The sequence below is a fragment of the Enterobacter sp. BIDMC93 genome (assembly GCF_001037805.1).
Classification (GTDB): Bacteria; Pseudomonadota; Gammaproteobacteria; order Enterobacterales; family Enterobacteriaceae; genus Enterobacter; species Enterobacter hormaechei_C.
In genome coordinates, this window is record NZ_KQ089962.1 from 4,272,485 (window position 1) to 4,330,155 (window position 57,671).

Below are 57,671 nucleotides of genomic sequence, written 5' to 3' on the forward strand. Positions count from 1 at the left end.
TTTAAATTAAGCAATCCTTCATGATGAATGAGGGATTGCTTGTGTAATTCCAAAAGGAAGTGGAAAAAATGTCTCATTCAGTCTTCATTAAAAGTTTTCAAGCCGTATTGCTCGCAACTGCCGTTTTGGCCACATCGAATGCAAGTGCGGATATTGTTATTTCCGGCACCCGTATTATCTATCCACAGTCATCGAAGGATGTTGTTGTTAATCTCGATAACCATGGAACCAAACCGCTTTTGGTTCAAACCTGGCTTGATGATGGGCGTGATGGCGTAAATCCGGAAGAGTTAAAGCTTCCTTTTATCATTACCCCTCCAGTATCCCGTATTGACCCGAAAAAAGGCCAATCCGTACGTATTACCTACACAGGTACACCTTTACCACAGGATCGTGAATCGCTTTTCTGGTTCAATGTCCTGGAGATTCCACCAAAATCAAAAGCTGCGGATAAAGAGAATCTTAACCAGCTTCAGCTGGCATTCAGAACACGTATTAAATTCTTTTACCGTCCTGACGGGTTAAAAGGCTCGGCAGGTGAAGCAGCTGAGCATTTGACATGGACGCAGAAAAAAGAAGGAAACGCGGTTAAGCTTGTTGCCCATAATAATTCACCGTATAACGTCTCCGTTTCGGCGGTAACCATTAAAGCCAGTCAAAAAACATACGACGTTGATCATAAGGCCGTTCCACCGTTCAGTGATACCACAATGACGGTTAAAGGTTTAGCTTCTGCCGTAAATGGTAAAGTAGAGTTTGATTCTATTAATGACTATGGCGGCACAGACCATCACGAAGCGGGACTAAAATAGAGCACCCTTTAATACATATAATAATTAATAGCATTAACTCTGTGGAGAGCACCCTCTCTGCACTGATTAAGTGGATGTGCCATGTTATTTAAACGTTCTCTTTTATGTCTTACGATAAGTGCAGCATTGCCTTTTTATGCCTGTGCAGAAAATATCACGCCAGCAAAAGATCTGCCTGACAATGAAGAAGAGGTCGAGTTTAACGATCAATTTCTTTTAAATGGCAGCGCTAATATTGATATTAATCGTTTTTCACATGGCAACCCGGTTTTACCGGGGACCTATCGCACTAAGATCAACCTGAACGGTAAACTGAAGTCCACCGTGGAGGTCACGTTTAAAGATAACGGAACACCTCGTGCGACCCCGTGCATAACAAAACTGCTGCTGTCACAATCGGGTGTCGACACCAGCACATTGCCTGACGGACCGGAAGACGATGAAACCTGCGTCGATATTAAAAAATCTTTCGCTGGCGCTACGGTTAGCTATGACAGTGGCAAGCAGGTTATGGATTTTAATTTTCCCCAGATTTATGTGCTGAAACGCCCGGCGGGATATGTCGACCCATCGTTGTGGGATAACGGAATTCCTGCCGCTCTGCTCTCTTATGACATGAACGGCTGGCGTAGCGAGAACAACGGCAGTACATCAGAAAGTGCATATGTAGGGTTACGCTATGGTCTGAATATGGGGCCATGGCGCCTGCGCTCGCGTGGCAATTTTAACTGGGACAAAGATAGCGGCACAAAATACTCCAGTCAGGATGTCTATTTGCAGCGCGATATCACACCATTGAGTGCCCAGTTTGTCATCGGCGACTCTTACACGCGTGGCGAGGCATTTAACTCTATGAGCCTTCGCGGCGCACGCATGTACAGTGACGATCGCATGTTGCCAATGGGGTCCACAGGCTACGCGCCTGTCATTCGGGGTGTCGCGAACAGTAACGCGAAGGTCAGCGTCACGCAGAGCGGCAATAAGATTTATGAAACCTCGGTGCCACCAGGCGCGTTTGAAATAAACGACCTGAGTACCACAGGTTACGGAAATGATTTACTGGTAACGATTGAAGAAGCTGATGGCAGCAAACGCTCCTTTACCGTACCCTTTTCATCCGTCACGCAGATGCTCCGTCCGGGAGCCTCTCGCTGGGACGTCGGTTTAGGTGAGTTAAATGATGAGTCACTTATTGATGCGCCTAAAGTGGGTTACGGTACGCTTTACTATGGCCTGAATAATACGTTCACGGGTTATATTGGCGCGCAATATACCGACATGGATTTTTATGCCGGTATTCTCGGCGTGGCAATGAACACCCCTGTTGGTGCGTTTGCATTCGACGTTACGCAATCTTATGCAGATATTGAGGGGCTGGATAAATTAAGCGGGCAAAGTTATCGTTTAACCTACAGCAAAATGATTGAGTCGACGAATACTTCCTTTAACGTTGCGGCTTATCGTTTCTCGACGGAAGACTACCTGACGCTTAACGATGCGGCGCAACTTCAGGACAGTATTAGGCACCAGAAGTACTCAAACCGTAGCTATGACTCAAACGAAGCGCTATATGCAGACTATCAGCGCACCAAAAACCAGGTGCAAATTAGTCTTAACCAACCGCTAACCTCCGGAGAAGACAATTTTGGCTCCCTGTATGTAAGCGGCACCTGGCAGGATTACTGGAACGCGACGGGCTCTACTTCCAATTACAATATTGGGTATAACAATAGCTTCACCTACGGCAGCTACAGCTTGTCATTACAGCGAACCTATGATCAGAACGGCAAGAAAGACGATAGCGTTTATTTAAGCCTAAGCATTCCATTAAGTGTATTCTCAAAAGATAGAGGGAATGCCGGTGGATTCTCAAACATCAATATGGGATTACGTTCCGACCTTAAAGGCGGCACAAGCTTTAACACATCCGCGGGTGGAAATACGCAAGATAATAAGGTGAGTTATTCCGTTAGCGCCTCGTCAAACAGTGGTAATTATGGTGACCTGAATCAGATAAGCGGCTACGGGTCCTATAACAGTGAATATGGCCCGCTGGGGTTATCTGCCTCTTTTGGTGATGACAACAGTAAACAATATTCTGCCTCCTATAACGGTGGCATGGTCATCCATTCAGGAGGTATTGCATTTGCGCCAGGGAGTATTGGTGACAACGATGCGCTGGCACTGGTCAAAGCGAGTGGTGCGAAAGGCGCCGGTATCGGCTTTGGTAACAGCGAAATAGGCAGTTCCGGCTATGGCATTCTGCCTTATATGTCTGCCTACCGTGAAAACCGCGTATACCTTGATATCAGCACGCTGGAAAACGACGTTGAAATTAAAAACACCAGTGAAATTACGGTTCCCCGCAGTGGTTCCGTTGTGCTGGTTGATTTTGCAACCGATGAAGGTCGTTCATTAATTTTAGAACTTAAGCGCACCGATAACGGATTTATTCCTTTAGGCGCTGATGTTTTAAATGAAAAAAATGAATCTATTGGCACCGTGGGACAGGCGGGGCAAGCCTATGTCCGCGGCGTTGAGGATGAAGGCACGCTTCATGTTGTCTGGGGAAGCGATAAAGACAGTAAATGTGACGTGCATTATAACGTCTCATCACATGCTCAAAAAGTAGGACTTACAACGGTGCTCAGCAATCAAGTGTGCCAGATGTAATTATTCGGGAAAATAGACGAGAGTTTGTATGAAAAAAAATCTTTATAGCCTGTCAGTCGTTGCCGTAACGATGCTGGCGTTATCAGGTTCGGCGCTCGCCGAGGGCACGAATCTCGACGTTAACTTTACGGCCAATATCCGTGAAACCACTTGTGATATGAAACTGATGGGCGGTACGGGTTCCGATACGGATCAAACACTGCTCATTGGTAACGGCGGCCAGGTGCGTCTCGACGATGTCAAAGCTGGCACCGCAAATGCCAATTTCAAAATTGTGATTGTTGAATGCCCGGCCTCTCTGACCTCACTGAAAGCCACGGTAAAAGGAAGCCAATCGGGTTATTTGCTTAGCGGCCTTGTTAATCAAAAACCAAAAGCCGATGGAGGCGCAGATTTCTCTGCTGTTGAAATTGCCAGAGCCAGCGCACCGGAGGCCCCGTTTATCATCAACTCTTACGATGATGCTAAGCGACTGGTCTGGAGTGCAACAGAAATCCAGAATAAAGAAGTTCCTTTAGTAGCCACAATACGTGAAACCAAAGTTAATAGCATGACAGTTGGTGATTTTGAGGCCGCGGCGACTTTTGAATTTAGCTACGAGTAATTGGTGCAGGAAAACGGAGCAACATTATGAAATTTAAATCTACTTTTATCGCCCTGTCCGTTTCTGCACTTCTGTATTCGGGAATGGCAAACGCAGCAATTACAGGTACTGACAGTGTCAAATTAACGATCAAATCAAATATAGTCTCGGGCACGTGTACAGCAAAAGTGCTTAACGGTGCAGGAACTGCGTCCACTGAAATTGCGTTTGGCGACGTATATAAAACCGATCTGGTGAATAAGACTCGCGTCGAGCCGTTAAAAATTGCATTTACAAACTGCTCTGGTGTAACTAAGGCAACGGTAGCCGCAGCGAGTGGTGCAGGTGGGGGATGCTCGGGTCCGAAAACTGACGGAGATTCTTATTCTGCTGGGTTAGCAACAGGCTTCGAAATCTGGTCAGGAGTTGTAGATACTGGCGTAATGTTGAGTTGCAAAAGGCCTCCGGCGGCACAGGAGGTCACCATTGCTGACGGTGTAGGGGAATTCCCGATGAACTCACGCATTGTGATTGCGAAAGACAGAAATATTGCCGATGTTGGCACAGGTGCCGTTACTGCGCCAGTAACCTTCACAGTCACCTATCAATAATTCCAGGAACCATTATGCAACAATCACCGTTTAATTTACACCAGCCCGGTCTTGTGTTGCTTATCGGTCTGGCTGGTAGCACTCTGCCTGGCGTAAGCCAGGCAGGTTCAGGTATGGATGTAAACCTGACAGCAAACATCGTTAATAATACCTGTCGGCTAAGCGTCGAAAACGGCGGAGAGATCGCTTTGCCGACCGTGTCACGAGACTGGTTTTATAACAGCGACAAGAGCGATCGTTTATCGCCAAACGATGATGAAGCTGGAACGCCTTTTACGATCCACGTAGATGACTGCTACGCGAGCAGTGCAGAAGGCGCAACGATTAACAAACTAAAATTTAGTTTTGCTCCGCAAAATGGTTTCTGGAGTAATCACAACCAGGTGTTTAAAAACGATGCCACAGCCGGTGCGGCTGAAAATGTGGGTATCGTTATTTTTTCAGATACGTTCAAAACTAACGTCCTGAACAGCGACGGGACATCAAACGTTATTTACGATGTCGGTGGAAGTAGTGAGAACTATATAAAGGATTATGGCTTTTACGCACGTTATCAGAATATTGGAACGATCACCAGCGGTGTGGTTATGAGTAATGTTCTGGTTAATGTCAGCTACGAATAAAGGGATTTAGAATGAAAAAATATCTCACTATATTAGCGTTCGCAGCGTTCGGGCTGTCTGGCGCAGCACGGGCTAATTTCGAGGAGTGCAAATTTTACGGTCATGATGACTTGCAGATTATGTCTCCAGGTGCACAACCGATTATCACTCCTCTGCCTGTGGGCACAGTAACAACTCCCATACAGATCAGTAATACAATCATTATGGAAACAACGCCTGCGTTAATATCCCATTGTGCAGGCGGGAAGGACGGTGAAAACACCTATCAGATTACCGACAACTCAATGCTGGAAGGCTACATAGATAACAAAGCCACCTTCCGGACGAATATTCCTGGTATTGTCTATACCCTGGCGATGTATCCCGATGGTAACGGCGTCACCGCGTGGTTCCCGCCCAACGCAGGCTCCTGGTATATGACCGCACCTAATGACAATCACGAAGAGCTGCTTGACGGAAAAACCTGGCATGTGCGCATGGAAATCTATCAAACCAATGGATTTCAGGGGGTTCCTTCGGATGTTAATTTTTTAACGGCTGGTGCAGGCCCCATTGGTCAGATCATTCTGGGTGATCCAAGCAATCCGGATACATACGATCACCCTCGTCCCCATGTGAACATGAGCGAAATGTCATTCAGCATGCCATTAAATCGCCCGACCTGTGTCTTACGTGCGCCCACAACGGTAAACCTTGGTGACTGGTATCCCGCAGAAGTCGAAAACGGGAATACCAGCAAAGTCGAGTTCCATGTTACGGGTACATGTGTAAATACAACCGCTGTTTACTATACGTTATCCTCCACACATACCACCGCAGATAAAAAATATTTTACCAATACCGTCGAGAATACTGGTGGTGTTACTGCGGCAGGAGGCGTCGGCGTCATGATTACGGATTCTGAAAATGATCATTACCCCGTGCCGGCAGACAGTTCCCAACGTGTCATTGCTATAGGAGAGGTTGTTGGGGATCCTGTTAGTATTATTGACAGATCACTTTGGGCCAGGTTGGTCAAAACCGGCAGCGATCCGGTAACCGTCGGTGTTTTCGGTACCACCGTGACCATTCAGACCACGTACGAATAACCTACCCCTGCGGCTGATTGCTGATCAGCCGCGACATCGTCTCCAGCGAATCCGTTCTCAGAATATACAGTCGCTTCAGTAAGAACGGATTATCCCCCGGCTTCACCTTCCCTTTCACCGTTGTCACCGCCAGATGAAAACCGGCATCATTAGCGGCTTTAATCGCTTTATTGTCATACCCGCCAAACGGGTACGAAACATACAGCACGCGCGGGTTGAACTGCGCCAGTGCACGCCGTGAGCGTTCAAAATCGAACAGGATCACGTGATAGCTGCGGCTCAATAAGATGGGGTGTTTATACCCATCAACGCGATGCAGGAAGTGGGTGTGAGACTGAATGTCGAACACATCCTGGATGGCCTTGATTTCCTGAACGCTCATAAACTGTAGCGATCGGGGATCCCACTTCTGCGGGTGACCTTTGATTCGGGATGAAATAATAAACGCCGTCGCGTTGAAGCCATACTCTTTCAGCACCGGATACGCGTAGCGGCTCACCGATTTCAGGCCATCATCAAAAGTGATCACCACCGCTTTCGCGGGGAGGTTCATCTTGTTACGCACGTACCCTTCAAGCTGGTACATTGTCAGCGTGGTATAGCCTTGATCGCGTAACCAGGCCATCTGATTATTAAACGCACGTACGCTGGTTGTCGTGGAGGTATGTCGAAAACGGGTGTTCTCTTCATCACGCAGGATATGGTGGTAGGTCAGAACCGGCAGTCCGTTATCTTCCTGTGCATCCAGGCTGCTGATCCACGCCAGACGATTGCCGATGCGGATCTGAAACCAGGTCTGGTTCAGGCGATCTTTCAGCTTATTCAGAATCGGATAGCGAAGATTGGCGCTTAAGGTGCCAAAGGGCGCGCTTCCGCTGCTGGGGGCATTATACACTGGCGTGTCTTTCCAGGTGATGAGGTTTTGATTGCTGAGCGGCTTGTTCAGATCGCCCAGGCTATCCTCGACGCGTTGCTTACCCTGCACTTTTTCCAGGTGCTCTTTATCAATAAACCCCGTACCGAATCCGAAACGAAATTCATAGTAATCCGCCGCGGCCGGAAAGACGGCGAGGATCTGCCCGGCGCGGACATTGCCCACGTTCACGACGGCATTTCCCACCTGCGCCCAGATGGCCGCATCTTCGGTGGTTTGCATATATTGGGCAGGAAGGCCTTGCTGACTGGTCAGGCTGGCAGACGCACCACCGGAGACCAGTAGCAGAAGGATAAAGATAACGCGCATGAGCATGGGATATAAATCGATACGGAAAATCAGTCGCCATTGTAGCAAAAGCGACATCAATACCAATGTTTAATGCTTATACAGATCGTGAAGCAGAACGAAAGGCGGATTCTTCTGCTGCTGGTGCCACAGGCTGCTCACGCCCGGCGAGCCCTGCGCCACAATGGCGTGACGAAACTCAGCGCTGCTCAACGTTGCGCGCAGCGGATACATCGCTTCGAGTAAAGGCAGGCTGATACCGGAGATCACTTCACAGTTATCATGCTTATGGCTCATTAACGCCGCTGAACGGTAAGGCGCCGCGCCCGATCTGTCGGTGAGAAAAATCACGCCATCACCGGTGTCGGTTTCATGCAGCGCGTCGCACATCATCCGGCTTAGCATATTGGTGCTCAGCCCTCGCCAGTAATTTACCGCACGACATTGCGCCAGAGGGCCAAATCGGGCCTCCAGCTTCAGGAGCATTTCCTGTGCCTCTTCATCGTGGCAGGTGATAACCCATCCCAGCATAACGTCTCTCCTTAGCAGGCGAGTAGTTTATCCAGGTGAAGGTTAGTTTACGGTGATAACTGTCAAAGAAAGTGCCCGGCAAACAGAACGTCGCCGGGCAGAAGGTTAGCTACGCAGCCCACGTCCACGCTGGATCAGATACCAGCACAGCAGATAGAACGCCACGATAAACACCACCAGCACCACAACGGTAGTGAACAGCGGGACATCGGTAATGCCGAGGAAACCAAAGCGGAAGCCGCTGATCATATAGACAATCGGGTTCAGGTGCGACAGAGCCTGCCAGAACGGCGGCAGCAGCGTCAGGGAGTAGAACACCCCGCCCAGATAGGTCAGCGGCGTCAGCACGAAGGTCGGGATCAGGCTGATGTCATCAAACGTTTTGGCGAACACGGCGTTCAGCAAGCCAGCCAGTGAGAACAGGATCGCCGTCAGCAATAGCGTGAGCGCCACGAACAGCCACGAGTGCACCTGGAACGGCACGAAGAACAGCGAAATCGCCGTCACCAGAATACCCACGCACAGCCCGCGCGCCACGCCACCGCCCACGTAACCGGCGATAATGACGTGCGTCGGCACTGGCGCCACCAGCAGCTCTTCAATGTTACGCTGGAACTTGGCGCTGAAGAATGAGGACGCCACGTTCGCGTAAGCGTTGGTGATCACTGCCATCATGATCAGGCCCGGCACGATAAACTGCATATAGGTAAAGCCGTGCATCTCACCAATGCGGGAGCCAATCAGGTTGCCGAAAATGATGAAGTAGAGCGTCATGGTGATCACCGGCGGCACCAGGGTTTGCACCCAGATGCGCATAAAGCGGTTAATCTCTTTCGCCCAGATGCTTTTCAGCGCGACCCAGTAAAGATGCGTCATGCCTTGTCTCCTTGTTTATCGTGCACCAGAGAGACAAACAGCTCTTCCAGTCGGTTCGCTTTGTTACGCATGCTTAATACCTGAACGCCCTGCGTGCTCAGCTGGGAGAACACGCTGTTGATCCCCTGCTCGCGCAGCACTTCTACCTCCAGCGTCGAGGTATCGACCAGGCGATAGTTATACCCCTCCAGCTTCGGCAGGGCGCTTTTCGCCGCCAGATCGAGGATAAAGGTCTCTGATTTCAGCTTGGAGAGCAGGTTCTTCATTGAGGTGTTTTCCACCAGCTCACCGTGCTGAATGATGCCGATATTGCGGCACAGCATCTCCGCCTCTTCCAGGTAGTGTGTGGTCAGGATGATGGTGGTGCCTTTGTCGTTCAGATCCTTCAGGAAGCCCCACATGGAACGACGCAGTTCAATATCCACCCCAGCGGTCGGTTCATCGAGGATGAGCAGCTTTGGCTCGTGCATCAGCGCGCGAGCAATCATCAGGCGGCGCTTCATCCCCCCGGACAACATCCGCGCGCGCTCGTTACGCTTCTCCCACAGGTCAAGCTGTTTGAGATACTTTTCGCTGCGCTCAAGCGCCTCTTTGCGCTCAACGCCATAGTAACCCGCCTGGTTAACAACAATCTGCTGTACCGTCTCGAACGGGTTGAAGTTGAACTCCTGCGGCACCAGCCCCAGCTGGCGCTTGGCGTTGACCACGTCTTTTTGCAGGTCGTAGCCAAACACGCTAACGCGGCCAGACGTTTTATTGACCAGCGAGCTGATAATCCCGATGGTGGTCGATTTTCCCGCCCCGTTCGGCCCCAGAAGCGCGTAGAAATCTCCCGCTTCGACTTTAAGATCTATCCCGCGCAGCGCCTGGACGCCCCCCGGGTAGGTTTTTTTGAGCTGTTCAAGCTCCAGTGCAATCGCCATGAATTCAACTTACCTTAAGTTCTGACACACGTTGTGTGGTTTCATTAAAAGTCGGGTTACCCTATAGTAGCGCAACGCAATCACTTGGTTACAGGTCGCTAACCTCCATGAACGACATAGATACACTCATCAGCAACAATGCACTATGGTCAAAAATGCTGGTGGAGGAAGACCCCGGATTTTTTGGAAAACTGGCACAGGCGCAGAACCCGCGCTTTCTCTGGATTGGATGTTCCGACAGCCGCGTCCCCGCCGAACGTCTGACCGGTCTTGAACCGGGCGAACTGTTTGTTCACCGCAATGTTGCTAACCTCGTTATTCATACCGATCTCAACTGCCTTTCGGTTGTTCAGTATGCCGTTGACGTTCTGGAGGTTGAGCACATCATTATTTGTGGCCACTACGGCTGCGGCGGCGTACAGGCGGCGGTCGAAAATACAGAGCTGGGGTTAATCGATAACTGGCTGCTGCACATCCGTGATATCTGGTTCAAACATAGCTCACTGCTGGGCGAAATGCCGCAGGAGCGCCGTCTCGACACGCTGTGTGAGCTGAACGTGATGGAGCAGGTCTATAACCTGGGCCACTCGACGATTATGCAGTCTGCCTGGAAACGCGGACAGAAGGTCTCCATCCACGGCTGGGCGTACGGTATTCACGACGGCCTGCTACGCAATCTGGAAGTGACCGCCACCAACCGCGAAACGCTGGAACAGCGTTACCGCTCGGGAATTGCCAACCTCAAGCTTAAGCACGTTAACCATAAATAACAAAGCCGGGGGTTTTCACCCTCTCCCTGTGGGAGAGGGCTGGGGTGAGGGCATCAGCCCGCAATTATTCGTCCAGAATCACTACTTTCCCAACATACGGCAGATGGCGATAACGCTGCGCGTAATCAATGCCGTAACCCACCACGAATTCGTCCGGGATGGAGAAACCAACGAACTCCACCGGCACCTGCACTTCACGGCGCTCAGGCTTATCCAGCAGAGTACAAATCGCCAGTGATTTTGGTTCACGCAGGCTCAGGATCTCACGCACTTTAGAGAGCGTGTTGCCGGAGTCGATGATGTCCTCAACAATCAACACATCTTTGCCACGAATATCTTCATCCAGATCCTTCAGGATTTTCACATCACGGGTTGTGGACATGCCGCTGCCGTAGCTGGAGGCGGTCATAAAATCGACCTCGTGCGGCACCTGCACTTCACGGCACAGGTCTGCCATGAACATGAAAGAGCCACGCAACAGACCGACCAGCACCATTTCGCTGCCGCTGTCCTTGTAATGTTCGGTGATTTGACGACCCAGTTCGGCGATACGCGCTTTGATCTCGGCTTCCGGGATCATCACTTCAACAGTATGTTTCATATTACTAACCAAATGATTTTAGTGAAAATCTCTCAATGCGGATGACTCTCGCTCCGGCATTGATACGCAAGCCAGCCATTATACCAGTAAATGGATAAGCCTGGCGTATGAGTTATAAAAAGCAATATTTGTGATTCCGATCACAGTTGTTAATACCTATAATTAATTGCTAGCAAATAATTAACAAAACTGACGAGTACTTTTCTATGGCTGAAACAAAAACTAAACAGCCGCGTCTACTGGTGACATTAACAGCCGCGTTTGCCGCATTCTGCGCGCTGTATTTGTTAATCGGTGGCGTATGGCTGGTCGCGATTGGCGGCTCCTGGTACTACCCGATTGCGGGTCTGGTTATGGTTGGCGTAACCGTCCTGCTTTTACGCAGAAAACAATCTGCTCTGTGGCTGTACGCAGCGTTACTGCTCGCAACCATGATCTGGGGCGTCTGGGAAGTCGGGTTCGACTTCTGGGCGTTGACGCCGCGCAGCGACATTCTGGTCTTCTTCGGTATCTGGCTGATCCTGCCGTTTGTCTGGCGTCGTCTGATCGTCCCTTCCAGTGGCGCCGTGGCCGGTCTGGTCGTTGCCCTGCTGATTAGTGGCGGCATCCTGACCTGGGCCGGTTTTAACGACCCGCAGGAGATCAACGGTACGCTGAACGCGGAATCCACGCCGGCTGCGGCTATTTCGCAGGTGGCGGACGGTGACTGGCCTGCTTATGGTCGTAACCAGGAAGGTCAACGCTACTCCCCGCTGAAGCAGATCAACGCGGACAACGTGAAAAACCTGAAGGAAGCCTGGGTATTCCGTACCGGCGACCTGAAGATGCCAAACGATCCGGGTGAGCTGACCAACGAAGTGACCCCGATTAAAGTGGGCAACATGCTCTACCTGTGTACGGCGCACCAGCGTCTGTTCGCGCTCGACGCGGCTACCGGTAAAGAGAAATGGCACTTTGATCCACAGCTGAACTCCAACCCGTCGTTCCAGCACATTACCTGCCGCGGCGTCTCTTACCACGAAGCGCGCGCCGATAATGCCAGCCCGGAAGTCATTGCCGACTGTCCTCGCCGCATTATGCTGCCGGTGAACGATGGCCGCCTGTTTGCCATTAACGCTGAGACCGGCAAGCTGTGCGAAACCTTCGCCAATAAAGGCATTCTGAATCTTCAGACCAACATGCCGGACACCACGCCGGGCCTGTATGAGCCGACCTCCCCGCCAATCATCACCGACAAAACCATCGTGATTGCCGGTTCGGTAACGGATAACTTCTCTACCCGTGAAACCTCCGGCGTTATCCGTGGTTTCGACGTGAACACCGGTAAACTGCTGTGGGCCTTCGACCCGGGCGCGAAAGATCCTAACGCGATCCCATCGGATGAACACACCTTTACCTTTAACTCACCGAACTCCTGGGCACCGGCAGCGTATGACGCGAAGCTGGACCTGGTCTACCTGCCGATGGGCGTGACCACGCCGGATATCTGGGGCGGTAACCGTACGCCGGAGCAGGAACGTTACGCCAGCTCCATCGTGGCGCTGAACGCAACAACCGGTAAACTGGCATGGAGCTACCAGACCGTTCACCACGATCTGTGGGATATGGATATGCCGTCCCAGCCGACGCTGGCGGACATTACCGTTAACGGTAAAACCGTACCGGTGATTTACGCCCCGGCGAAAACCGGTAACATCTTCGTGCTTGATCGTAGCAACGGTAAGCTGGTTGTTCCTGCGCCGGAAAAACCGGTTCCGCAGGGTGCGGCCAAAGGCGACTACGTCACCAAAACGCAGCCGTTCTCTGACCTGAGCTTCCGTCCGAAGAAAGATCTCAGCGGTGCAGACATGTGGGGTGCCACCATGTTTGACCAGCTGGTATGCCGCGTGATGTTCCACCAGCTGCGCTACGAAGGGATTTTCACCCCGCCGTCAGAGCAGGGTACGCTGGTCTTCCCGGGTAACCTGGGGATGTTCGAATGGGGTGGGATCTCCGTTGACCCTAACCGTCAGGTCGCCATCGCTAACCCAATGGCGCTGCCGTTCGTTTCCCGTCTGATCCCTCGTGGTCCGGGTAACCCAATGGAGCAGCCGAAAGATGCGAAAGGCAGCGGTACCGAAGCCGGTATCCAGCCGCAGTATGGCGTTCCTTATGGTGTGACCCTGAATCCGTTCCTTTCTCCGTTCGGTCTGCCGTGTAAACAGCCTGCCTGGGGTTATATCTCCGGTCTGGATCTGAAGACCAACAAGATCGTCTGGAAGAAACGTATTGGTACGCCACAGGACAGCATGCCGTTCCCGATGCCTGTTCCAGTGCCGTTCAATATGGGTATGCCAATGCTGGGTGGCCCAATCTCCACCGCCGGTAACGTGCTGTTCATCGCGGCAACCGCAGATAACTACCTGCGCGCGTACAACATGACCAACGGTGAAAAATTGTGGCAAGGCCGTCTGCCAGCCGGTGGACAGGCAACGCCGATGACCTATGAAGTGAATGGCAAGCAGTACGTTGTCATCTCTGCGGGTGGTCACGGTTCGTTTGGCACGAAGATGGGCGACTATATTGTCGCGTATGCACTGCCTGACGACGCTAAGTAACGAAAAAGCCCGGTGGCGCTAACGCTTACCGGGCCTACGGGTGCCCTATGTAGGCCGGGTAAGGCGAAGCCGCCACCCGGCTTTTTTTTATACGGTAAAACCGAGCATCATCCCCGTATCTTCATGCTCCAGCAGATGACAGTGGGCCATATAGGCAAACTCTTTCGGCGCCTCGTGGTCGAACTTCACCAGCACCTCGCTGACGCCGCCTTCCACCCTCACCGTATCTTTCCAGCCCGCACGATGCGCCTCCGGCGCTTTACCATTTTCAGACAGAATACGGAACTGCGTGCCGTGGATATGGAACGGGTGCAGCATCATGTCGCCTTCGCCTGAAATCACCCAGCGTTCAAACTGCCCTTTCGTGGCAGCGAACATGGGCGTGTTCATATCGAACGCTTTGCCGTTGATGCGGTTGGCGTTGTGGAAATCGAAACCATGGCCGCCGTGATCCATGCCGCCCATATTGCCGTGGTCCATATTCATATGGCCCATCATCTGGCCGTGATGCATTCCCGCCATGGCCTGATTGCCGTACTTCTTCATCAGCGCCTGCATGCCCATCATGTCGAGCATCGGGTCCATGGAGAGCTGAAGTTTACGCTGTGTAAGCCCGTCCAGCGACGGGAGTGCTGGCAGCGTGGTGAGGGTCTCCGGCAGCGTACCGGAGGCGGTGATCTGTAGCGGCTGAATGCGCAGGACCGGATGCGGCTTATCAAACGGCGCAACGGCCATCCCCATCTGGCTGACCGGCAGGGTCACGAGGTCAAACGCTTTGCCATCGCTGATGTCCACCAGCACCTCGAAGCGCTCGCCCATCAGCATCGGCAGCTCGCTCACCTTCACCGGCTCCGGCAGCAGGCCGCCGTCGCTTGCCACTACGTAAAGCGGGCGTTTATCGCTGGTGGCGAAGTTCAGCGAGCGGGCGTTACAGCCGTTAAGCAGACGTAAGCGCAGCCAGCCTTTTGGCGCGGCATGCTGCGGGTAGATCGCACCGTTGGTCAGCAGCGTATCGCCAAACCAGCCTACCGCCGCGCTCATGACGTCCAGCTGATAGTCAATTTGCCCGTCAGCGTTGAATTTTTTGTCCTGCACAATCACCGGGACATCGTCGATTCCCCACTGTTTCGGCAGGCGCAGCAGGCGGCTTTCATCGTCTTCAATCAGCACCAGGCCGGCCAGCCCCATCGCCACCTGATGGCCCGTTTTGCCATGCTGATGCGGGTGGAACCAGCAGGTCGCCGCGCGTTGTTCCGGGGTAAAGGTTACGCTGCGTTTACCACCAGGCCTGATGATGCCCTGAGGCCCCCCATCCACTTCGCCCGGGACTTCCAGCCCGTGCCAGTGCAGCGTGGTCTCTTCCGCAAGCGTGTTATGAATGTCTACCGTCACCGCCTTCCCTTTGCGTAACCGCAACGCCGGGCCGAGCAGATTGCCGTTATAGCCCCACGTCGTAGCGTCGTGCTGACCGAACGTGGTTTTACCGGCCTGCACCACAAGCTGAATGCGGCTGCGGGCATCTGGGGAGAGTAATTCAGGAATGGGTAAAGCCGGTCTGTCGGCGGCAAAAACGGCGCGGCTCCAGAGAGGTAACGCGCTGGCAACCCCCAGCGCGGCAGAAAATTTTAAAAAATCACGACGTTGCATGTGCATTTCCTTATTTCCAGCAGGCGATCTTTTGAGCATAAACCCTCCCCTTACCGGAAGGTCAAGCACGGCGGCAATAATAAAGATCGTCGGCCTGGCATCAAGTATGCTAACGTTAATTTTCCGTGATGCAGTGGTAAAGGCAATGAAGACGTTTTTCAGAACAATTTTGTTCGCCAGCCTGATGGCGATGTGTGCGAACAGTTACGCGCTAAGTGAAAACGAAGCGGAAGATATGGCCGATCTGACGGCAGTTTTTGTTTTTCTGAAAAACGATTGTGGTTACCAGAATTTACCCAATGGGCAAATTCGTCGCGCACTGGTCTTTTTTGCCCAGCAGAATCAATGGGACCTCAGCAACTACGACAGCTTCGACATGAAGGCGCTCGGTGAAGACAGCTACCGTGATTTAAGCGGTATTGGCATTCCCACTGCTAAAAAATGCAAAGCGCTGGCTCGCGATTCACTCAGCCTGCTCGCCTACGTGAAGTAACCTTCCCGACGCCCCTTGTTGACCCGCTTACCGCCTCACGGCGGTGTTGTGTTGCGCCCATCTGCCGGATGTAATGGATGTTAACGAAGGAGGTGCTCCCCATGACCGAAAAAACGGTATGGCAAGAAACGCTGCATGACCAGTTTGGTCAGTATTTTGCCGTGGATAACGTGCTCTATCATGAGAAAACCGATCATCAGGATTTGATAATCTTCGAAAACGCCGCCTTTGGCCGCGTGATGGCGCTGGACGGCGTGGTGCAAACCACCGAGCGCGACGAGTTTATCTATCACGAAATGATGACCCACGTCCCGCTGCTGGCCCACGGCCACGCGAAGGACGTGCTGATTATCGGCGGCGGCGACGGCGCGATGCTGCGTGAAGTCTCTCGCCATCAGAATGTCGAAACCATCACCATGGTGGAAATCGACGCCGGTGTGGTGTCGTTCTGCCGCCAGTATCTGCCCAACCACAATGCCGGCAGCTATGACGATCCGCGGTTTAATCTGGTTATCGACGATGGCGTCAATTTTGTTAACCAGACCACGCAAACGTTTGATGTCATTATCTCTGACTGTACCGACCCTATCGGCCCGGGCGCATCGCTGTTTACCTCGTCGTTTTACGAAGGCTGCAAACGCTGCCTGAAGCCTGGCGGTATTTTTGTGGCGCAAAACGGCGTTTGCTTCCTGCAACAGGATGAAGCGCTTGATAGCCACCGTAAGCTGAGCACCTATTTTGCTGACGTCAGCTTCTACCAGGCGGCGATCCCCACTTACTACGGCGGGATCATGACCTTTGCCTGGGCGACGGATAACGACGTTCTGCGCCATCTCTCTACCGAGATCGTGCAGGCCCGCTTCCACCAGGCCGGACTCCAGTGCCGCTACTACAACCCGGCGATCCACACCGCAGCCTTTGCGTTGCCTCAATATCTGCAAGACGCGCTGTCCTCAAAGGAGGTGAACTAATTGAAAAAGCTTAAACTGCATGGCTTTAACAATCTGACCAAAAGCCTGAGTTTTTGTATTTACGATATCTGCTACGCCAAAACAGCAGAAGAGCGCGATGGTTACATCGCCTATATCGATGAACTCTACAACGCCAACCGTCTGACCGAGATCCTGACAGAGACCTGCTCGATTATCGGCGCGAACATCCTGAATATCGCGCGCCAGGATTATGAGCCTCAGGGTGCGAGCGTCACCATTCTGGTGAGTGAAGAGCCGGTTGACCCGAAGCTTATCGACAAAACCGAGCACCCCGGCCCGCTGCCGGAAGTGGTAGTCGCCCACCTGGATAAAAGCCACATCTGCGTGCACACCTACCCGGAAAGCCACCCGGAAGGCGGGCTGTGTACCTTCCGCGCGGATATTGAAGTGTCGACCTGCGGCGTGATTTCACCGCTGAATGCGTTGAATTATTTAATCCACCAGCTGGAATCCGATATCGTCACTATTGATTATCGCGTGCGCGGTTTTACCCGTGATATCAACGGCATGAAGCACTTCATTGATCATGAGATCAACTCCATTCAGAACTTCATGTCCGAAGACATGAAGTCGCTGTACGACATGATGGATGTGAACGTCTATCAGGAGAATATCTTCCATACCAAGATGATGCTTAAAGAGTTCGATCTTAAGCACTATATGTTCCATACCAGGCCGGAAGATTTAAGTGACGAAGAGCGTAAGGTCATTACCGACCTGCTCTGGAAAGAGATGCGCGAAATTTACTACGGCCGTAACATTCCGACCGTGTAAACGTGATCCGGAGCAGGGACGCTTCGGGGAGTTACTTCTGTTTCATAAAATCGCGGTAGGCGTTCAACACGCTCAGAAAGTCTTCCACGCCGCACAGCGACAGGCTCTCTTCGTCGTAGTAGCTCATCCCCTCTTCCATCTCATCACCCGAGAACTCAAGTTGGTTGGCGCGCACCATCACCTCTTCGCCATCCATCCACAGCGTGTATTCGTGCCCGGCGCGTTGCCAGGAGCGTTCACTGCCTTTCACCGTTTCCGCCGCCTGTTCGACTTCATCCAGCAGCGCGAGGTTCTCTTTCACCTCTTCGTTAAACCAGTGTCCAACGGCTTCGTGCCCCATCGACATTCGCACTTTCACCACGCCGGTGATGTCGCGCAAAAATTCGTAATCCATAGCGTTTTCCTCTGCAAAGCCATTAGGGTAATTATCGCAGCAGAGAGGAAGAAAAAAAGCGGGAGAGGTGGGAGGAATGAAAATAAAAAACCCACCGACGTTGCGATGGGTTTTGTAGGCCCGGTAAGCGTAGCGCCACCGGGCAATGGGTCAGGTGCGGAGCGGTCTGGTGCCCTCACCCCCAGCCCCTCTCCCACGGGAGAGGGTAGCATTTATACTGCGGTCTGGAAGATTACCCCGTCAGCCTTCTCGGTGTACTGAGAGAGCTGGTCGAAGTTCAGATAGCGATAGGTATCCACCGCCGTCTTATCTACCTGAGCCACAAAGGTCTGGTACTCTTCCGGCGTTGGCAGTTTACCAATCAGCGCCGCAACCGCCGCCAGTTCCGCAGAGGCCAGGTAAACGTTCGCCCCGGTACCTAAACGGTTCGGGAAGTTACGGGTTGAGGTGGACACCACCGTCGCACCGTCGGCCACGCGCGCCTGGTTGCCCATGCACAGGGAACAGCCAGGGATTTCGATACGCGCCCCGCTCTTACCAAACACGCTGTAGTAGCCCTCTTCGGTCAGCTGTGCCGCGTCCATACGGGTTGGCGGCGCCACCCACAGACGGGTTGGCAGCTGGCCTTTATGGGTATCCAGCAGCTTACCGGCAGCACGGAAGTGGCCGATGTTGGTCATACAGGAGCCGATGAACACTTCGTCGATCTTATCGCCCTGTACGTCAGAGAGCAGACGCGCATCGTCCGGATCGTTAGGCGCACACAGGATTGGCTCTTTGATATCCGCCAGATCGATCTCAATCACCGCCGCGTACTCTGCGTCAGCATCGGCTTCCAGCAGCTGCGGATCCGCCAGCCATTTTTCCATGCCCTGAATACGACGCTCCAGCGTACGACGGTCGCCGTAGCCTTCCGCTATCATCCACTTCAGCAGCACGATGTTGGAGGTCAGATACTCAATAATCGGCTCTTTGTTCAGCTTGATGGTACAGCCCGCCGCAGAACGCTCGGCAGAGGCATCGGTCAGCTCGAACGCCTGCTCCACTTTCAGATCCGGCAGACCTTCAATTTCCAGAATGCGGCCAGAGAAGATGTTTTTCTTGCCTTTCTTCTCAACGGTCAGCAGACCCTGTTTAATGGCATACAGCGGGATCGCGTGCACCAGATCGCGCAGGGTAATGCCCGGCTGCATTTTACCTTTGAAGCGCACCAGCACCGATTCCGGCATATCCAGCGGCATCACGCCGGTCGCTGCGGCAAACGCCACCAGACCGGAACCCGCCGGGAAGGAGATCCCGATTGGGAAACGGGTATGGGAGTCACCGCCGGTACCGACGGTATCCGGCAGCAGCATGCGGTTCAGCCAGGAGTGGATAACGCCGTCGCCCGGACGCAGGGAGACACCGCCACGGTTCATAATGAAGTCAGGCAGCGTGTGGTGCGTGGTTACGTCAACCGGCTTCGGATACGCCGCGGTGTGGCAGAAGGATTGCATCACCAGATCGGAAGAGAAGCCCAGGCACGCCAGGTCTTTCAGTTCATCACGGGTCATTGGGCCAGTGGTGTCCTGAGACCCCACGGAGGTCATTTTCGGTTCGCAGTACGCGCCAGGACGGATACCAGTGACGCCGCAGGCGCGACCCACCATTTTCTGCGCCAGAGAGTAACCGCGGTTGCTCTCGGCCACGTCTTTCGCCTGACGGAATACGTCACTGTGCGGCAGACCCAGCGCTTCACGCGCTTTGGTGGTCAGGCCACGGCCGATGATCAGCGGAATACGGCCACCGGCACGCACTTCGTCGATCAGCACGTCGGTTTTCAGCTCAAAGCTGGCCAGCAGTTCGTTGGTTTCGTGGTTGCGCACTTCGCCTTTATACGGGTAAACGTCAATCACGTCGCCCATGTTCAGGTTGCTCACGTCCACTTCAATTGGCAGCGCGCCCGCATCTTCCATGGTGTTGAAGAAGATTGGCGCAATTTTGCCGCCGAGGCACAGGCCGCCGCCGCGCTTGTTCGGCACGTGCGGAATGTCGTCGCCCATGAACCACAGCACGGAGTTGGTGGCGGATTTACGGGAAGAACCGGTACCAACCACGTCACCGACGTAAGCCAGCGGGAAACCTTTTTGTTGCAGGGCTTCGATCTGTTTGATCGGGCCAACCACGCCTGGCTGATCCGGCTCAATGCCTTCACGGGCGTTTTTCAGCATCGCCAGGGCGTGCAGTGGGATATCCGGGCGAGACCATGCATCCGGCGCCGGAGAAAGGTCATCGGTGTTGGTTTCACCGGTCACTTTAAAGACGGTAACGGTAATTTTTTCAGCAAGCTGAGGGCGGTTCAGGAACCATTCGGCATCGGCCCAGGACTGCATCACCTGCTTCGCGTAAACGTTGCCTGCTTTGGCTTTTTCTTCCACATCGTAGAAGTTATCGAACATCAATAGCGTTGAAGAGAGCGCTTTGGCAGCAATTGGCGCCAGCTTGTCGTTATCCAGCGCGTCAATCAGCGGATGAATGTTATAGCCGCCCTGCATGGTGCCGAGCAGTTCAATCGCTTTTTCAGGAGTAACCAGTGGGGAGGTGGCTTCGCCTTTGGCAACGGCGGCAAGGAATCCGGCTTTTACGTAGGCAGCTTCATCTACGCCAGGCGGTACACGGTTGATCAGCAGATCTAACAGGAATTCTTCTTCGCCCTCAGGCGGGTTCTTCAGCAGCTCGACGAGCGCGGCCATTTGGGTTGCATCTAACGGTTTGGGTACAATTCCCTCGGCGGCACGTTCTGCTACGTGCTTACGGTATTCTTCTAGCACGACGGTTCTCCTCGCTCTCATTGTCATATGCGGCGGGCGTTCTCTTCACGCTCCTGTGAGACAGCAGTTTGTAGGGTAAATGCCCGATACCGCGTCGGGCAGCATAGCAGGATTTCTGCACAGTGTTAATCTGTTTACAAAAAAGCAACATTAAAAAATTTGCTGAATCGTTAAGCATGATGTAACGGGGAGACGAGACGAATTTCAGACACAAAAAAACCGCCTGATAGCGGTTTATTTGTTGCCTTGCGGTGGTAGCACACCGTGCTGGCAGATTTGCGGCAACCCCAACGCAATGAATTTTGCATCACGCCCCACTGGCTTGCAAGCCATTATGTCAATTTTGCGTGGCGCCTTCCTGTTTCGAATGAAAAAACGGTTAACTTCATTTATCGCCTTCTGAATGTCCGTCGCCTGCTCAGCCATCCGATATAATTGTGTAATAAATACTCACACTCTTTATCCGGATGCTTCGGAGGTTTTCCCAACAAAAGTTAAAACTGTAAAACACGGGTGAATGATACTCGCGGCAACAGCAACGCCTCACGGCACTGCACTCGTCTCGTTGGAGTCAATCTATGAAGTTGCCTTTTAAACCACATCTTCTTGTTCTGCTTTGCAGTGCGGGGCTGTTTGCCGCCTCGGGCGTCATGTTCGTTAAAAGCCGCGCAACGGAACCCGCTCCCGCACCTGCGCCGGTAGCCCCGCAGCTTCCCGCCCCGACAGCACAACCTGCCCCGGTGGCGACTCCGGCCTATACCGCCGCGCAGATCGATCAGTGGACAGCGCCCATTGCGCTCTATCCCGACGCGCTGCTGTCGCAAATTCTGATGGCCTCAACCTATCCGGCGAGCGTGATTCAGGCCGCCCAGTGGTCAAAGGACAACCCTAAAATGCAGGGCGATACCGCTATTCAGGCGGTCAGCGGGCAGCCATGGGATGCCAGCGTGAAATCGCTGGTCGCCTTTCCGCAGTTAATGTCGTTGATGGGAGAAAACCCGTCGTGGGTACAGAGCCTCGGCGACGCCTTTCTGGCCCAGCCAAAGGATGTGATGGATTCCGTGCAGCGTCTGCGCCTGCTGGCGCAGCAGACAGGCACGTTGCAATCCACCCCGCAGCAGACCGTCACCACCGTGAAAAAATCTGCGCCAGCCTCCGCCAGTACAGCCGCGACGTCAACGCCGGCTAGTCCGACGGTGATTAAAATTGAGCCAGCCGATCCACAGGTGGTTTATGTCCCTACCTACAACCCTTCCACCGTTTACGGCACGTGGCCAAACGCCAGCTATCCGCCTGTGTATCTGCCCCCGTCTCCCGGCCAGCAGTTTACCAATAGTTTCGTCAGAGGCTTTGGCTATAGCCTCGGCGTAGCCACTACCTATGCGCTGTTCAGTAACATAGACTGGGACGATGACGACGAACATCATCACGATCATGATGACGATCACCACGGCGGTTATTCGCATAACGGCGATAACATTAATATTAATGTTAATAACTTCAATAAGATCACCGGCGAGCACCGTACCGATAATCATCAGGTCTGGCAGCATAATCCGGCCTACCGCAACGGCGTGCCCTACGCCAATAGCCAGCTTGCCAGCCGCTATCATCAGACTTCAGTGCCGGGAGGGCTGAGCGCTACCCGGCAGCAGACGGTCAACCGCGATAGCCAGCGGCAGGCTGCGATGGCGCAGATACAGCAGTCGACGGGCAAAACCCTCACACAGCTACAGCATGGCGACGCGCATTTCCCGCAACATTCAGCGTCAGCGCAGCAGCTGAAGCAGCTCTCTCAGCGCAGCAACTATCGCGGCTACGACAGCGCGCGGCCCCACGCACAACGGATGAATAATACTCTTGCGCAAACCAGACGCCCGACGCAGGTTCAGCATCAGCCGCTGCGGGCAAACGCCCTGAGCGGCAACGACAGCCGCTCGGCCAACTGGCAGGCCCAGCACCAGCGCGGGCTGCAAAGCCGCCAGCAGCTGTCCGAACATCATACCGAACACCGTGAATTCCATCGTCGTTAAGGAAGCCGCTATGAACATGAAACCGATCGGTGGAATGCTGTTGTTGATGGTATCCACCTTCGCCTGCGCCCAGCAATCTTTCTCCACGCCTGAGCAGGCGGCCAATGCCCTGACGAAGGCCATCAGCGAGCAGAATGAGAGCGCGATGGCCGACCTGCTGGGGGATAACTGGCGCGACTATCTGCCACCTGAAGGGGTTGATCCGGAGGCGGTAGCTCGATTCCTGCGTGACTGGAAGATTAACCATCGTACCGAAATCAGCGGCGATATTGCCCATCTGTCAGTTGGCGATAACGGCTGGCAACTCCCCATACCGGTAGTGAAGAAAAAAGAGGGCTGGCAATTTGATATGCAGAAAGCGGCTGATGAGATCCTGACCCGCGAAATCGGCCGCAACGAACTCGCGGCTATCGAAGCGCTGCACGCCTACGTCGACGCACAGCAGAGCTACTACGCCATGAACCACCGCTATGCGCAGAAGATTGTCAGCACGCCAGGGCTAAAAGACGGCCTGTACTGGCCCATCTCGCCGGGCGAAGCGCCAAGCCCGCTGGGTCCCGCCTTCAGCCCGCCGGAGCCTGGTATGGGCTATCACGGCTATCGGTTCCGCATTCTGCCGGATAAAAATGGCTTTGCGATGGTTGCCTGGCCCGTGAGCTATGGTCAGACGGGGGTAATGAGCTTTGTCGTTAACCAGGATGACAAGGTGTATCAGGCAAATCTCGGCAACGATTCGGCGCAAAAAGCGCAGGCGATCGCTGCATACCACCCGGATAAAACCTGGCAGCCTGTCACCCCCTGAACGCGGCGCATAAAAAAAGCGGCCTCAGGCCGCTTTTTTCATCTGAAGAAACTTATTTCTTCTTCGCTTTCGCGTTTGGCAGGTCGGTGATGCTACCTTCAAACACTTCTGCCGCCAGGCCCACGGACTCGTGCAGAGTCGGGTGAGCGTGGATGGTCAGCGCGATGTCTTCCGCGTCACAGCCCATTTCGATAGCCAGACCGATTTCACCCAGCAGCTCGCCGCCGTTGGTACCGACAATCGCACCACCGATCACGCGGTGAGTCTCTTTGTCGAAGATCAGTTTGGTCATACCGTCTGCGCAGTCGGACGCGATAGCACGGCCAGAAGCAGCCCACGGGAAGGTGGCGGTTTCATAGCTAATGCCTTTCTCTTTCGCTTCTTTCTCAGTCAGACCGACCCATGCAACTTCTGGCTCGGTGTACGCGATAGATGGGATCACTTTCGGATCGAAGTAGTGCTTCATGCCGGCGATAACTTCAGCGGCAACGTGACCTTCGTGAACACCTTTGTGCGCCAGCATTGGCTGACCGACGATATCGCCGATAGCAAAGATGTGCGGCACGTTGGTGCGCAGCTGTTTGTCAACGCGGATGAAGCCACGGTCGTCCACTTCCACGCCAGCTTTGCCCGCGTCGAGGTTTTTACCGTTCGGCACACGACCGATAGCCACCAGCACGGCGTCGTAACGCTGTGGTTCGGAAGGGGCTTTTTTGCCTTCCATGGAAACGTAAATACCGTCTTCTTTCGCTTCAACGGCAGTCACTTTGGTTTCCAGCATCAGGTTGAATTTCTTGCTGATGCGTTTGGTGAAGACTTTAACGATGTCTTTGTCGGCAGCCGGGATAACCTGGTCGAACATTTCAACCACGTCGATCTCTGAACCCAGCGCATGGTACACGGTACCCATTTCCAGACCGATGATACCGCCGCCCATAACCAGCAGGCGCTTAGGAACGGTTTTCAGCTCCAGCGCATCGGTGGAATCCCACACGCGTGGATCTTCATGTGGAATGAATGGCAGTTCGATTGGGCGAGAGCCTGCCGCGATGATCGCGTTGTCGAAGTTAATCACGGTCTTGCCGTTTTCGCCTTCCACTTCCAGGGTGTTCGCACCGGTGAATTTACCCAGACCGTTTACCACTTTCACTTTACGGCCTTTGGCCATACCCGCCAGACCGCCGGTCAGCTGAGTGATAACTTTCTCTTTCCAGGTACGAATTTTGTCGATGTCGGTTTTCGGCTCGCCGAAGACGATACCGTGTTCAGCCAGCGCTTTGGCTTCTTCGATAACTTTCGCTACGTGCAGCAGCGCTTTAGAAGGGATACAGCCGACGTTCAGACAAACACCGCCGAGGGTGCTGTAACGTTCTACGATGACGGTTTCCAGACCTAAATCCGCGGCGCGAAATGCTGCGGAGTAACCTGCCGGGCCTGCCCCAAGTACTACGACCTGAGTTTTGATTTCTGTGCTCATCATGACCTCTTAATGTATACCCGTCGTCCACCGGGTCGTTCTATCCGCCCGTATTTTACAAAATTGTTAACAATTTTGAAACAACAAACGGCTCACGAATTATCGCTTTCACCAATAACCTCAAAAACCCCATGAGATTATCAGAAAAAAGCCGGCCGACTGGCCGGCTTTTCGATTACATCACCAGGCGGCGAATGTCGCTCAGCATGTTGTTGATGATGGTGATGAAACGCGCACCATCAGCCCCGTCGATCACGCGGTGGTCGAAGGACAGAGAGATTGGCATCATCAGACGCGGCACGAACTCTTTGCCATTCCACACCGGCTCCATCGCGGACTTGGACACACCGAGGATAGCCACTTCCGGCGCGTTCACAATCGGCGCGAAGTGGGTGGTACCCAGGCCGCCGATGCTGGAGATAGTGAAGCAGCCGCCCTGCATTTCGCCGGCAGTCAGCTTACCATCACGCGCTTTTTTGGAGATGGTGGTCAGTTCACGGGACAGCTCAGTGACGCTCTTCTTGTTCACGTCTTTGAAGACCGGAACAACCAGACCATTTGGCGTATCAACCGCAACACCGATATTGATGTACTTCTTCAGCGTCAGCTTCTGGCCGTCTTCGGACAGGGAGCTGTTGAAGCGAGGCATCTGCTCAAGGGCAGCGGCAACCGCTTTCATGATGAAGACCACTGGAGTGAACTTCACGTCCAGCTTACGCTTCTCAGCTTCGGCGTTCTGCTGTTTACGGAACGCTTCCAAATCTGTGATATCGGTCTTATCGAAGTGGGTAACGTGCGGGATCATTACCCAGTTACGGCTCAGGTTAGCACCCGAGATTTTCTGGATACGGCCCAGTTCCACTTCTTCGATTTCACCGAACTTGCTGAAGTCCACTTTCGGCCATGGCAGCATGCCCGGGATACCGCCACCGGCAGCAGCAGGTGCAGCTTCGGCGCGTTTCACCGCATCTTTCACGTAAGCCTGAACGTCTTCGCGCAGGATACGGCCTTTACGACCAGTGCCCTTCACTTTCGCCAGGTTCACACCGAATTCGCGCGCCAGGCGACGAATCAGCGGAGTCGCGTGGACGTAAGCGTCGTTTTCAGCGAACTCAGATTTTTCTGCTTTAGCAGCAGGGGCAGCAGCCGGTTTAGCAGCCTGAGCCGGTGCAGCAGCCGGTGCCGGAGCAGCCGCGGCAGCTGGAGCGGCGGCAGGTGCTGCGCCTTCCACTTCGAAGACCATGATCAGAGAGCCGGTAGATACTTTGTCGCCGGTGTTGATTTTGATCTCTTTAACGGTACCGGCGAACGGCGCAGGCACTTCCATAGAAGCTTTGTCGCCTTCAACGGTGATCAGTGACTGTTCAGCGGCAACTTTGTCGCCCACTTTTACCATCACTTCGGTCACTTCAACTTCGTCACCGCCGATGTCCGGTACGTTAACGTCTTTCACGCCGCCAGCAGCCGCTGGTGCAGCAGCCGGAGCCGGAGCAGCTTCCGCTTTCGCTGGAGCCGCAGCGCCTTCAGCGCCCGCCACTTCGAAAATCATGATCAGGGAACCTGTAGACACTTTGTCGCCGGTGTTGATCTTGATCTCTTTAACGGTACCCGCGAACGGTGCCGGCACTTCCATAGAGGCTTTGTCGCCTTCTACGGTGATCAGTGACTGCTCGGCCGCAACAGTATCGCCCACTTTCACCAGGATTTCAGTGACTTCAACTTCGTCACCGCCGATGTCAGGCACGTTCACTTCTTTCGCTGCCGCGGCCGCTGCTGGAGCAGCAGCAGGTGCGGCTTCTTTCTTCTCTTCCTGCGCAGGTGCAGCAGCTGCTGCACCGTCGGCGGAATCGAAAATCATGATCAGTTTACCGGTCTCGGTTTTATCGCCAACAGAGACTTTGATCTCTTTAACGATGCCAGCCTGAGGAGACGGGACTTCCATAGAAGCTTTGTCGCCTTCTACGGTGATCAGCGACTGTTCAGCTTCAACTTTGTCGCCCACTTTGACCAGGATCTCGGTGATTTCAACTTCATCAGCCCCGATGTCCGGTACATTGATTTCGATAGCCATTATTCTTTTACCTCTTACGCCAGACGCGGGTTAACTTTATCTGCATCGATGTTGAATTTGGTAATTGCGTCTGCAACCACTTTCTTATCGATTTCGCCACGTTTAGCCAGTTCGCCCAGTGCTGCTACTACCACGTAGGAAGCATCAACTTCGAAGTGGTGACGCAGGTTTTCGCGGCTGTCAGAACGACCGAAGCCGTCAGTACCCAGTACGCGATAATCATCAGCTGGAACGTAAGTACGAACCTGCTCAGCGAACAGTTTCATATAGTCAGTAGACGCCACCGCTGGCGCGTCGTTCATCACCTGAGCGATGTACGGAACGCGTGGGGTTTCCATTGGGTGCAGCATGTTCCAGCGCTCACAATCCTGGCCATCACGCGCCAGTTCAGTGAAGGAGGTAACAGAGTACACATCGGAACCCACACCGTAGTCTTTCGCCAGGATCTGCGCTGCTTCACGAACGTGACGCAGGATAGAACCGGAGCCCAGCAGCTGAACTTTACCTTTGCTACCTTCGATGGTTTCGAGTTTGTAGATACCTTTACGGATACCTTCCTCGGCACCTGCTGGCATTGCCGGCATGTGGTAGTTTTCGTTCAGGGTGGTGATGTAGTAGTAAATATTCTCTTGCGCTTCACCGTACATGCGCTGCAAGCCGTCATGCATGATGACTGCCACTTCGTACGCGTAAGACGGGTCGTAAGAGATACAGTTAGGGATAGTCAGAGACTGAATGTGGCTGTGACCATCTTCGTGCTGTAGACCTTCACCGTTCAGGGTCGTACGACCAGAAGTACCACCGATCAGGAAGCCGCGAGCCTGCTGGTCGCCTGCCTGCCAGCACAGGTCACCGATACGCTGGAACCCGAACATGGAGTAGTAGATGTAGAACGGGATCATCGGCAGGTTGTTGGTGCTGTAAGAAGTCGCAGCAGCCAGCCAGGATGCGCCTGCACCCAGTTCGTTGATACCTTCCTGAAGGATCTGACCTTTCTCGTCTTCTTTGTAGTATGCAACCTGCTCACGGTCCTGCGGGGTGTACTGCTGACCGTTCGGGCTGTAGATACCGATCTGACGGAACAGACCTTCCATACCGAAAGTACGCGCTTCGTCGGCGATGATTGGAACCAGACGATCTTTGATCGACTTGTTCTTCAGCATCACGTTCAGGGCACGAACGAAAGCGATAGTGGTAGAGATCTCTTTGTTCTGCTCTTCCAGCAGCTGAGAGAAATCTTCCAGCGCTGGCAGTTCCAGCTTCTCGGTGAAGTTAGGCTGACGAGCAGGCAGGTAGCCTTTCAGCGCCTGACGACGTTCGTGCAGGTACTTGTGCTCTTCAGAACCTTCCGGGAAGGTGATGTAAGACAGTTTTTCTACCTGCTCATCGGTCACTGGAACGTTGAAACGGTCGCGGATATAACGCACGCCGTCCATGTTCATTTTCTTAACCTGGTGAGCGATGTTTTTACCTTCTGCGGTATCACCCATGCCGTAACCTTTAATGGTGTGGGCCAGGATCACAGTCGCTTTACCTTTGGTTTCACGCGCTTTTTTCAGTGCAGCGTAAACTTTCTTCGGATCGTGACCACCGCGGTTCAGCGCCCAGATCTGCTCGTCAGTCCAGTCTGCAACCAGGGCTGCGGTTTCAGGATATTTGCCGAAGAAGTGCTCACGAACGTAGGCACCGTCTTTGGATTTGAAGGTCTGGTAGTCGCCGTCAACGGTTTCGTTCATCAGCTGGATCAGTTTACCGCTGGTGTCTTTGCGCAGCAGCTCATCCCAACGACCGCCCCACATCACTTTGATCACGTTCCAGCCAGCACCTGCGAAGATGCCTTCCAGTTCGTTGATGATCTTGCCGTTACCGGTTACCGGACCATCCAGACGTTGCAGGTTACAGTTGATGATGAAGCACAGGTTGTCCAGCTTCTCACGGGTCGCGATGGTGATCGCGCCTTTAGATTCTGGCTCATCCATTTCACCGTCGCCCAGGAAGGCGTAAACGGTCTGCTCAGAGGTGTCTTTCAGACCACGGTGTTCCAGGTACTTCAGGAATTTAGCCTGATAGATCGCACCGATTGGACCCAGACCCATAGATACGGTCGGGAACTGCCAGAACTCAGGCATCAGTTTAGGGTGCGGGTAAGAAGACAGACCCTTACCGTGAACTTCCTGACGGAAGTTGTTCATCTGCTCTTCAGTCAGACGACCTTCCAGGAAGGCACGTGCATAGATGCCCGGAGAGATGTGGCCCTGGAAGTACACCAGATCGCCGCCATCTTTCTCGTTAGCTGCACGGAAGAAGTGGTTGAAGCACACTTCGTAAATGGTCGCAGAAGACTGGAAGGACGCCATGTGGCCACCCAGTTCCAGGTCCTTCTTGGATGCGCGCAGAACGGTCATGATGGCGTTCCAGCGGATAGCAGAACGGATACGGCGTTCCAGATCCAGATTGCCCGGGTATTCCGGTTCGTCTTCGACGGCAATCGTGTTTACGTAGTTGCTAGCCCCTGCACCTGAAGCCACTTTCACGCCGCCTTTGCGTGCTTCTGAAAGCAGCTGATCAATCAGATACTGAGCGCGCTCAACACCTTCTTCACGGATGACCGATTCGATCGCCTGTAGCCAGTCGCGAGTTTCGATCGGATCCACGTCATTTTGGAGACGTTCTGACATGGGGGTATTCCTTATCTATCTAATACGTTGATTTGTCTGGAACCTGTCCCATTGTATTTTCGCCAGAAAACACAATAAGACAGGTTCTGCGTTTAGTTGCCGCGCTCTAAAAGTACCTGGCGCTTAATCCTTTCGTTGCTGTATGCGGCGTAATGAACGTTCGCGACGCGATTGTTCACGGCTGCGGTCCAGCAAGATTTCCTCAATGAAAGCCAGATGGCGGTGCGACGCTTCGCGCGCCTGCTCCGGTTCCCCGGCCATTATCGCCTCGAATACTCGGGTGCGATGGTTGCTTACCAGCGGGAGCATCTCCCGACGGGCATACAACAATTCAAAATTCTGACGAACGTTCTGGGCCAGCATCGGCTCCATGCAGCGTAGCAGATGGAGGAGCACCACGTTGTGCGCCGCTTCGGTGACGGCAATTTGATACTGGACGACGGCATTGGACTCGGCGTCTAAATCGCCGGACTGCTGTGCCCGTTCAATGGCCTGATGCAGCTCGCGAATACGTACGCGGTCTTCATCAGTGCTGCGAAGGGCGGCGTAATAAGCCGCGATACCTTCCAGCGCGTGACGGGTCTCAAGCAGATCAAACTGGGATTCTGGGTGGTCAGAGAGAAGTTCTACCAGCGGGTCGCTGAAGCTCTGCCACAGGCTGTTTTGCACAAAGGTTCCGCCACCCTGGCGACGGAGCAACAGGCCCTTTGCTTCGAGACGTTGAATCGCCTCACGCAGAGAGGGGCGTGAAACGTCGAACTGTTTTGCCAGCTCGCGTTCTGGCGGGAGTTTCTCGCCCGGGCGCAGTGTCCCTTCGAGAATCAAAAACTCCAGCTGCTGCTCAATCACATCGGAAAGTTTTGGTTGGCGAATTTTGCTGTAGGCCATATTCCCTGTCTTACGCCTTTTTGCCCGGAGTCAATTGGTCTTACCAATTTCATGTTCGTATCGCTAAAGTAACAAAGTATTCACCTTCTGTCCATATTGGTTTTGATTGAAATCAGTAAACCCGGCACATTTTAACAACCTTACAGAACTAACGTTTCAGGAATGTAACTTTGCACAAATGAAATGGTTACTACCAAAGAGGCAGTTTTAACCATAATGAAACGAGGGTTTTTGCAATCTGAAGCGATTCAACAAGGCAAAAAATGAAAATTCGCCCTCTTCTGACGCATTTCTATTCTATAGGTTGGGGTATGAGGGGTTAACGTACCGATTTACAATTGGTTTCTTTTTATTCAAGTCGTCTTCATCCCTTCATAAAGCAGGTGCATTCGCTGGCACTTACCACTATTCTTGCGCTAACGGAAGCCATCTCCGCTTTTTTCGGTATCGTTAACCGTAAAGAAATAAATACAGAATATGGACTTTCATAATTACACACGCACAGCGTGAACATAACAACCACACACGAGGTTTCAAATGGAAGCTCAACAGCATGGCGATCAGCTAAAGCGCGGCCTTAAAAACCGCCATATTCAGCTCATCGCCCTGGGCGGTGCTATTGGTACTGGCCTGTTTCTGGGCAGTGCATCGGTTATCCAGTCGGCCGGTCCGGGCATTATTCTGGGGTACGCGATTGCGGGTTTTATTGCATTTCTGATTATGCGCCAGTTAGGTGAAATGGTTGTTGAGGAGCCGGTCGCAGGCTCATTCAGCCACTTCGCCTATAAATACTGGGGCAGCTTCGCAGGTTTCGCCTCGGGGTGGAACTACTGGGTTCTGTACGTTCTGGTTGCCATGGCCGAGCTGACCGCCGTTGGGAAATACATTCAGTTCTGGTACCCGGAGATCCCCACCTGGGCATCTGCGGCGGCCTTCTTCGTCATTATCAATGCCATTAACCTGACCAACGTAAAAGTGTTTGGTGAGATGGAGTTCTGGTTTGCCATCATCAAAGTGATTGCCGTTGTAGCGATGATCATCTTCGGCGGCTGGCTGCTGTTCAGCGGCAACGGCGGTCCGCAGGCCACCGTGCGCAACCTTTGGGAGCAAGGCGGGTTCCTGCCGCACGGCATGACCGGTCTGGTGATGATGATGGCAATTATCATGTTCTCCTTCGGCGGTCTGGAGCTGGTGGGCATCACCGCCGCGGAAGCCGACAACCCGGAGCAGAGCATCCCGAAAGCCACTAACCAGGTTATCTACCGTATTCTGATCTTCTATGTGGGCTCCCTGGCGGTCCTGCTCTCCCTGCTGCCATGGACGCGCGTGACGGCGGATACCAGCCCGTTTGTGCTCATCTTCCACGAGCTGGGCGACACCTTCGTGGCGAACGCGCTCAACGTCGTGGTGCTGACCGCCGCGCTCTCCGTTTATAACAGCTGCGTTTACTGCAACAGCCGTATGCTGTTCGGCCTGGCGCAACAGGGCAACGCACCGAAAGCGCTGCTTACCGTTGATAAGCGTGGCGTACCGGTTAATACCATCATCGTGTCGGCGGTCGTGACGGCGCTGTGCGTTCTGATTAACTACCTGGCACCGGAATCTGCCTTCGGTCTGCTGATGGCGCTGGTGGTTTCCGCGCTGGTGATTAACTGGGCGATGATTAGCCTCGCGCACATCAAGTTCCGCCGCGCCAAGCACCAGCAGGGCGTAACCACGCGCTTCCCTGCCCTGCTCTATCCGCTGGGGAACTGGGTTTGCCTGCTGTTCATGGCAGCTGTGCTGGTCATCATGCTCATCACCCCAGGCATGGCGATTTCCGTCTACCTGATCCCGGTCTGGATTGCGATCCTCGGCGTGGGCTATATGGTGAAACAGAAAAATGCCAAAACGGTGAAAGCGCACTAAGTGTTTTCTCGCTGTACTCGCGGTTGCGGGTACAGCGTCTTGTTACCTTCCTCACAAATTCGCGCCCACAGCAAAATCCTCCATATCACCGCCTTTATATTGCAACGCATATATTCGTTTGCCAGCGAATAATTCTCTCCATACCGAAACCCGGAGAGCTGTCGATGAATAACAACAAACTGTCAGTAAAAGAAAAGATCGGCTATGGCATGGGTGACGCCGGATGCAACATTATCTTTGGCGCCATCATGTTATTTGTTAACTACTTTTATACGGATATTTTTGGTCTGGCTCCTGCACTGGTTGGCGTTTTACTCCTGTCCGTACGCGTCATTGATGCCGTCACGGACCCAATTATGGGCGCGATTGCCGACCGTACCCGCAGCAAATATGGCCGGTTTCGTCCATGGCTGCTGTGGATTGCCTTCCCCTACGCGCTGTTCAGCATCCTGATGTTTACCACGCCTGACTGGAGCTATAACAGCAAAGTTATCTATGCCTTTGTCACCTACTTCCTGCTGTCGCTGACCTATACCGCCATCAACATTCCGTACTGTTCGCTCGGCGGCGTGATCACCAACGACCCGAAGGAGCGCGTTGCCTGCCAGTCCTACCGTTTTGTTATGGTTGGTATCGCCACGCTGCTGCTGTCGCTAACGCTCCTGCCGATGGCCGACTGGTTCGGTGGGGATAACAAAGCCAAAGGCTACCAGATGGCAATGACCGTGCTGGCGCTGATTGGAACCTGTATGTTCCTGTTCTGCTTCGCCACCGTGCGCGAGCGCGTGCGTCCGGCGGTGCAAACTCATGACGAACTGAAAAACGACCTGAAAGACGTGTGGAAGAATGACCAGTGGGTGCGGATCCTGCTGTTAACGCTGTGCAACGTCTGCCCTGGCTTTATCCGCATGGCGGCCACCATGTATTACGTCACCTGGGTCATGGGGCAAAGCACCCATTTCGCCACGCTGTTTATCAGCCTGGGCGTGGTCGGCATGATGTTCGGCAGTATGCTGGCGAAAGTGCTGACCGACCGCTGGTGTAAGCTGAAGGTCTTCTTCTGGACCAACATCGTGCTGGCGATTTTCTCCTGCGCCTTTTACTTCTTCGACCCGAAAGCGACGACAACCATTGTCGTGCTCTACTTCCTGCTGAACATTCTGCACCAGATCCCGTCACCGCTGCACTGGTCGCTGATGGCCGACGTGGACGACTACGGTGAATGGAAAACCGGGAAACGCATCACCGGGATCAGCTTCTCCGGCAACATCTTCTTCCTGAAGCTGGGTCTGGCGATTGCCGGGGCAATGGTCGGCTTCCTGCTCTCCTGGTACGGCTACGACGCGGGCGCAAAAGCGCAGAGCGCGGATGCCATCAACGGGATCGTGCTGCTGTTTACCGTCATTCCCGGCATTGGATACTTAATTACCGCGGGCGTAGTACGTCTGCTGAAAGTGGACCGTGAGACCATGAAGCAGATCCAGTCCGATCTGGAAAAGCGTCGCACCAACTATCGCGAGCTGAACGATTATCAGGAACTCAAAGCCGCTGAGACTAAATAAGGAAAGCCGAATGCAAACCTGGCCAAACCCGTTTATTGAACAACGCGCCGACCCGTATATCCTGCGTCACGATGGGCAATATTACTTTATCGCCTCCGTGCCGGAGTACGATCGGCTGGCGATCCGCCGCGCGGACTCGCTGGAAGGTTTACGCGATGCCGAAGAGGTGATTGTCTGGCGCAAGCCCGACACCGGCCCGATGAGCCAGCTGATCTGGGCACCGGAGCTGCATCATATCGACGGCAGGTGGTACATCTATTTTGCCGCCACGCATACCCAGGCGCTCGATCAGCTCGGGATGTTCCAGCATCGCATGTTTGCCATTGAATGTGCAGATCGCGATCCGCTCACCGGTACGTGGGTGGAAAAAGGGCAAATCAAAACCCCGTTTGACACCTTCGCGCTGGATGCCACCACCTTTGTTCATCAGGGTAAACGCTGGTATCTGTGGGCGCAAAAAGCCCCGGACATTTCCGGTAACTCCAATCTTTACCTGTGTGAAATGGAAAATCCGTGGACGCTGAAAGGCGAGCCGGTGATGCTCAGTAAACCGGAATATGACTGGGAGTGCCGTGGGTTCTGGGTCAACGAAGGCCCGGCGGTGCTGTTCCATGGCGATAAGCTGTTTATCAGCTATTCCGCCAGCGCCACCGACGAGAACTACTGCATGGGATTACTGTGGGCAGACCTGAATGCCGATCCGCAAAACCCGGCTAACTGGCATAAATCCCCGCGCCCGGTGTTCGTCACCAGCTACGAAAACCGTCAGTATGGGCCAGGCCATAACAGCTTTACGCAGACGCCGGAAGGCGAAGATATGCTGGTCTACCACGCGCGAAACTACACTGAAATTGAAGGCGATCCGCTTTACGATCCCAATCGCCATACTCGCCTGAAACTCGTCCGCTGGAACGAAAACGGGATGCCTGACTTCGGCATCCCGCCTGCGGATACGCCGTAACAGCTTCGGCGCGCTGGCTTAGACCAGCGTGCCGTAAATCGTCAGCAGCGCCACAATCACCACCACCACAAAGGATGTTTTCTTCGCCATCGAGACGGCAGCTTTTGGCGTTGCGACTTTGTCCGTGTGCGGCTCACGCGCCAGCGAGAACTGTGCCAGTCGGGTTAAAACCTGATACTGCGAGGTATGGCGGTCTGCAAGGGAGACAAACCACGCGGGCAGCGCCTTTTCACCGTGACCGATGAGGGCATAGACCACGCCTACCAGACGCACCGGAAGCCAGTCGAGCACGTGCAGGATGGCATCAATGCCGGACTGTAGACGTTCATGCGGCGTAAGATAGCGGGCAAGCCAGGTCTGCCAGGCGCGCAGGAACGCATAACCCATCAGCAGTACCGGCCCCCAGGGTCCACCCACCACGAACCAGAACAGCGGCGCCAGGTAGTAACGGAAGTTGATCCACAGCAGCGCGTTTTGCAGCTCCCGCAGAAACTCGCGTTCATCGCAGTCCGGCGGTACGCCGTGGATCATCGTCAGCTCGCTCGCCATCGCGCCGCGCGCGTGGGCATCATCCCGGGAAGCGGCTTTCAGATACGCGTGATAGTGCAAACGCACCTTGCCCGCGCCAATACACAGCACGCCGAGCAGGATCCACACCACCAGCAGCGGCACGTTGAAAAAGAGGCCGTAAAGCGAGCGCAGCAACAGGAACGTAATCGCCATCACGCCTGCCGCCATCAGCAGCGTGCGCAGCATGGAAAAATGCCTGATGCGGCGGAATAACACCTCCAGCCGATGATCCAGATGCCAGTGCTCGCCGAGCTTAAACAGGCGTTCAGCGATCATAACCAGCAGCATGGTAAACAACGTCATGTTATCTCCTTATCTGACGACGTGGTAAGCATGGCGTGAAACCGGGCCCAGTCAAACGCCGGGCCGGGGTCGGTTTTTCTTTCGGGGGCGATGTCGCTGTGCCCTGTAATATTGTCTGCAATGGCGGGATAGCGCCCGATTAACGTTTGCGTTACAGCAACCAGTTTCTCATATTGCGCATCGGTGTAAGGCGCGGTGTCCGTTCCTTCCAGTTCAATTCCAATGGAGAAATCATTGCACCGCTCGCGTCCCTGATACATCGACACGCCGGCATGCCAGGCACGCTTATCAAAAGGAACATACTGAACCACTTCGCCATCACGACGGATCAGACAGTGCGCCGATACGCGCAGATGCGCAATCTCAGCAAAGAAGGGGTGGGCATCGGGATCTATCGTTCCAGTGAATAACGCATCGATCCACGGACCGCCAAACTCACCCGGCGGGAGACTAATATTGTGAACCACCAGCAGTGTGGGCTTTTCATCCTCCGGGCGGCAGTCGTGGTGCGGCGACGGTACATGCCGCGCGTCCACCAGCCATCCGTTTTCTAACAACATGCTGGAACTCCTTATCTATGGTGCTGTTACTCGGTTCAGAGTAGCATGTTTCAATATTATGATTCGTTACCAATTTGGAGTTTTATCATGCCGCCTCGCCGCTATAACCCCGACCACCGACGTGACGCGCTTCTGGAACGTATTAATAGTGATATCCCGGCAAGCGTTGCCCATGCCCTGAAAGAAGATCTCGGCGGCGACGTCAGCGCCGATAACGATATTACCGCCCAATTGTTGCCAAAAGAGACGCGCTCGCATGCGGTGATCATCACCCGCGAAGCGGGAGTCTTCTGCGGAAAACGCTGGGTTGAGGAGGTCTTTACCCAGCTGGCAGGCGACGAGGTGCAGGTAACATGGCACGTTGAAGACGGTGATGCGGTCACGGCGAATCAGCCACTGTTCGAGCTGGACGGCCCGTCCCGCGTCTTGCTGACCGGTGAACGCACCGCGCTCAATTTTGTGCAAACGCTCTCTGGCGTTGCCAGTGAAGTACGCCGCTACGTTGACCTGCTGGCAGGCACCCGCACGCAGCTGCTGGATACCCGTAAAACCCTGCCGGGCCTGCGCACCGCGCTGAAATACGCGGTACTCTGCGGTGGCGGCGCCAACCATCGTCTGGGGCTATCCGATGCCTTCCTGATCAAAGAGAACCACATTATTGCCTCTGGCTCGGTGCGTCAGGCCGTGGAAAAAGCCTTCTGGCTACATCCGGATGTGCCGGTCGAAGTGGAAGTGGAAACGCTGGAGGAGCTGAACGAGGCCATTAAAGCGGGGGCTGACATCATCATGCTCGATAACTTCGACACGGAGCAGATGCGTGAAGCGGTCAAACGCACAAACGGCCAGGCGCAGCTTGAGGTGTCCGGCAACGTGACGTTCGACACCATCCGCGAATTTGCTGAAACCGGCGTCGATTACATCTCCGTTGGCGCCCTGACCAAGCACGTCCGCGCCCTCGACCTCTCGATGCGCTTCAAATAAATTATCCTCCCCTCTCCGCCCGGAGAGGGGAAATACGAAACCGCTCGCAATTACGCTGTCCTTCTCTGCAACACTGAATCATTTCCCTGAAAGCCCCTTCACGTTCACGCTTTTGTCCCTCGTTTCTGCATGCTGGCACTGCCACAGTAGCGCCACTTAACGTAAGGAGCAGACATGAACAGACAACAAGGATTTACCCTGATTGAGCTAATGGTGGTCATTGGCATTATTGCCATCCTGAGCGCCATTGGCGTTCCGGCCTATCAGAACTACCTGCGAAAAGCGGCGCTCACCGATATGCTGCAAACGTTCATCCCCTACCGCACCGCCATTGAGCTTTGCGCCCTGGATCGTGGTGGTGTGGATAGCTGCGACGCAGGCACCAATGGCATCCCCTCCCCGACAACCACACGTTACGTTTCAGCGATGAGCGTGGCAAAGGGGGCCGTATCGTTAACAGGGCAGGAAAGCCTTAACGGACTTGAAGTGCTCATGACACCGATCTGGAGCGACGGTAACGGTATGACGGGCTGGACGCGTGACTGCAAAATTGCGTCCGACACGGCGCTCAGACAAGCCTGTGAAGATGTTTTCCGCTTCGACAACAACTGACAGGAGTGGACAATGAATACCGAACAGCTAATGACGCTCTGTCAGCGCCATCACGCACTGCTACTCGCAAGCGACACCGATATGATCAGCATTGCGGTGGTGGGTAATCCTGCCTCTGAGCTGATGGAAGCGTTACGCTTCGCCACGCAGAAGCGTATTGATATTGAGTGCTGGACGGCAGAACGGATGGAAAAACGGCTTCAGTCCGTCTCATCATCACACCTGCCGGGCATAGCGCCAAACTCAGCCGCTGACGTGCTCAGTACAACCTTGCAGCAGGCAGTAAACCAGCGGGCTTCTGACATCCATATTGAACCGACGGAGCACGGCTACCAGATCCGTTTGCGAATCGACGGTGTTCTCTACCCGCAACTGCCGATCTCTGCCGCCCTCGGGACGACGCTTGCCGCACGTCTGAAGGTGCTGGGTCAACTGGATATTGCGGAGCGCCGCCTGCCGCAGGACGGCCAGTTTACGGTGGAGCTGGCAAGCGTCCCCGTCTCTTTTCGTATCGCAACCCTTCCCTGTAGTGGTGGAGAAAAAATCGTGCTTCGTCTGCTTCACCAGGTACAGCAGGCACTGGAGCTTGAACAGCTGGGGATGAGCGCAGATCAGCAGGCCCGTTTTGCCGGGGCGCTTAACAGCCCTCAGGGGTTGATTCTGGTCACCGGCCCGACCGGTAGCGGGAAAACAGTGACGCTGTACAGCGCGTTACAGGCGCGAAATACCCCTGACGTCAATATTTGCAGCGTGGAAGATCCCGTTGAAATCCCGCTTGCAGGCTTAAACCAGACGCAGATTAATCCGCGTGCGGGGCTGACCTTCCAGAGCGTGCTGCGTGCCCTGCTCAGGCAGGATCCTGACATCATTATGGTGGGTGAAATTCGTGACGGCGAAACGGCAGAAATTGCCATTAAGGCGGCGCAAACCGGACATCTGGTGCTGTCCACCCTCCATACTAACTCGACGACTGAAACGCTGGTACGGCTGCAACAGATGGGCGTCGCGCGCTGGATGATCTCTTCGGCGCTCTCGATGGTGATTGCCCAGCGACTGGTGCGCCGTTTATGTCCGTACTGCCGACAGGAAGCCAGCCGCCACACCGAATTACCCCGCACGCTGTGGCCCCGGCCGCTTCCTCGCTGGCAACCCACCGGCTGCGATCGCTGCTACCACGGTTTTTATGGTCGCGTAGCTATTTTTGAAGTGCTCGTCATCGACGACACGCTGCGGCAGGCCATCGCCAGCGGAGCAAACACGGAGGTGATTGGGTCCAGCGCTCGTCAGGCGGGAATGACCTCTTTGTTTGAGCATGGCTGCATGGCCGTAGAGCAAGGGCTGACCACGCTCGAAGAGCTGTTGCGCGTCCTGGGAATGCCCGATGGCTGCTAATTCGCTCTGGCGCTGGCGTGCCCTGAACACCGAGGGGGAGGTGCAAACCGGCACCCTCTGGGCCATCGACCGTGGCGCAGCTTACACGGCTCTGGTGCTTAAACAACTGCACCCGCTGGCGCTAAAACGCTGTCAGCAGCGCCAGCGATGGCAGGTGCAGCACTGCTACGATATTTTTCGCCAGCTCGCCACGCTGCTACAGGCTGGACTCACGCTATCCCAAAGCCTGCACATGCTGGCGGAACAGCATCCTTTGCAGCACTGGCAGGCGCTGCTGCACAGTCTTGCTGATGACCTGAGCGAAGGTTGCGCCCTGTCAGAGGCCATGAAGAAATGGCCAGAGGTGTTTAGCCCTCTTTATGTCTCAATGGTGAAGACGGGTGAGCTGACGGGTAAGCTCGAAGCCTGCTGCCGTCAGCTTGCGCAGCAACAAAAATCCCAGCAGCAGCTCAGTGCGAAGGTGAAGAAAGCGCTGCGCTATCCGCTGATCATCCTGACGCTGGCCGTTTTCGTGGTGCTGGCGATGGTCACGCTGGTTTTGCCTGAGTTTGCTGCAATCTACAAAACGTTCAACACCCCGCTCCCTTTGCTCACGCAGGCAGTCATAGGGCTGGCGGCCTTGGTTCAGGCGCATATCCTCACCCTTTTGACCCTGCTCGTGGCAATGGTTGTCATCGCCTGTAAGCTGCGGCGGCATCCACGCTGGCAGTATGTTTTGTTACACGTACCGGTTATGGGCACGCTGACGCGCGGGCAAAAACTGGGACAGATTTTTACCGTGCTGTCATTAACCCAGCAGGCCGGAATTGCCTTTTTACAAGGACTGGAGAGTGTGGAGGAGACCGTTGAGAGGGGCTACTGGCAGGAGAAACTCCGTGAGATACGCAGCGATATCGAACAGGGGATGCCCGTGTGGTCCTCCTTCCAGAAGGCCTCTGTTTTTACGCCACTGTGTATTCAGCTCATTCGCACCGGAGAAGTGTCGGGTTCACTGGATGTGATGCTGATGAATCTGGCCCGCCACCATACGGAACAGACATTTCAGCAGGCAGACAATCTGGCGGCGCTTCTTGAGCCTTTGCTACTGGTCGTGACGGGTCTGATTATTGGCACGCTGGTGGTGGCAATGTATTTGCCGATTTTCCATCTGGGGGATGCAATGAGCGCGGGGTAACGCTGGCGCACGGACGCGCGCCAGCCGTAGCCGTCAGAGGCTATTGAATACGCGGTTTTCCTGCTCCTGAACGCGGATAAACGTCGTGCGTTTCGTCAGCTCTTTCAGGCGGGAAGCACCAACGTAGGTGCAGGCAGAACGCAGACCGCCGAGGATATCGCGCGCCGTGTTTTCGACCGGACCACGCAGTGGCAGCTTAACGGTTTTGCCTTCCGCCGCACGGTATTTCGCGACACCGCCCACGTGACGGGTCATCGCGGATTCAGAGCTCATTCCGTAGAACAGCATGAATTTCTCGCCGTTCTCTTCTACCACGGTACCGCCGCTCTCTTCGTGGCCAGCCAGCATGCCGCCGAGCATCACGAAATCCGCGCCGCCGCCGAAGGCTTTCGCGACATCGCCTGGCATGGTGCAGCCACCGTCGCTGATGATCTGGCCGCCCAGACCGTGCGCAGCGTCAGCGCATTCAATTACCGCAGACAGCTGCGGATAACCCACACCGGTTTTCACGCGCGTGGTGCAAACGGACCCCGGGCCAATGCCAACTTTTACAATGTCGGCCCCGGAGAGGATCAGCTCTTCACACATTTCACCGGTCACCACGTTGCCCGCGATGATGGTTTTGGTTGGCCAGGCCTCACGTGCCTTGCTGACGAACTGAACGAAATGCTCGGAATAACCATTTGCCACGTCAATGCAGACAAAATTCAGCGCTGGATTGGCGTTCAGGATCTGTTTGGTTTTCTCGAAATCTGCATCAGAGGTACCGGTCGAGACCATCACATGCTTCACCACGTCAGCCGAGGCGGAGGCGACAAACGCATCCCACTCTTCAGCGCTGTAGTGTTTGTGTACCGCAGTAAGGATGTCGAATTGCGCCAGTGCGGTCGCCATCTCGAAGGTTCCGACGGTGTCCATGTTGGCCGCGATAATCGGCACGCCAGACCACGTCTGACCGGAATGCTTAAAGGTGAATTGACGTTCGAGTTCAACGTCTGAGCGACTTTTCAGTGTAGAGCGTTTAGGGCGGATAAGAACGTCTTTGAAACCTAACTTCAGATCTTCTTCGATACGCATGTGCGGATTCCTGGGGTTAGAGGCAAATATATTAAAAGCACAACTCCAGTGACGCTATCATACGCACTAATACCTGCTCCGCAAGACTGCGAAATTCTCTTTTTTTACGCTACAATCCTATAAATTTACCTGGTAAAAAGCGGGTAAAGAGAGCTAAACATTGGCTGTTGTAAGTTTGAATTTTAAGCAACTGATTTTAAAACTGAATAATTCCCAGGATCTGATTTAATGGGGTATATCGTCGCATTAACCGGCGGCATCGGTAGTGGTAAAAGCACCGTTGCGCACGCGTTTGCTCGTCTCGGCATCACGATTATCGACGCCGATATCATTGCCCGTCAGGTGGTAGAACCCAATACACCCGCCTTAAACGCCATCGAAGCGCATTTTGGTCGCCGTGTGATACAGGCTGACGGCACCCTGAATCGTCGGCAGCTGCGTGAGTGCATATTTTCCGATCCAGTGGAAAAAGCCTGGCTTAATGCCCTGCTCCACCCCATTATCCACCAGGAAACTCAGCGTCAGATTGCCGCAGCCCTTTCGCCCTATGTGTTGTGGGTGGTCCCGTTACTGGTGGAAAATCAGCTTCAAAATAAAGCAGACAGAACGCTGGTGATTGACGTTTCCCGCGAAACGCAAATCCAGAGAACCATGGCGCGTGACCATGTTTCTCGCGAGCATGCTGAACAAATTCTTGCCGCACAGGCCACGCGCGAAGCGCGCCTCGCCATTGCGGATGATGTTATTGATAATAACGGCGCACCAGATGCCATTGCATCGGATGTTGCTCGTCTGCACGCGCAGTATCTGACCTTCGCCGCGCAGGCCGTTGCACAGGAAAAACCATAATGTCGACTCATATCCTTTTTGAGCACCCGCTTAACGAAAAAATGCGTACCTGGCTACGCATAGAATTTCTTATTCAACAGCTTTCACAACATCTGCCTGTCAACGATCACGCCACGGCGCTGCATTTTTTCCGCAACGTGGGCGATCTGCTGGATGTGATTGAACGCGGCGACGTCCGCACTGAGCTGTTGAAAGAGCTGGAGCGCCAGCAGCGTAAATTACAGGCCTGGGCCGAAGTACCGGGCGTGGATCAAAGTCGAATTGACGCTTTACGCAAGCAGCTGAAAAACAGCAGCACGACCCTGATGGCCGCGCCGCGCGTTGGCCAGTTTTTACGAGAGGATCGTCTGATTGCGCTGGTGCGCCAGCGCCTGAGCATACCGGGCGGATGCTGTAGCTTTGACCTGCCAACGCTGCATATGTGGCTGCACATGCCGCAGGAACAGCGCGATCGCCAGGTGAACAGCTGGCTGGGCAGCCTGGAGCCGATGAATCAGACGTTATCCCTGATCCTCGATCTTGTGCGTAACTCTGCCCCGTTCCGCAAACAAACCAGTCTCAACGGTTTCTATCAGGATAACGGCGACGACGCCGATCTTCTGCGCCTGAACCTGTCTCTTGGCGAGCAGCTTTACCCGCAAATTTCCGGACATAAAAGCCGTTTCGCGATCCGCTTTATGCCGCTGGACAGTGAACATGGCACCGTGCCGGAACGCCTCGATTTTGAACTGGCCTGTTGTTAAGGAGTGCCAATGTCTGACGTAACCACCGTAAACTGCCCAACCTGTGGGAAAACTGTCGTCTGGGGAGACGTAAGTCCATTTCGCCCATTCTGCTGTAAGCGCTGTCAGCTTATAGACCTGGGCGAATGGGCGGCGGAAGAGAAACGCATTCCGAGCGAAGGCGATCTCTCGGATAGCGATGACTGGAGCGAAAACCAGCAGTAACGTTCAAAGCCTGCTGGCGCGTCGCTTAGCAGGCCTACGGTTGTGCGGCCAGCCGGAGGATCACAGGCTCATTGGCAGGCGGGAATTTTTCCGCATCACTGGCCTGAAGCTCAATCCAGTTACCCGGCTGCCCCTCTTTTCCCCACGGCTCACCTTCCCAGTTTTCAACCAGCCAGAACCACAGCGTGATGTGACGATCCGGAAACTGGTACTCCAGCTTATCGAACAGCGTTGCGCCAAGCGGGGTGATCCCCACCTCTTCCTGAAGCTCACGCACCAGCGCCTGCTCCGGCGTTTCACCTGATTCGATTTTTCCGCCGGGGAATTCCCATTTGTTGGCCATGTGCGCATCGGCGGCACGTTGGGTAATGAAGATCTGATTTTGCGGGTTGCGAATGATCCCGACAGCAATTTGCAGTGTTTTCATCATGTCACTTCCATAAAAAAGGCGCAGATATCTGCGCCTTTTCAGTTTGTTATGTTCTTAACTCAGACGGCCGTGGCACGCCTTGTATTTTTTGCCGGAACCGCATGGGCACGGATCGTTACGACCGACTTTACGATCGCCCGTCTGCGCTGCGATTGCCGCTGCGGCTTCGCTTTCATCGGTCTGATGGCTCAGCTGCTGCATCTGTGCCAGACGCTCAGCTTCTTCACGACGCTGCTGCTCCATCGCTTCCACTTCTTCCGGCATACGCACCTGAACTTTGCTCAGGGTGCTGATGACTTCATACTTCAGCGACTCCAGCATGGCAGCAAACATGGAGAAGGATTCACGCTTGTACTCCTGCTTCGGATCTTTCTGCGCATAACCACGCAGATGGATACCCTGACGCAGGTAGTCCATTGCCGCCAGGTGCTCTTTCCACAGGGAGTCCAGGGTCTGCAACATTACGCCTTTCTCAAAGTGACGCATCATCTCTGCGCCAACCACTTCTTCCTTACGCTTGTAGACGTCCAGCGCGGTTTCGTAGATACGCTCGCGAAGGGTCTCTTCGTGCAGCTCAGGCTCTTTGTCCAGCCACTCTTTGATTGGCAGTTCGAGATCGAAGTCGTTTTTCAGACGTTCCTGCAAACCTTCGATATCCCACATCTCTTCCAGAGACTGTGGCGGAATGTGCGCGTCGATAGTGGCTTTGAACACATCTTCGCGAATGCTGTTGATGGTTTCGCTCACGTCGGACACGTCCAGCAGTTCGTTACGCTGGGTGTAGATCGCACGACGCTGGTCGTTGGCAACGTCATCATATTCCAGCAGCTGCTTACGAATATCGAAGTTGCGGCTTTCTACTTTACGCTGGGCGTTGGCAATCGCTTTGGTAACCCACGGGTGCTCGATCGCTTCGCCAGGTTTCATGCCCAGTTTACGCATCATGCCGGACACACGGTCAGAGGCGAAAATACGCATCAGCGCATCTTCCATAGACAGATAGAAGCGGGAAGAACCGGCATCACCCTGACGACCTGCACGACCGCGCAGCTGGTTATCGATACGACGAGATTCATGACGCTCGGTACCAATGATGTGCAGACCACCGGATGCCAGCACCGCGTCATGACGCACCTGCCAGTCGGCTTTGATCTGCGCGATTTGCTCTGGGGTTGGGTTTTCCAGCTCCGCCACTTCGGCCTGCCAGCTACCGCCGAGCATAATATCGGTACCACGACCCGCCATGTTGGTGGCGATGGTTACGGCAGCCGGGTAACCGGCCTGCGCAACGATATCTGCTTCTTTAGCGTGGAACTTGGCGTTCAGAACGTTGTGTTTGATGCCTGCTTTGGTCAGCTCGTTGGATACCACTTCGGATTTCTCGATGGAGATGGTCCCCACCAGTACCGGCTGGCCCTTCGCGGTACGTTCGCGAATATCTTCAATGATCGCCTGAATTTTTTCCGCTTCAGTCATGTATACCAGGTCCGGCATATCCTTACGGATCATCGGACGGTTGGTAGGTACTACCACGGTATCCAGCTTATAGATGGAGCTGAACTCAAACGCTTCGGTATCTGCGGTACCGGTCATCCCCGCCAGCTTCTCGTACAGACGGAAGTAGTTCTGGAAGGTGATGGATGCCAGCGTCTGGTTTTCGTTTTGAATATCCACGCCTTCTTTCGCTTCCACGGCCTGGTGCAGGCCATCGGACCAGCGACGTCCCTGCATAGTACGGCCGGTGTGTTCATCGACGATGATGACTTCGCCGTCTTTAACAATGTAGTCAACGTCGCGGGTGAAAAGGGCGTGCGCGCGCAGTGCGGCCGTTACGTGGTGCATCAGCATGATGTTGCTCGGGGAGTACAGAGACTCGCCCTCTTCCATAATGCCTTCAGCCACCAGCAACTCTTCGATTTTCACCAGGCCGCGTTCGGTCAGGTTGACCTGACGCGCTTTTTCATCCACGGAGAAGTGACCTTCCCCCTGGAAAGTATCGGAGTCTTCTTTCTCCTGACGCAGCAGGTGAGGAATGATTTTGTCGACTTTACGGTACATCTCGGAGCTGTCTTCGGCCGGGCCGGAGATGATCAGCGGGGTACGCGCTTCATCGATCAGAATGGAGTCAACCTCATCCACCAGCGCATAGTGCAGTTTACGCTGGACGCGCTCTTCCGGGCTGAACGCCATGTTGTCGCGCAGGTAGTCGAAGCCGTATTCGTTGTTGGTGCCGTAGGTGATATCTGCGTTATAGGCTTCACGCTTGGCAGGTGCCGGCAGGCCGGACATGTTAATGCCCACGGTCATGCCGAGGAATTCGAACAGTGGACGGTTGTTTTCTGCGTCGCGCTGCGCCAGATAGTCGTTGACGGTAACAACGTGAACGCCCTTACCCGTCAGCGCATTCAGGTAAGCCGGCAGCGTTGCCGTCAGGGTTTTACCTTCACCGGTACGCATTTCCGCGATGCAGCGCTCGTTGAGCACCATCCCGCCCAGCAGCTGCACGTCGAAGTGACGCATGCCGAACACGCGTTTACTGGCCTCACGTACAACGGCGAAGGCTTCCGGGATCAGGCTTTCTAAGGTTTCACCTTTCTCCAGACGCGCACGGAACTCCGCGGTTTTCGCTTTCAGCTCATCATCAGTGAGCTTCTCCATCGCCGGTTCCATACCGTTGATGACGTTCACAGCTTTGCGCATGCGGCGCAGGGTACGATCGTTACGACTACCAAAAACTTTGGTTAACAATTTGATTAGCATAATAAATTCTCAAACGCCCCAGTCGGGCAGATAAATTAAGGTATTGAAAAAGGTTAATTTAGCTGAGGCGTTGAGGCCCGGCACGGATGCCGTGAACCTGGCTAATCCATGTCGAAACAGAGAAGGATGCAGGGGAAACAAAATCCGTTTGCGCCGTCTGATTTACGGTCACTGGCGGCTGGTTGTCCTGCGTCAGCAGCGCATTAAGCGTATCGAGCAGGGCAAGATGCTGAGCCTGAACCGGCAGCGTTTCTTCCGCAACAGGCATCGTCTGCGGCGCCATCGCGAACGACAGATGGCGGATGACCGTGCGAATCGCGTGCTGCTGCCAGTAATCAACGGAGAAATTGGGACGGCGGCTGGCTTCAAGCCATGCGAGATTAGTGAAGTTAACCCGTGTGGTGAGATCGTGTTTGGTCGTCGTGGAACGTGCTGGCGTGGCCGCGTCTGCGCTGTTGCTGAGCACAGGCAAGCCGAAACTCGCCGCGACCATCCCCAATAAGAGATGCGGCCAGAAGTAACGTCTGCCAAATTGTCGCCAGCGCGTCAGTATTCCGCTCACTTGCTCCACCACGTTCGCCCGCCAGTGCAGGCTGAGTTCAGTTATTCTTTTTTAGCGCCCAGATATTACCACTAAAGCCAATACACGGCAGCAGGAATGACACCTTGCAGCAGGTAAAAACGGTCAATAATGCAGCGAACACACCGTTATTCGGCACCCGACACAGGCCAGGGGTGAGGGGGACAAATTAAAGAAGGGCAGAAATAAAAACGACTGGCTTCCCTGGTCGGAGAGAGTACCAGGTGAACCAGTCGCTTTTCTTACGAAACGGCTTTAACCGTTACGCCAGGACCATAGTCGGGGCTTTGAACGCCAGCGGCAGTTCAGCTTCGTCTTCGAAGGTCACATATTCCCAGGCTTCCTGTTTTGCCAGGACGGCCTGCAACAGTTTGTTGTTCAGTGCATGACCGGATTTAAACGCGGTAAATGCACCAATGATGTTGTGACCACACATGAAGAGGTCGCCGATCGCGTCCAGCATTTTGTGACGAACAAATTCATCTTCAAAACGCAGGCCGTCTTCGTTCAGTACGCGATAATCGTCAACAACGATGGCACAATCGAAGCTGCCGCCCAGGCACAGGCCGCGGGATTGCAGATATTCGATATCACGCATAAAGCCGAAGGTACGTGCTCGGCTGATCTGACGCATGAACGCATCCGCAGAGAAGTTCATCGCATAGCGCTGGGTGCTGGAGTCAATCGCCGGATGGTTAAAATCGATGGTGAAATCCAACGAGAAACCATTGTACGGTTTGAATTCAGCCCATTTGTCGCCATCTTCGACGCGAACGGTCTCTTTAATGCGAACAAATTTCTTCGCGCAGTTCAGTTCTTCGATGCCGGCATCCAGCAACAAATAAACGAACGGAGCAGCACTCCCGTCCATGATCGGGATTTCTGGCGCATCGACTTCAACCATAATGTTGTCGATACCCAGACCCGCCAGGGCGGCGTTCAGGTGCTCTACGGTAGAAATCCGCACGTCATGCTCGTTCACCAGACAAGTACAGAGCATAGTATCACGCACAGATTTGGCATCGGCCGGAAAATCTACCGGTGGATTCAAGTCGGTGCGACGATAGATGACCCCGGTATTGGCCGGCGCAGGGCGTAACGTCAGTGTGACTTTCTTGCCGGTATGTAAACCGACACCCGTCGCCTGAACGATACGTTTAAGTGTCCTTTGTTTGATCATCGTATAATCTCGCCAAATTAACTATCCAACCGAGAGTGTATATCACTAACGGTGGGCCAGTTTAGCACAAAGAGCGCAAATCCCCAAATTCCAGCCAATTCTTAGTCAGCTTGCTTACGCAGGAACGCCGGGATATCCAGATAATCTGGCTCTTTTGCCGTTTGTGGAGTCGGGTCGTTCACCACTTTCGCCGCCGGTTTTTGCTCCTGAGTCAGAGGCGCCATACCGTGCTGCTGGTAACGATCCATAACCGGCTGCTGAGTCTGTTTGTTGGTCACCAGGGTGATCTCAGGACGCTTGTCCATACCGATACCGGTGGCCACAACGGTCACACGCAGTTCGTCGTTCATTTCCGGATCAAGGGACGTACCGATAACAACGGTCGCGTTGTCAGAGGCGAACGCACGGATGGTGTTACCCACGGTTTCGAACTCATCCAGACGCAGGTCAAAGCCAGCGGTAATGTTGACCAGCACGCCGCGCGCGCCAGACAGATCGATATCTTCCAGCAGTGGAGAAGAGATCGCCATTTCAGCGGCTTCTTCCGCACGGTCTTCGCCGCTCGCCACGCCAGAGCCCATCATCGCGTAGCCCATCTCGGACATCACGGTGCGAACGTCTGCAAAGTCAACGTTCATCAGACCTGGACGGGTAATCAGTTCAGCAATACCCTGAACCGCGCCTTTCAGCACGTCGTTTGCCGCGCCAAAGGCGTCCAGCAGAGAGATACCGCGACCCAGCACTTTCAGCAGCTTGTCGTTCGGGATGGTAATCAGAGAGTCCACGTGCTTGGACAGCTCGGTGATACCCTGCTCCGCGAAAGCCATACGCTTTTTACCTTCAAAGTTGAAAGGCTTGGTCACGACAGCAACGGTCAGAATACCTAAATCTTTAGCGACTTCCGCAACAACGGGTGCTGCACCGGTACCTGTACCGCCGCCCATACCCGCTGCGATGAAGACCATGTCTGCACCGTCCAGTGCAGCGCGCAGCGCTTCACGATCTTCTTCTGCCGCGTTGCGGCCCACTTCCGGGTTAGCCCCTGCTCCCAGACCTTTGGTGATGCCACCACCGATCTGAATCGTCTGGCCAACAGCCGTTTTACGCAGCGCCTGCGCATCGGTGTTCACCGCGAAGAATTCAACACCTTCGATGCGCTCGCGCACCATGTGCTCTACGGCGTTACCGCCGCCGCCACCGACGCCGATGACTTTAATCACCGCGTCGTTGGTTAATTCCATAGGTTCAAACATAATCTCTCTCTCCGTTGTGCCTGTCGCCCGAGACCGCTAATTCTCTCCGGTCTCTTAAAAAAATTAAAACTCTTTTCGCAACCAGGTGTTAAGTCGTTTGACCCAAGACCCCACCGAGACGCGTTTTTCCACTTCTGCTTCACCACTCAAATGGGATTCTTTCCCGTAGTGCAGCAGGCCCACGGCCGTTGAGTAATACGGCTCCTGAGCGTAATCCGTTAAACCGGTAATATTCAGCGGCGCACCAATACGCACCTGCGTATGGAACACGCGCTGAGCGCAGGCCGCAAGACCTTCAATTTGCGCTGCCCCGCCGGTTAATACAATCCCCGCCGCGAGATGATGTTTCACACCCTGCTGGCGAAGCTGTTCCTGTAACTGCAAAATCTCTTCGTTGACCAGGTTGAGCAGCTCGGTATAACGCGGCTCAATCACCTCTGCCAGCGTCTGGCGTTGCAGGCTGCGCGGCGGTCGCCCGCCTACGCTCGGCACTTCAACGCTCTCGTCTTTGCCGACGATAGAGCCCAGCGCGCAACCATGGCGCACTTTAATCGCCTCTGCATCGCTCGGTGGCGTACCAAAGGCGTAAGCGATATCGCTGGTCACCACATTCCCGGCGTACGGGATCACTTTGGTGTGGCGTAACGCACCGCCGGTATAGACGGCCATGTCCATTGTACCACCACCAATATCGACCACACAGACGCCCAGTTCACGTTCGTCTTCGGTCAGCACGGAATAGCTCGCGGCAAGACCGGCGAAAATGAGTTGGTCAACTTTCAGGCCACAACGTTCAACGGCTTTTACAATGTTCTTCGCCATATCGTTGTGACATGTGATCAGGTGCACTTTTGCCTGCATACGCACGCCCGAGAGACCGACCGGATTCTTGATGCCTTCCTGGTAGTCGATCGCGTATTCCTGCGGGATCACATGCAGCACACGGTGCTCGTCGCGAACACGCACGGATTTCGCCGTGTGGACAACGTTCTCAACGTCTTCCTGCGTCACCTCTTCTTCAGAAATCGGCACCATACCGATTTCATTCTGGCAGCTGATGTGCTTACCAGACAGGGCCAGATAGACAGAGGAAATCTGGCAATCTGCCATCAATTCAGCCTGGTCGATGGCGCGCTGAACGCATTTCACCACCGACTCAAGGTCGTTTACCCCACCTTTATCCATACCACGGGAGGGGCAGCTGCCCACGCCAATGATATTGACCATACCGTCGGGCAGAACTTCCCCTACCAAAGCGGCAACCTTCGCGGTGCCAATCTCCAGTCCTACTACCAATTTTCTGTCCGTCGACTTGATCATTGTTGTTCTGCCTGTACCTGTGCCTGATTTTGTTGCTGATTAGGTTCCTCGACCGGAGCCGGCTCCCAACCGACTGCTGCGCCTGAGTCATAGCGCAAATCAACGTAGCTTATCCGTTTGCCATCCGTCTGCGCCTGCTGCTGTAAAACCGGGTAAAGTTCTACAAAACGCGCCAGACGTTTCATTGTGTCGCCGCGGCCAAGATTGAGCTTAATGCCATTCGTTAGGGTCAACTGCCAGGAACGGCGCGCCGTCATCGCAGCATCTTTTAACGTAAAGCGATCCTTAGCCAGCACCTGCCCCATCTCACGAAAACCCTGCAATACTTCGTTTTCGCTGCCTTCCGGGCCATACAACATCGGTAAATTCTGCTTGTTGACACGATCGCTCGGGACGCTGAACGAATTTCCGTCTACGTCAACCATATGCTGATCATTCCAACGCGCAATCGGCACATATTCAACCAGATGAATCTTCAATTCATCTGGCCATTGTTTTCTGACACTCGCCTGTTTTATCCACGGCAGACGTTCAATCTGACTCTGGATAATGTTGACGTCCTGCGTCATAAAGGTGCCAGGCGACCCAAGCGCCAGAATCGACTGGCGAATGTCATCGTTACGCGTGTAGTGTCGCTCCCCGGTCACCACCAGCTTCGACAGCGGCAACCGCTGCGCGTCTTCCATCCAGCCCAGCACCATCCAGCCGCTGATAAACACGGTGCACAGCACCCCGAGCAGGAAGATGATCCCTGCAAGACGCGTTCCATTACTCCGGCGCGAAGAGGAATATTCTTCTTCGTCATCGCGGTTGCGCGTGTTCAATGCAGCCTGAGACATATCAGCCCGCCTGGTCCAGAATACGTACGACTAACTGCGAGAAGCTCATTCCCGCCTGACGCGCCGCCATCGGCACAAGGCTATGGCTGGTCATACCCGGAGACGTGTTTGCTTCCAGCAGATAAAATTGCCCGTCACCGTCAAGCATCACGTCAATGCGTCCCCAGCCACGACATCCCAGCACATTCCAGGCTTTAAGCACCAGAGACTGTAATTCGGCCTCACGCTCTGCTTCAAGACCCGCTGGGCAGAAATATTGCGTCTCATCAGAGAGATACTTCGCCTCATAATCATAGAAGACTCCGGCGGGTTGGATGCGAATTGACGGTAAAATTTCTTCGCCAAGCATCGCGACGGTAAATTCCGGCCCGCTAAGCCATTTTTCAATCAGAACTTCTTCATCATGTTGAAATGCCAGTGCTAAAGCGTCAGCCAAATCTACAGCTTTATCGACTTTGGACATTCCCACGCTCGACCCTTCACGGCTCGGCTTCACAATAACCGGTAAGCCCAGTGCCGCAATGCGTGTATTAACGCTGTCCGACAGACCCAATTCATATTCACGACGCGTCAGTGCAACCCATGGCGCAACGGGCAGGTCCGCCCCCTGCCACAGCAGTTTGCTGCGCAGTTTATCCATGGAGATGGCGGATGCCATCACGCCGCTGCCGGTGTACGGCATGCCGATCAGCTCCAGCAGCCCCTGCAACGTGCCGTCTTCACCGCCGCGACCGTGCAACGCGATAAAGGCTTTATCGAAGCCCATCGCTTTCAGCTGCGTGACGTCCACCTCTTTCGGATCAACCGGATGCGCGTCCACACCACCTTCACGCAGGCCCGCCAGCACGGCAGCGCCCGAATTCAGAGAAACCTCGCGTTCGGCGGAAGTGCCGCCAAACAGGACAGCAATCTTATCAGCCATGACGCTCGTCCTCCTGAGTTTGCGGCTTCAGTTTGATTTCAGCTAAGGTACGGGCGATTTTGCCGATATTTCCCGCGCCCTGAATCAGGATCAGATCGTTACCCGTCAGGACCGGGGCAAGCATTTCAGCCACCTGCGCCGGGTCGGGAACCAGAATAGGATCCACTTTACCGCGTCCACGGATGGTACGACATAAAGAACGACTGTCCGCACCCGGAATCGGAGTTTCACCCGCTGCATAAACATCCAGCATCAGCAGGGTATCGACCTGCGAAAGGACGTTGGCAAAATCGTCATACAGATCGCGAGTACGCGTGTAACGGTGCGGCTGGAAGATCATGACCAGATTCTTTTCCGGCCAACCCGCGCGTGCCGCTTTGATGGTTGCGTCCACTTCCGTCGGATGGTGACCGTAGTCGTCTACCAGCATCGCAGAACCTGGCTTACCGTTTACCGGCTCCAGCGGGAATTCACCGAGGAAGTCGAAGCGACGGCCCGTCCCCTGGAAGCTCTCCAGTGCGCGCAGGATCGCTTCATCGTCAATGCCTTCTTCTGTCGCAACAGCCACCGCCGCTGCCGCATTCAGGGCGTTGTGACGTCCCGGAGCGTTCAGGGTGACATGCAGCAGGTCTTTATCCTGACGCGCGAGGGTGAAATGCCCCTGCGCACCGATCTGCTTGTAATCTTCTACGCGTACATCCGCGTCTTCGCTGAAGCCGTAGGTCGTAATTTGACGCCCGACGCGCGGCAGCAGCTCGCGAATAACCGGATCGTCCACGCACATCACCGCACGGCCATAGAACGGCAGGTTGTGCAGGAAGTTAATAAAGGTCTGCTTTAAGTTCTCGAAGTCGCCCTGGTAAGTGTCCATATGGTCAGCTTCGATGTTGGTGACGATCGCCACCATCGGCTGTAGATGCAGGAACGACGCATCGCTCTCATCCGCTTCCGCAATCAGATAACGGCTGTGGCCCAGACGCGCATGCACGCCAGCGGCTTTCACCAGACCACCGTTAACGAACGTCGGGTCGAGACCCGCTTCCGCATAAATGCTGGAGACCATCGCTGTTGTGGTGGTTTTACCGTGCGTACCGGCCACCGCAATGCCGTGACGGAAACGCATCAGTTCCGCCAGCATTTCCGCGCGACGGATCACCGGGATGCGCGCCTCATGCGCCGCAACGATTTCCGGGTTATCCGCGGAGATAGCGCTGGACACCACAACCACGCTCGCATCGCTCACGTTTTCCGGGCGATGATTGAAATAGATAGTCGCCCCCAGCGACGCCAGCTGCTGCGTAACAGGGTTTGGCGCCAGGTCAGACCCGCTGATCTGATAGCCTTCGTTAGCTAACACTTCGGCAATACCGCCCATGCCAGCACCACCGATGCCGACAAAGTGAATGTGCCGGACGCGACGCATCTCGGGCACGATAGAACGCAGTTTTGCCAGTTGTTGTGTATTCATTCTCTAAACGCCATCGACTACTTCAAAAAAATCGTGCAGCGCAACACGCACTGCGAGAATTATGCCTGGGCTGCCAGGCTCACTTCTTTTGCCACCCGTTCCGTTGCATCCGGGATAGCGGTCGCGCGTGCGCGTTGCGCCATCTCCAGTAATACATCCCGGTTCCAGCCCGCCAGGGTAGTGGCGACCGCGTCAGCGGTAAATTGTGGCTGCTCAAAAATCTTCGCTGCGCCCGCTTTCTCAAGCGGCAGCGCATTCCAGTACTGCTGTCGGTCTTTGTGCTGGAACGGCACAAACAGCGCCGGCAAACCGGCGGCGGCGATTTCGCTCACCGTCAGCGCGCCCGAGCGACAGACCACAACATCGGCCCAGGCATAGGCTGCGGCCATATCATCAATAAATTCAGTCACTTTATGCTGCGGCTGACCTTCCTGCGCGTAGGCCTGCTCAACGGTCTGCTGAGCGCCCTTCCCGCTCTGGTGCCAGATGGTCACCGCATCACCCAGTTTTGCCGCAACCTGCGGCATCGTCTGGTTTAAAATACGTGCGCCCTGGGAACCGCCGACGACCAGCACGCGCACCGGCCCTTCGCGACCCGCCAGACGCGTATCTGGCAGCGGCAGCGCCAGCACGTCCACACGTACCGGATTCCCTACGACATCCGCTTTCGAGAATGCCCCGGGGAAGGCCTGCATAACTTTGGTGGCGATTTTTGCCAGCCATTTGTTGGTCAACCCGGCAATACCGTTCTGCTCATGCAGAACAACGGGGATGCCCAGTGACCACGCCGCCAGTCCGCCCGGACCGGAAACGTAACCGCCCATGCCCAGAACGACGTCAGGCTTAAAACGCTTCATAATGGCGCGCGCCTGACGCCAGGCATTGAAAATGCGCACCGGCGCCAGCAGCTGCGCCTTGATCCCTTTGCCACGAAGGCCAGAAATACGAATAAAGTCGATCTCGATACCGTGTTTAGGTACCAGGTCGGCTTCCATGCGGTCTGCGGTTCCCAGCCAGCGTACCTGCCAGCCCTGTTCCATTAAATGGTGCGCAACCGCCAGTCCCGGGAACACGTGTCCGCCGGTCCCGCCTGCCATCACCATTAACCGCTTCGGTTGATTCATCGTGAACCTCGTGTAAACGCCTGAGCTTTCTCCAGACGCGTTTCATAATCTATGCGTAACAAAAACATAATGGCCGTCGACATGATCAACAGACTCGAACCACCATAACTGATCAACGGCAACGTCAGACCTTTGGTCGGCAGCATACCCGCTGCCGCCCCAACGTTTACCAGCGCCTGGAAGCTAAACCAGATACCAATTGAGCAGGCCAGGAAACCGGAGAAGCGGTGATCGATCTCCAGCGCTTTCCGGCCAATCGACATGGCGCGGAAAGCGACGAAGAATACCATTAATAGCGCCAATACCACACCGATATAACCCAGTTCTTCCCCAATAATGGAGAAGATGAAGTCGGTGTGCGCCTCCGGTAAATACTCCAGTTTTTGTACCGAGTTGCCCAAGCCTTGACCCCAGACTTCGCCGCGGCCAAACGCCATCAGCGACTGCGTCAGCTGGTAACCGCTGCCGAACGGATCTTCCCATGGGTTCCAGAACGAGGTCACACGGCGGATACGGTAGGGTTCGGCGAGGATCAGCAGCACCACCGCCGAAATCCCCATCCCGATGATGGCAATGAACTGCCACAGTTTTGCGCCCGCCAGGAACAGCATCGCCAGCGTAGTGACAAACAGTACGACTACCGTACCGAGGTCGGGCTGCGCCAGCAGCAGGATCGCGAGGACCAGAATCACGCCCATCGGTTTTAAGAAGCCACGAAGGTTGTTACGAACTTCGTCAACTTTACGCACCAGGTAGTTAGCCAGGTAGCAGAACAACGACAGTTTGGTGAACTCCGCAGGCTGAATACGCAGTGGGCCAAAGGCAATCCAGCGTGATGCCCCGTTAACGGAGCTCCCGACAACCAGCACGATCAACAGCATGATGATTGAGGCGATGAGCATGGCCGTACTGTGCCGCTGCCAGAACGACATCGGCAGGCGTAAGGTGATCAGCGCCAGGCAGAACGCGAGAATGATGTACAGCCCGTCACGCTTGGCAAACAGGAACGGGTCATTTGCCAGACGCTGTCCGACAGGCATTGACGCCGAGGTGACCATAATAAAGCCGATCGCTGCCAGCCCCAGCGTGAGCCAGAACAGCGTGCGGTCGTACATGATCAGGCTGTCGGAATCTTTATCCCGGGAAGCCATCACCCAGCCTTTCAGCGCCGTAAACAGCCATACCAGGATACCAAATCCTGGCAGGCGCGGCATTTTCAGGCGAGGGAGAGATAAACGCATCAGCCTAACTCCTTCGCCAGGCGGGTAAAGACATCACCCCGCTGTTCGAAACTCTTGAATTGATCGAGGCTGGCACAGGCTGGTGAGAGCAGTACCATATCGCCGGGCTTCACGCGTGGGGCGATGAGGCGCATCGCCTGCTCCATGGTCTCGGTTTGCTCGGCGACTTCAGGACGCAACGCTGCCAGCTCGCTGCCATCGCGGCCAAAGCAATACAGGCGCACGTTATCACCGTTGAGGTACTGCTTCAGCGAGGAGAAGTCAGCCGATTTACCGTCGCCGCCCAGCAGCAGGTATAGCGTGCCATCAACGTGCAAACCGTTCAGTGCCGCCTCGGTGCTACCCACGTTGGTCGCTTTGGAATCATTAATCCAGCGTACGCCGTTGTGCTCCAGCGCCAGCTGGAAGCGGTGCGCCAGGCCGGTAAAGGTGGTGAGCGCCTTCAGGCTTGAAGATCGCGGCAGGCCAACGGCATCCGCCAGCGCCAGCGCCGCCAGAGCATTGGTGTAGTTATGCTGGCCGGAGAGCATCATCTCTTTCACGTTCAGCACTTTCTCACCTTTCACGCGTAGCCAGGTTTCGCCCTGCTGACGATTAAGGTGATAGTCACCCATGTTAATACCGAAGCTAATGCAGCGTTCGTCTGCGCCGCGCACCGGCATGGTGAGTGCATCATCGGCATTCACTAC

The 57,671-nt window shown here is 54.5% G+C and carries 50 protein-coding genes (1 of these 50 cut by a window edge); 23 read left to right on the forward strand and 27 right to left on the reverse strand.

The features are described from left to right. Positions 1-68 precede the first annotated feature (68 nt). The 6 genes from SK58_RS19995 to SK58_RS20020 all read left to right on the forward strand — a co-directional run bounded on the left by SK58_RS19995 (position 69) and on the right by SK58_RS20020 (position 6,390). On the forward strand, positions 69-812 hold the full coding sequence (locus SK58_RS19995) for a fimbrial chaperone (RefSeq protein WP_015572704.1): 744 nt from the start codon (positions 69-71) through the stop codon (positions 810-812). A gap of 81 nt (positions 813-893) precedes the next feature. Beyond that, positions 894-3,485, forward strand: coding sequence for an outer membrane usher protein (locus tag SK58_RS20000; protein ID WP_048220361.1), 2,592 nt, complete (start codon positions 894-896; stop codon positions 3,483-3,485). Positions 3,486-3,513: 28 nt separating this feature from the next. After that, positions 3,514-4,089 (forward strand): fimbrial protein, encoded by a 576-nt coding sequence (locus tag SK58_RS20005; protein ID WP_048220362.1) that lies wholly within the window; start codon positions 3,514-3,516, stop codon positions 4,087-4,089. A gap of 26 nt (positions 4,090-4,115) precedes the next feature. After that, positions 4,116-4,679, forward strand: coding sequence for a fimbrial protein (locus tag SK58_RS20010; protein WP_047056014.1), 564 nt, complete (start codon positions 4,116-4,118; stop codon positions 4,677-4,679). A gap of 14 nt (positions 4,680-4,693) precedes the next feature. Beyond that, on the forward strand, positions 4,694-5,302 hold the full coding sequence (locus tag SK58_RS20015; protein ID WP_048220363.1) for a fimbrial-like protein: 609 nt from the start codon (positions 4,694-4,696) through the stop codon (positions 5,300-5,302). Between the two features lie 11 nt (positions 5,303-5,313). Then, positions 5,314-6,390, forward strand: coding sequence for a fimbrial protein StkG (locus SK58_RS20020; RefSeq protein ID WP_048220364.1), 1,077 nt, complete (start codon positions 5,314-5,316; stop codon positions 6,388-6,390). A gap of 1 nt (position 6,391) precedes the next feature. Here SK58_RS20020 and SK58_RS20025 read toward each other — a convergent pair whose 3' ends face one another. From SK58_RS20025 to SK58_RS20040, 4 genes are all read right to left on the reverse strand, one after another. Next, complete coding sequence (locus SK58_RS20025; protein WP_017383761.1) at positions 6,392-7,639, reverse strand: polysaccharide deacetylase family protein; 1,248 nt, start codon at positions 7,637-7,639, stop codon at positions 6,392-6,394. Positions 7,640-7,702: 63 nt separating this feature from the next. Further along, complete coding sequence (locus SK58_RS20030; protein ID WP_015572698.1) at positions 7,703-8,143, reverse strand: PTS sugar transporter subunit IIA; 441 nt, start codon at positions 8,141-8,143, stop codon at positions 7,703-7,705. Positions 8,144-8,248: 105 nt separating this feature from the next. Next, entirely contained in the window at positions 8,249-9,019 is a 771-nt protein-coding gene (locus SK58_RS20035) for an ABC transporter permease (protein WP_003856297.1), read from the reverse strand. Then, positions 9,016-9,942: an ABC transporter ATP-binding protein gene (locus SK58_RS20040; protein ID WP_023295928.1), complete on the reverse strand. Its 927-nt coding sequence runs from the start codon at positions 9,940-9,942 to the stop codon at positions 9,016-9,018. The genes SK58_RS20035 and SK58_RS20040 overlap by 4 nt, the downstream gene beginning before the upstream one ends. A gap of 107 nt (positions 9,943-10,049) precedes the next feature. Here SK58_RS20040 and can point away from each other — a divergent pair, with 107 nt between their 5' ends. After that, complete coding sequence (gene can, locus SK58_RS20045; protein WP_003856301.1) at positions 10,050-10,712, forward strand: carbonate dehydratase; 663 nt, start codon at positions 10,050-10,052, stop codon at positions 10,710-10,712. Between the two features lie 64 nt (positions 10,713-10,776). Here can and hpt read toward each other — a convergent pair whose 3' ends face one another. Further along, a complete protein-coding gene (hpt, locus tag SK58_RS20050; protein ID WP_003856303.1) occupies positions 10,777-11,313 on the reverse strand; it encodes a hypoxanthine phosphoribosyltransferase in 537 nt (178 codons plus the stop codon). Positions 11,314-11,519: 206 nt separating this feature from the next. Between hpt and SK58_RS20055 the strand changes: the two genes are divergently transcribed. Next, positions 11,520-13,910 (forward strand): glucose/quinate/shikimate family membrane-bound PQQ-dependent dehydrogenase, encoded by a 2,391-nt coding sequence (locus SK58_RS20055; RefSeq protein WP_003856304.1) that lies wholly within the window; start codon positions 11,520-11,522, stop codon positions 13,908-13,910. Between the two features lie 87 nt (positions 13,911-13,997). Here SK58_RS20055 and cueO read toward each other — a convergent pair whose 3' ends face one another. Further along, the gene (gene cueO, locus SK58_RS20060) at positions 13,998-15,557 is read right to left on the reverse strand and encodes a multicopper oxidase CueO (RefSeq protein ID WP_048220365.1); all 1,560 of its coding nucleotides are present in this window, start codon (positions 15,555-15,557) and stop codon (positions 13,998-14,000) included. A gap of 145 nt (positions 15,558-15,702) precedes the next feature. Between cueO and SK58_RS20065 the strand changes: the two genes are divergently transcribed. The 3 genes from SK58_RS20065 (at position 15,703) to speD (ending at position 17,816) form a co-directional block, all read left to right on the forward strand. After that, the gene (locus SK58_RS20065) at positions 15,703-16,050 is read left to right on the forward strand and encodes a YacC family pilotin-like protein (protein ID WP_003856306.1); all 348 of its coding nucleotides are present in this window, start codon (positions 15,703-15,705) and stop codon (positions 16,048-16,050) included. Between the two features lie 101 nt (positions 16,051-16,151). After that, complete coding sequence (speE, locus tag SK58_RS20070) at positions 16,152-17,021, forward strand: polyamine aminopropyltransferase (protein WP_015572694.1); 870 nt, start codon at positions 16,152-16,154, stop codon at positions 17,019-17,021. Beyond that, on the forward strand, positions 17,022-17,816 hold the full coding sequence (speD, locus tag SK58_RS20075) for an adenosylmethionine decarboxylase (protein WP_017694500.1): 795 nt from the start codon (positions 17,022-17,024) through the stop codon (positions 17,814-17,816). Between the two features lie 31 nt (positions 17,817-17,847). On the opposite strand, the gene yacL is transcribed toward speD, so the two are convergent. After that, on the reverse strand, positions 17,848-18,210 hold the full coding sequence (yacL, locus tag SK58_RS20080) for a protein YacL (RefSeq protein ID WP_017694501.1): 363 nt from the start codon (positions 18,208-18,210) through the stop codon (positions 17,848-17,850). Positions 18,211-18,422: 212 nt separating this feature from the next. Next, positions 18,423-21,020, reverse strand: a complete 2,598-nt coding sequence (gene acnB / locus SK58_RS20085; RefSeq protein ID WP_017383766.1) for a bifunctional aconitate hydratase 2/2-methylisocitrate dehydratase — start codon at positions 21,018-21,020, stop codon at positions 18,423-18,425. Between the two features lie 578 nt (positions 21,021-21,598). On the opposite strand from acnB, the gene SK58_RS20095 reads away from it, so the two are divergent. Together SK58_RS20095 and SK58_RS20100 are read left to right on the forward strand one after the other, a co-directional pair. Beyond that, a complete protein-coding gene (locus SK58_RS20095) occupies positions 21,599-23,053 on the forward strand; it encodes a DUF3300 domain-containing protein (RefSeq protein WP_032670552.1) in 1,455 nt (484 codons plus the stop codon). A gap of 10 nt (positions 23,054-23,063) precedes the next feature. Beyond that, the gene (locus tag SK58_RS20100) at positions 23,064-23,855 is read left to right on the forward strand and encodes a DUF2950 family protein (protein WP_032670553.1); all 792 of its coding nucleotides are present in this window, start codon (positions 23,064-23,066) and stop codon (positions 23,853-23,855) included. A gap of 52 nt (positions 23,856-23,907) precedes the next feature. Here the strand turns inward: SK58_RS20100 and lpdA are convergent, their stop codons facing one another. The 4 genes from lpdA to pdhR form a co-directional block, all read right to left on the reverse strand. Beyond that, positions 23,908-25,332, reverse strand: a complete 1,425-nt coding sequence (lpdA, locus tag SK58_RS20105; protein WP_003856313.1) for a dihydrolipoyl dehydrogenase — start codon at positions 25,330-25,332, stop codon at positions 23,908-23,910. 175 nt (positions 25,333-25,507) lie between these two features. Further along, complete coding sequence (gene aceF, locus SK58_RS20110) at positions 25,508-27,403, reverse strand: pyruvate dehydrogenase complex dihydrolipoyllysine-residue acetyltransferase (protein WP_017694504.1); 1,896 nt, start codon at positions 27,401-27,403, stop codon at positions 25,508-25,510. 14 nt (positions 27,404-27,417) lie between these two features. Further along, positions 27,418-30,081: a pyruvate dehydrogenase (acetyl-transferring), homodimeric type gene (gene aceE / locus SK58_RS20115; protein WP_003856315.1), complete on the reverse strand. Its 2,664-nt coding sequence runs from the start codon at positions 30,079-30,081 to the stop codon at positions 27,418-27,420. A gap of 123 nt (positions 30,082-30,204) precedes the next feature. Then, positions 30,205-30,969 carry a pyruvate dehydrogenase complex transcriptional repressor PdhR gene (pdhR, locus tag SK58_RS20120; protein ID WP_015572686.1) on the reverse strand — a complete coding sequence of 255 codons (765 nt, stop codon included), beginning with the start codon at positions 30,967-30,969 and terminating at the stop codon, positions 30,205-30,207. Between the two features lie 537 nt (positions 30,970-31,506). Here pdhR and aroP point away from each other — a divergent pair. From aroP to SK58_RS20140, 3 genes are all read left to right on the forward strand, one after another. Further along, on the forward strand, positions 31,507-32,877 hold the full coding sequence (aroP, locus tag SK58_RS20130) for an aromatic amino acid transporter AroP (RefSeq protein ID WP_015572685.1): 1,371 nt from the start codon (positions 31,507-31,509) through the stop codon (positions 32,875-32,877). A 164-nt stretch (positions 32,878-33,041) separates the two neighbouring features. Then, on the forward strand, positions 33,042-34,439 hold the full coding sequence (locus SK58_RS20135) for a glycoside-pentoside-hexuronide (GPH):cation symporter (RefSeq protein WP_045344466.1): 1,398 nt from the start codon (positions 33,042-33,044) through the stop codon (positions 34,437-34,439). 10 nt (positions 34,440-34,449) lie between these two features. Beyond that, positions 34,450-35,400 (forward strand): glycoside hydrolase family 43 protein, encoded by a 951-nt coding sequence (locus tag SK58_RS20140; protein WP_032647256.1) that lies wholly within the window; start codon positions 34,450-34,452, stop codon positions 35,398-35,400. Positions 35,401-35,418: 18 nt separating this feature from the next. On the opposite strand, the gene ampE is transcribed toward SK58_RS20140, so the two are convergent. Together ampE and ampD are read right to left on the reverse strand one after the other, a co-directional pair. Then, the gene (gene ampE, locus SK58_RS20145; protein WP_003856320.1) at positions 35,419-36,273 is read right to left on the reverse strand and encodes a beta-lactamase regulator AmpE; all 855 of its coding nucleotides are present in this window, start codon (positions 36,271-36,273) and stop codon (positions 35,419-35,421) included. Further along, the gene (gene ampD / locus SK58_RS20150; protein ID WP_045337999.1) at positions 36,270-36,833 is read right to left on the reverse strand and encodes a 1,6-anhydro-N-acetylmuramyl-L-alanine amidase AmpD; all 564 of its coding nucleotides are present in this window, start codon (positions 36,831-36,833) and stop codon (positions 36,270-36,272) included. Before ampD ends, ampE begins: the two co-directional genes overlap by 4 nt. 87 nt (positions 36,834-36,920) lie before the next feature. Between ampD and nadC the strand changes: the two genes are divergently transcribed. The 4 genes from nadC (at position 36,921) to hofC (ending at position 40,992) form a co-directional block, all read left to right on the forward strand. Next, positions 36,921-37,814, forward strand: coding sequence for a carboxylating nicotinate-nucleotide diphosphorylase (gene nadC / locus SK58_RS20155; RefSeq protein ID WP_045347230.1), 894 nt, complete (start codon positions 36,921-36,923; stop codon positions 37,812-37,814). 174 nt (positions 37,815-37,988) lie between these two features. Further along, positions 37,989-38,426: a prepilin peptidase-dependent pilin gene (ppdD, locus tag SK58_RS20160; RefSeq protein ID WP_015572680.1), complete on the forward strand. Its 438-nt coding sequence runs from the start codon at positions 37,989-37,991 to the stop codon at positions 38,424-38,426. Positions 38,427-38,438: 12 nt separating this feature from the next. Continuing rightward, on the forward strand, positions 38,439-39,818 hold the full coding sequence (gspE, locus tag SK58_RS20165) for a type II secretion system protein GspE (protein WP_047062346.1): 1,380 nt from the start codon (positions 38,439-38,441) through the stop codon (positions 39,816-39,818). Continuing rightward, positions 39,808-40,992 carry a protein transport protein HofC gene (hofC, locus tag SK58_RS20170; RefSeq protein ID WP_017383776.1) on the forward strand — a complete coding sequence of 395 codons (1,185 nt, stop codon included), beginning with the start codon at positions 39,808-39,810 and terminating at the stop codon, positions 40,990-40,992. The genes gspE and hofC overlap by 11 nt, the downstream gene beginning before the upstream one ends. Before the next feature lie 33 nt (positions 40,993-41,025). On the opposite strand, the gene SK58_RS20175 is transcribed toward hofC, so the two are convergent. Continuing rightward, positions 41,026-42,069 carry a GMP reductase gene (locus SK58_RS20175; RefSeq protein WP_017383777.1) on the reverse strand — a complete coding sequence of 348 codons (1,044 nt, stop codon included), beginning with the start codon at positions 42,067-42,069 and terminating at the stop codon, positions 41,026-41,028. Between the two features lie 228 nt (positions 42,070-42,297). Here SK58_RS20175 and coaE point away from each other — a divergent pair, with 228 nt between their 5' ends. The 3 genes from coaE to yacG are packed head-to-tail and all read left to right on the forward strand — an operon-like array spanning position 42,298 to position 43,865. After that, on the forward strand, positions 42,298-42,918 hold the full coding sequence (gene coaE / locus SK58_RS20180; protein ID WP_048220367.1) for a dephospho-CoA kinase: 621 nt from the start codon (positions 42,298-42,300) through the stop codon (positions 42,916-42,918). Continuing rightward, a complete protein-coding gene (zapD, locus tag SK58_RS20185) occupies positions 42,918-43,661 on the forward strand; it encodes a cell division protein ZapD (RefSeq protein WP_017383779.1) in 744 nt (247 codons plus the stop codon). The genes coaE and zapD overlap by 1 nt, the downstream gene beginning before the upstream one ends. A gap of 9 nt (positions 43,662-43,670) precedes the next feature. Continuing rightward, positions 43,671-43,865, forward strand: a complete 195-nt coding sequence (gene yacG, locus SK58_RS20190; protein WP_015572675.1) for a DNA gyrase inhibitor YacG — start codon at positions 43,671-43,673, stop codon at positions 43,863-43,865. Between the two features lie 34 nt (positions 43,866-43,899). Here the strand turns inward: yacG and mutT are convergent, their stop codons facing one another. The 12 genes from mutT to murD all read right to left on the reverse strand — a co-directional run. Beyond that, on the reverse strand, positions 43,900-44,292 hold the full coding sequence (gene mutT, locus SK58_RS20195) for an 8-oxo-dGTP diphosphatase MutT (RefSeq protein ID WP_026080649.1): 393 nt from the start codon (positions 44,290-44,292) through the stop codon (positions 43,900-43,902). Between the two features lie 57 nt (positions 44,293-44,349). Beyond that, positions 44,350-47,055, reverse strand: a complete 2,706-nt coding sequence (secA, locus tag SK58_RS20200) for a preprotein translocase subunit SecA (RefSeq protein ID WP_015572673.1) — start codon at positions 47,053-47,055, stop codon at positions 44,350-44,352. 58 nt (positions 47,056-47,113) lie between these two features. Further along, positions 47,114-47,617, reverse strand: a complete 504-nt coding sequence (gene secM / locus SK58_RS20205) for a secA translation cis-regulator SecM (RefSeq protein WP_032103219.1) — start codon at positions 47,615-47,617, stop codon at positions 47,114-47,116. Between the two features lie 280 nt (positions 47,618-47,897). After that, positions 47,898-48,815 carry a UDP-3-O-acyl-N-acetylglucosamine deacetylase gene (lpxC, locus tag SK58_RS20210; protein ID WP_003856337.1) on the reverse strand — a complete coding sequence of 306 codons (918 nt, stop codon included), beginning with the start codon at positions 48,813-48,815 and terminating at the stop codon, positions 47,898-47,900. Between the two features lie 101 nt (positions 48,816-48,916). Further along, positions 48,917-50,068: a cell division protein FtsZ gene (ftsZ, locus tag SK58_RS20215; protein ID WP_003856338.1), complete on the reverse strand. Its 1,152-nt coding sequence runs from the start codon at positions 50,066-50,068 to the stop codon at positions 48,917-48,919. Positions 50,069-50,131: 63 nt separating this feature from the next. Further along, the gene (gene ftsA, locus SK58_RS20220) at positions 50,132-51,388 is read right to left on the reverse strand and encodes a cell division protein FtsA (protein WP_003856340.1); all 1,257 of its coding nucleotides are present in this window, start codon (positions 51,386-51,388) and stop codon (positions 50,132-50,134) included. Beyond that, positions 51,385-52,227, reverse strand: coding sequence for a cell division protein FtsQ (gene ftsQ / locus SK58_RS20225; RefSeq protein WP_003856342.1), 843 nt, complete (start codon positions 52,225-52,227; stop codon positions 51,385-51,387). The genes ftsA and ftsQ overlap by 4 nt, the downstream gene beginning before the upstream one ends. 1 nt (position 52,228) lies before the next feature. Then, on the reverse strand, positions 52,229-53,149 hold the full coding sequence (locus tag SK58_RS20230) for a D-alanine--D-alanine ligase (protein ID WP_017694515.1): 921 nt from the start codon (positions 53,147-53,149) through the stop codon (positions 52,229-52,231). Then, the gene (murC, locus tag SK58_RS20235; protein WP_003856345.1) at positions 53,142-54,617 is read right to left on the reverse strand and encodes a UDP-N-acetylmuramate--L-alanine ligase; all 1,476 of its coding nucleotides are present in this window, start codon (positions 54,615-54,617) and stop codon (positions 53,142-53,144) included. Before murC ends, SK58_RS20230 begins: the two co-directional genes overlap by 8 nt. Before the next feature lie 59 nt (positions 54,618-54,676). Further along, on the reverse strand, positions 54,677-55,741 hold the full coding sequence (gene murG, locus SK58_RS20240) for an undecaprenyldiphospho-muramoylpentapeptide beta-N-acetylglucosaminyltransferase (protein ID WP_032647248.1): 1,065 nt from the start codon (positions 55,739-55,741) through the stop codon (positions 54,677-54,679). After that, the gene (gene ftsW / locus SK58_RS20245; RefSeq protein ID WP_003856348.1) at positions 55,738-56,982 is read right to left on the reverse strand and encodes a cell division protein FtsW; all 1,245 of its coding nucleotides are present in this window, start codon (positions 56,980-56,982) and stop codon (positions 55,738-55,740) included. The genes murG and ftsW overlap by 4 nt, the downstream gene beginning before the upstream one ends. After that, positions 56,982-57,671 carry the 3' portion of a UDP-N-acetylmuramoyl-L-alanine--D-glutamate ligase gene (gene murD / locus SK58_RS20250; protein ID WP_032647246.1) on the reverse strand. Its footprint extends 627 nt past the window's final position, so only the last 690 of its 1,317 coding nucleotides appear in the window; the start codon falls outside the window, past its right edge; it ends in the stop codon at positions 56,982-56,984. The genes ftsW and murD overlap by 1 nt, the downstream gene beginning before the upstream one ends.

Bases quoted from the DNA above. Each gene is read 5' to 3' on its own strand.
- SK58_RS19995 (WP_015572704.1), top strand. From the start codon at position 69: ATGTCTCATTCAGTCTTCATTAAAAGTTTTCAAGCCGTATTGCTCGCA.
- SK58_RS20000 (WP_048220361.1), top strand. From the start codon at position 894: ATGTTATTTAAACGTTCTCTTTTATGTCTTACGATAAGTGCAGCATTG.
- SK58_RS20005 (WP_048220362.1), top strand. From the start codon at position 3,514: ATGAAAAAAAATCTTTATAGCCTGTCAGTCGTTGCCGTAACGATGCTG.
- SK58_RS20010 (WP_047056014.1), top strand. From the start codon at position 4,116: ATGAAATTTAAATCTACTTTTATCGCCCTGTCCGTTTCTGCACTTCTG.
- SK58_RS20015 (WP_048220363.1), top strand. From the start codon at position 4,694: ATGCAACAATCACCGTTTAATTTACACCAGCCCGGTCTTGTGTTGCTT.
- SK58_RS20020 (WP_048220364.1), top strand. From the start codon at position 5,314: ATGAAAAAATATCTCACTATATTAGCGTTCGCAGCGTTCGGGCTGTCT.
- SK58_RS20025 (WP_017383761.1), bottom strand. From the start codon at position 7,639: ATGCTCATGCGCGTTATCTTTATCCTTCTGCTACTGGTCTCCGGTGGT.
- SK58_RS20030 (WP_015572698.1), bottom strand. From the start codon at position 8,143: ATGCTGGGATGGGTTATCACCTGCCACGATGAAGAGGCACAGGAAATG.
- SK58_RS20035 (WP_003856297.1), bottom strand. From the start codon at position 9,019: ATGACGCATCTTTACTGGGTCGCGCTGAAAAGCATCTGGGCGAAAGAG.
- SK58_RS20040 (WP_023295928.1), bottom strand. From the start codon at position 9,942: ATGGCGATTGCACTGGAGCTTGAACAGCTCAAAAAAACCTACCCGGGG.
- can (WP_003856301.1), top strand. From the start codon at position 10,050: ATGAACGACATAGATACACTCATCAGCAACAATGCACTATGGTCAAAA.
- hpt (WP_003856303.1), bottom strand. From the start codon at position 11,313: ATGAAACATACTGTTGAAGTGATGATCCCGGAAGCCGAGATCAAAGCG.
- SK58_RS20055 (WP_003856304.1), top strand. From the start codon at position 11,520: ATGGCTGAAACAAAAACTAAACAGCCGCGTCTACTGGTGACATTAACA.
- cueO (WP_048220365.1), bottom strand. From the start codon at position 15,557: ATGCAACGTCGTGATTTTTTAAAATTTTCTGCCGCGCTGGGGGTTGCC.
- SK58_RS20065 (WP_003856306.1), top strand. From the start codon at position 15,703: ATGAAGACGTTTTTCAGAACAATTTTGTTCGCCAGCCTGATGGCGATG.
- speE (WP_015572694.1), top strand. From the start codon at position 16,152: ATGACCGAAAAAACGGTATGGCAAGAAACGCTGCATGACCAGTTTGGT.
- yacL (WP_017694501.1), bottom strand. From the start codon at position 18,210: ATGGATTACGAATTTTTGCGCGACATCACCGGCGTGGTGAAAGTGCGA.
- SK58_RS20095 (WP_032670552.1), top strand. From the start codon at position 21,599: ATGAAGTTGCCTTTTAAACCACATCTTCTTGTTCTGCTTTGCAGTGCG.
- SK58_RS20100 (WP_032670553.1), top strand. From the start codon at position 23,064: ATGAACATGAAACCGATCGGTGGAATGCTGTTGTTGATGGTATCCACC.
- lpdA (WP_003856313.1), bottom strand. From the start codon at position 25,332: ATGAGCACAGAAATCAAAACTCAGGTCGTAGTACTTGGGGCAGGCCCG.
- aceF (WP_017694504.1), bottom strand. From the start codon at position 27,403: ATGGCTATCGAAATCAATGTACCGGACATCGGGGCTGATGAAGTTGAA.
- aceE (WP_003856315.1), bottom strand. From the start codon at position 30,081: ATGTCAGAACGTCTCCAAAATGACGTGGATCCGATCGAAACTCGCGAC.
- pdhR (WP_015572686.1), bottom strand. From the start codon at position 30,969: ATGGCCTACAGCAAAATTCGCCAACCAAAACTTTCCGATGTGATTGAG.
- aroP (WP_015572685.1), top strand. From the start codon at position 31,507: ATGGAAGCTCAACAGCATGGCGATCAGCTAAAGCGCGGCCTTAAAAAC.
- SK58_RS20135 (WP_045344466.1), top strand. From the start codon at position 33,042: ATGAATAACAACAAACTGTCAGTAAAAGAAAAGATCGGCTATGGCATG.
- SK58_RS20140 (WP_032647256.1), top strand. From the start codon at position 34,450: ATGCAAACCTGGCCAAACCCGTTTATTGAACAACGCGCCGACCCGTAT.
- ampE (WP_003856320.1), bottom strand. From the start codon at position 36,273: ATGACGTTGTTTACCATGCTGCTGGTTATGATCGCTGAACGCCTGTTT.
- ampD (WP_045337999.1), bottom strand. From the start codon at position 36,833: ATGTTGTTAGAAAACGGATGGCTGGTGGACGCGCGGCATGTACCGTCG.
- nadC (WP_045347230.1), top strand. From the start codon at position 36,921: ATGCCGCCTCGCCGCTATAACCCCGACCACCGACGTGACGCGCTTCTG.
- ppdD (WP_015572680.1), top strand. From the start codon at position 37,989: ATGAACAGACAACAAGGATTTACCCTGATTGAGCTAATGGTGGTCATT.
- gspE (WP_047062346.1), top strand. From the start codon at position 38,439: ATGAATACCGAACAGCTAATGACGCTCTGTCAGCGCCATCACGCACTG.
- hofC (WP_017383776.1), top strand. From the start codon at position 39,808: ATGGCTGCTAATTCGCTCTGGCGCTGGCGTGCCCTGAACACCGAGGGG.
- SK58_RS20175 (WP_017383777.1), bottom strand. From the start codon at position 42,069: ATGCGTATCGAAGAAGATCTGAAGTTAGGTTTCAAAGACGTTCTTATC.
- coaE (WP_048220367.1), top strand. From the start codon at position 42,298: ATGGGGTATATCGTCGCATTAACCGGCGGCATCGGTAGTGGTAAAAGC.
- zapD (WP_017383779.1), top strand. From the start codon at position 42,918: ATGTCGACTCATATCCTTTTTGAGCACCCGCTTAACGAAAAAATGCGT.
- yacG (WP_015572675.1), top strand. From the start codon at position 43,671: ATGTCTGACGTAACCACCGTAAACTGCCCAACCTGTGGGAAAACTGTC.
- mutT (WP_026080649.1), bottom strand. From the start codon at position 44,292: ATGAAAACACTGCAAATTGCTGTCGGGATCATTCGCAACCCGCAAAAT.
- secA (WP_015572673.1), bottom strand. From the start codon at position 47,055: ATGCTAATCAAATTGTTAACCAAAGTTTTTGGTAGTCGTAACGATCGT.
- lpxC (WP_003856337.1), bottom strand. From the start codon at position 48,815: ATGATCAAACAAAGGACACTTAAACGTATCGTTCAGGCGACGGGTGTC.
- ftsZ (WP_003856338.1), bottom strand. From the start codon at position 50,068: ATGTTTGAACCTATGGAATTAACCAACGACGCGGTGATTAAAGTCATC.
- ftsA (WP_003856340.1), bottom strand. From the start codon at position 51,388: ATGATCAAGTCGACGGACAGAAAATTGGTAGTAGGACTGGAGATTGGC.
- ftsQ (WP_003856342.1), bottom strand. From the start codon at position 52,227: ATGTCTCAGGCTGCATTGAACACGCGCAACCGCGATGACGAAGAAGAA.
- SK58_RS20230 (WP_017694515.1), bottom strand. From the start codon at position 53,149: ATGGCTGATAAGATTGCTGTCCTGTTTGGCGGCACTTCCGCCGAACGC.
- murC (WP_003856345.1), bottom strand. From the start codon at position 54,617: ATGAATACACAACAACTGGCAAAACTGCGTTCTATCGTGCCCGAGATG.
- murG (WP_032647248.1), bottom strand. From the start codon at position 55,741: ATGAATCAACCGAAGCGGTTAATGGTGATGGCAGGCGGGACCGGCGGA.
- ftsW (WP_003856348.1), bottom strand. From the start codon at position 56,982: ATGCGTTTATCTCTCCCTCGCCTGAAAATGCCGCGCCTGCCAGGATTT.